Source organism: Modestobacter sp. VKM Ac-2977 (assembly GCF_026968045.1).
GTDB lineage: Bacteria > Actinomycetota > Actinomycetes > Mycobacteriales > Geodermatophilaceae > Modestobacter.
Map to the genome: position 1 here is coordinate 165,175 of NZ_JAPVBQ010000002.1, position 56,341 is coordinate 221,515.

General features: G+C 72.3%; 50 protein-coding genes, 1 tRNA gene and 2 pseudogenes (2 of these 53 running past the window's edge). 15 read left to right on the plus strand and 38 right to left on the minus strand.

The genetic code is table 11. From position 1 onward, the window contains the following. Both O2V63_RS08415 and O2V63_RS08420 read left to right on the plus strand, forming a co-directional pair. A protein-coding gene (locus O2V63_RS08415; protein ID WP_269167091.1) for an AAA family ATPase crosses the window boundary here: on the plus strand, positions 1-1,367 show its 3' portion. It extends 580 nt beyond the left edge of the window; the window shows 1,367 of its 1,947 coding nt (coding positions 581-1,947); its start codon lies beyond the left edge, outside the window; the stop codon is at positions 1,365-1,367. A gap of 57 nt (positions 1,368-1,424) precedes the next feature. Then, on the plus strand, positions 1,425-1,691 hold the full coding sequence (locus O2V63_RS08420; protein WP_269167092.1) for a GlsB/YeaQ/YmgE family stress response membrane protein: 267 nt from the start codon (positions 1,425-1,427) through the stop codon (positions 1,689-1,691). A 52-nt stretch (positions 1,692-1,743) separates the two neighbouring features. Here O2V63_RS08420 and O2V63_RS08425 read toward each other — a convergent pair whose 3' ends face one another. Continuing rightward, the gene (locus tag O2V63_RS08425; protein WP_269167093.1) at positions 1,744-2,538 is read right to left on the minus strand and encodes a DUF2470 domain-containing protein; all 795 of its coding nucleotides are present in this window, start codon (positions 2,536-2,538) and stop codon (positions 1,744-1,746) included. Between the two features lie 67 nt (positions 2,539-2,605). Here O2V63_RS08425 and rpsD point away from each other — a divergent pair, with 67 nt between their 5' ends. After that, a complete protein-coding gene (rpsD, locus tag O2V63_RS08430) occupies positions 2,606-3,211 on the plus strand; it encodes a 30S ribosomal protein S4 (protein WP_269167094.1) in 606 nt (201 codons plus the stop codon). A gap of 88 nt (positions 3,212-3,299) precedes the next feature. Here rpsD and O2V63_RS08435 read toward each other — a convergent pair whose 3' ends face one another. Then, complete coding sequence (locus tag O2V63_RS08435) at positions 3,300-3,557, minus strand: hypothetical protein (RefSeq protein WP_269167095.1); 258 nt, start codon at positions 3,555-3,557, stop codon at positions 3,300-3,302. A 148-nt stretch (positions 3,558-3,705) separates the two neighbouring features. Between O2V63_RS08435 and O2V63_RS08440 the strand changes: the two genes are divergently transcribed. Next, a complete protein-coding gene (locus tag O2V63_RS08440) occupies positions 3,706-3,909 on the plus strand; it encodes a DUF5703 family protein (RefSeq protein WP_036332716.1) in 204 nt (67 codons plus the stop codon). 19 nt (positions 3,910-3,928) lie between these two features. On the opposite strand, the gene O2V63_RS08445 is transcribed toward O2V63_RS08440, so the two are convergent. From O2V63_RS08445 to O2V63_RS08455, 3 genes are all read right to left on the minus strand, one after another. Next, positions 3,929-4,885, minus strand: coding sequence for an NADPH:quinone oxidoreductase family protein (locus tag O2V63_RS08445; protein ID WP_269163080.1), 957 nt, complete (start codon positions 4,883-4,885; stop codon positions 3,929-3,931). Between the two features lie 66 nt (positions 4,886-4,951). Beyond that, the gene (locus O2V63_RS08450; protein ID WP_269167096.1) at positions 4,952-5,767 is read right to left on the minus strand and encodes an SDR family oxidoreductase; all 816 of its coding nucleotides are present in this window, start codon (positions 5,765-5,767) and stop codon (positions 4,952-4,954) included. 13 nt (positions 5,768-5,780) lie between these two features. Further along, positions 5,781-7,103: a M20/M25/M40 family metallo-hydrolase gene (locus tag O2V63_RS08455; protein ID WP_269167097.1), complete on the minus strand. Its 1,323-nt coding sequence runs from the start codon at positions 7,101-7,103 to the stop codon at positions 5,781-5,783. Between the two features lie 86 nt (positions 7,104-7,189). Here O2V63_RS08455 and O2V63_RS08460 point away from each other — a divergent pair. Continuing rightward, positions 7,190-7,274 (plus strand) — tRNA-Leu (locus O2V63_RS08460). Positions 7,275-7,300: 26 nt separating this feature from the next. Here the strand turns inward: O2V63_RS08460 and O2V63_RS08465 are convergent. From O2V63_RS08465 to O2V63_RS08500, 9 genes and pseudogenes are all read right to left on the minus strand, one after another. Then, positions 7,301-7,621, minus strand: a pseudogene (locus tag O2V63_RS08465) (tyrosine-type recombinase/integrase); the annotation flags it as partial. Positions 7,622-7,795: 174 nt separating this feature from the next. Continuing rightward, positions 7,796-8,947: a Gfo/Idh/MocA family protein gene (locus O2V63_RS08470; RefSeq protein WP_269167098.1), complete on the minus strand. Its 1,152-nt coding sequence runs from the start codon at positions 8,945-8,947 to the stop codon at positions 7,796-7,798. 476 nt (positions 8,948-9,423) lie between these two features. After that, complete coding sequence (locus O2V63_RS08475; protein WP_269167099.1) at positions 9,424-10,395, minus strand: aldo/keto reductase; 972 nt, start codon at positions 10,393-10,395, stop codon at positions 9,424-9,426. Between the two features lie 293 nt (positions 10,396-10,688). Continuing rightward, a complete protein-coding gene (locus O2V63_RS08480) occupies positions 10,689-11,291 on the minus strand; it encodes a TetR/AcrR family transcriptional regulator (RefSeq protein WP_269167100.1) in 603 nt (200 codons plus the stop codon). A gap of 175 nt (positions 11,292-11,466) precedes the next feature. Continuing rightward, positions 11,467-11,748: an alpha-hydroxy-acid oxidizing protein gene (locus O2V63_RS20800; RefSeq protein ID WP_442929007.1), complete on the minus strand. Its 282-nt coding sequence runs from the start codon at positions 11,746-11,748 to the stop codon at positions 11,467-11,469. Positions 11,749-11,961: 213 nt separating this feature from the next. Beyond that, entirely contained in the window at positions 11,962-12,684 is a 723-nt protein-coding gene (locus O2V63_RS08485) for an ABC transporter ATP-binding protein (RefSeq protein WP_269167101.1), read from the minus strand. Beyond that, positions 12,681-14,498, minus strand: a complete 1,818-nt coding sequence (locus O2V63_RS08490; protein WP_269167102.1) for a branched-chain amino acid ABC transporter ATP-binding protein/permease — start codon at positions 14,496-14,498, stop codon at positions 12,681-12,683. Before O2V63_RS08490 ends, O2V63_RS08485 begins: the two co-directional genes overlap by 4 nt. Further along, positions 14,498-15,373: a branched-chain amino acid ABC transporter permease gene (locus tag O2V63_RS08495; protein ID WP_269167103.1), complete on the minus strand. Its 876-nt coding sequence runs from the start codon at positions 15,371-15,373 to the stop codon at positions 14,498-14,500. Before O2V63_RS08495 ends, O2V63_RS08490 begins: the two co-directional genes overlap by 1 nt. Positions 15,374-15,509: 136 nt before the next feature. Further along, positions 15,510-16,685, minus strand: coding sequence for an ABC transporter substrate-binding protein (locus tag O2V63_RS08500; protein WP_269167104.1), 1,176 nt, complete (start codon positions 16,683-16,685; stop codon positions 15,510-15,512). 1,179 nt (positions 16,686-17,864) lie between these two features. Here O2V63_RS08500 and O2V63_RS08505 point away from each other — a divergent pair. After that, positions 17,865-18,551 carry an NADPH-dependent F420 reductase gene (locus O2V63_RS08505; RefSeq protein ID WP_269167105.1) on the plus strand — a complete coding sequence of 229 codons (687 nt, stop codon included), beginning with the start codon at positions 17,865-17,867 and terminating at the stop codon, positions 18,549-18,551. 337 nt (positions 18,552-18,888) lie between these two features. Here O2V63_RS08505 and O2V63_RS08510 read toward each other — a convergent pair whose 3' ends face one another. Genes O2V63_RS08510 through O2V63_RS08520 form a run of 3 tightly spaced genes read right to left on the minus strand, consistent with a single transcriptional unit; the run spans position 18,889 to position 21,820 of the window. Further along, complete coding sequence (locus O2V63_RS08510; protein WP_269167106.1) at positions 18,889-19,536, minus strand: class I SAM-dependent methyltransferase; 648 nt, start codon at positions 19,534-19,536, stop codon at positions 18,889-18,891. A gap of 51 nt (positions 19,537-19,587) precedes the next feature. Continuing rightward, positions 19,588-20,436, minus strand: coding sequence for a formyltetrahydrofolate deformylase (gene purU, locus O2V63_RS08515; protein ID WP_269167107.1), 849 nt, complete (start codon positions 20,434-20,436; stop codon positions 19,588-19,590). A 10-nt stretch (positions 20,437-20,446) separates the two neighbouring features. After that, positions 20,447-21,820 carry an L-serine ammonia-lyase gene (locus O2V63_RS08520; protein WP_269167108.1) on the minus strand — a complete coding sequence of 458 codons (1,374 nt, stop codon included), beginning with the start codon at positions 21,818-21,820 and terminating at the stop codon, positions 20,447-20,449. 135 nt (positions 21,821-21,955) lie between these two features. Here O2V63_RS08520 and O2V63_RS08525 point away from each other — a divergent pair, with 135 nt between their 5' ends. Then, positions 21,956-22,624 carry a GntR family transcriptional regulator gene (locus O2V63_RS08525; RefSeq protein ID WP_269167109.1) on the plus strand — a complete coding sequence of 223 codons (669 nt, stop codon included), beginning with the start codon at positions 21,956-21,958 and terminating at the stop codon, positions 22,622-22,624. A 21-nt stretch (positions 22,625-22,645) separates the two neighbouring features. On the opposite strand, the gene folP is transcribed toward O2V63_RS08525, so the two are convergent. The 7 genes from folP to glyA all read right to left on the minus strand — a co-directional run bounded on the left by folP (position 22,646) and on the right by glyA (position 32,397). Further along, positions 22,646-23,428 carry a dihydropteroate synthase gene (gene folP / locus O2V63_RS08530; RefSeq protein WP_269167110.1) on the minus strand — a complete coding sequence of 261 codons (783 nt, stop codon included), beginning with the start codon at positions 23,426-23,428 and terminating at the stop codon, positions 22,646-22,648. Between the two features lie 156 nt (positions 23,429-23,584). Next, positions 23,585-26,053, minus strand: a complete 2,469-nt coding sequence (locus O2V63_RS08535) for a GcvT family protein (RefSeq protein WP_269167111.1) — start codon at positions 26,051-26,053, stop codon at positions 23,585-23,587. Between the two features lie 52 nt (positions 26,054-26,105). Beyond that, positions 26,106-26,690 carry a sarcosine oxidase subunit gamma gene (locus O2V63_RS08540; protein ID WP_269167112.1) on the minus strand — a complete coding sequence of 195 codons (585 nt, stop codon included), beginning with the start codon at positions 26,688-26,690 and terminating at the stop codon, positions 26,106-26,108. Beyond that, positions 26,683-29,550, minus strand: a complete 2,868-nt coding sequence (locus O2V63_RS08545) for a 2Fe-2S iron-sulfur cluster-binding protein (protein ID WP_269167113.1) — start codon at positions 29,548-29,550, stop codon at positions 26,683-26,685. Before O2V63_RS08545 ends, O2V63_RS08540 begins: the two co-directional genes overlap by 8 nt. Further along, a complete protein-coding gene (locus tag O2V63_RS08550) occupies positions 29,547-29,858 on the minus strand; it encodes a sarcosine oxidase subunit delta (RefSeq protein WP_269167114.1) in 312 nt (103 codons plus the stop codon). The genes O2V63_RS08545 and O2V63_RS08550 overlap by 4 nt, the downstream gene beginning before the upstream one ends. Before the next feature lie 14 nt (positions 29,859-29,872). Continuing rightward, positions 29,873-31,105: a sarcosine oxidase subunit beta family protein gene (locus O2V63_RS08555; protein ID WP_269167115.1), complete on the minus strand. Its 1,233-nt coding sequence runs from the start codon at positions 31,103-31,105 to the stop codon at positions 29,873-29,875. After that, complete coding sequence (gene glyA / locus O2V63_RS08560; RefSeq protein ID WP_269167116.1) at positions 31,102-32,397, minus strand: serine hydroxymethyltransferase; 1,296 nt, start codon at positions 32,395-32,397, stop codon at positions 31,102-31,104. Before glyA ends, O2V63_RS08555 begins: the two co-directional genes overlap by 4 nt. 228 nt (positions 32,398-32,625) lie before the next feature. On the opposite strand from glyA, the gene O2V63_RS08565 reads away from it, so the two are divergent. Further along, positions 32,626-33,717, plus strand: a complete 1,092-nt coding sequence (locus O2V63_RS08565; RefSeq protein ID WP_269167117.1) for an S-(hydroxymethyl)mycothiol dehydrogenase — start codon at positions 32,626-32,628, stop codon at positions 33,715-33,717. Positions 33,718-33,776: 59 nt separating this feature from the next. On the opposite strand, the gene O2V63_RS08570 is transcribed toward O2V63_RS08565, so the two are convergent. Further along, entirely contained in the window at positions 33,777-34,898 is a 1,122-nt protein-coding gene (locus O2V63_RS08570) for an aromatic ring-hydroxylating oxygenase subunit alpha (RefSeq protein ID WP_269167118.1), read from the minus strand. Between the two features lie 278 nt (positions 34,899-35,176). After that, entirely contained in the window at positions 35,177-35,977 is an 801-nt protein-coding gene (locus tag O2V63_RS08575; protein ID WP_269167119.1) for an IclR family transcriptional regulator, read from the minus strand. A gap of 129 nt (positions 35,978-36,106) precedes the next feature. On the opposite strand from O2V63_RS08575, the gene O2V63_RS08580 reads away from it, so the two are divergent. From O2V63_RS08580 to O2V63_RS08590, 3 genes are all read left to right on the plus strand, one after another. Beyond that, complete coding sequence (locus O2V63_RS08580; protein WP_269167120.1) at positions 36,107-36,427, plus strand: bifunctional 3-phenylpropionate/cinnamic acid dioxygenase ferredoxin subunit; 321 nt, start codon at positions 36,107-36,109, stop codon at positions 36,425-36,427. Beyond that, positions 36,424-37,596, plus strand: a complete 1,173-nt coding sequence (locus O2V63_RS08585; protein ID WP_269167121.1) for an NAD(P)/FAD-dependent oxidoreductase — start codon at positions 36,424-36,426, stop codon at positions 37,594-37,596. The genes O2V63_RS08580 and O2V63_RS08585 overlap by 4 nt, the downstream gene beginning before the upstream one ends. A 264-nt stretch (positions 37,597-37,860) precedes the next feature. Then, on the plus strand, positions 37,861-39,594 hold the full coding sequence (locus O2V63_RS08590; protein WP_269167122.1) for a BCCT family transporter: 1,734 nt from the start codon (positions 37,861-37,863) through the stop codon (positions 39,592-39,594). Between the two features lie 101 nt (positions 39,595-39,695). Here O2V63_RS08590 and O2V63_RS08595 read toward each other — a convergent pair whose 3' ends face one another. The 3 genes from O2V63_RS08595 to O2V63_RS08605 all read right to left on the minus strand — a co-directional run bounded on the left by O2V63_RS08595 (position 39,696) and on the right by O2V63_RS08605 (position 42,557). Then, the gene (locus O2V63_RS08595) at positions 39,696-41,087 is read right to left on the minus strand and encodes a DUF2252 domain-containing protein (protein WP_269167123.1); all 1,392 of its coding nucleotides are present in this window, start codon (positions 41,085-41,087) and stop codon (positions 39,696-39,698) included. A 137-nt stretch (positions 41,088-41,224) separates the two neighbouring features. Then, the gene (locus O2V63_RS08600) at positions 41,225-41,746 is read right to left on the minus strand and encodes a hypothetical protein (protein WP_269167124.1); all 522 of its coding nucleotides are present in this window, start codon (positions 41,744-41,746) and stop codon (positions 41,225-41,227) included. 10 nt (positions 41,747-41,756) lie between these two features. Further along, complete coding sequence (locus O2V63_RS08605) at positions 41,757-42,557, minus strand: tyrosinase family protein (RefSeq protein ID WP_269167125.1); 801 nt, start codon at positions 42,555-42,557, stop codon at positions 41,757-41,759. A gap of 162 nt (positions 42,558-42,719) precedes the next feature. Here O2V63_RS08605 and O2V63_RS08610 point away from each other — a divergent pair, with 162 nt between their 5' ends. Next, positions 42,720-43,616: a MerR family transcriptional regulator gene (locus tag O2V63_RS08610; RefSeq protein WP_269167126.1), complete on the plus strand. Its 897-nt coding sequence runs from the start codon at positions 42,720-42,722 to the stop codon at positions 43,614-43,616. 17 nt (positions 43,617-43,633) lie between these two features. Here O2V63_RS08610 and O2V63_RS08615 read toward each other — a convergent pair whose 3' ends face one another. After that, on the minus strand, positions 43,634-45,568 hold the full coding sequence (locus tag O2V63_RS08615; RefSeq protein WP_269167127.1) for an acyl-CoA dehydrogenase family protein: 1,935 nt from the start codon (positions 45,566-45,568) through the stop codon (positions 43,634-43,636). Between the two features lie 122 nt (positions 45,569-45,690). Here O2V63_RS08615 and O2V63_RS08620 point away from each other — a divergent pair, with 122 nt between their 5' ends. Next, entirely contained in the window at positions 45,691-46,968 is a 1,278-nt protein-coding gene (locus tag O2V63_RS08620; RefSeq protein ID WP_269167128.1) for a glycerophosphodiester phosphodiesterase, read from the plus strand. Further along, entirely contained in the window at positions 46,965-47,138 is a 174-nt protein-coding gene (locus O2V63_RS08625; protein WP_269167129.1) for a hypothetical protein, read from the plus strand. The genes O2V63_RS08620 and O2V63_RS08625 overlap by 4 nt, the downstream gene beginning before the upstream one ends. Positions 47,139-47,191: 53 nt before the next feature. On the opposite strand, the gene O2V63_RS08630 is transcribed toward O2V63_RS08625, so the two are convergent. The 6 genes and pseudogenes from O2V63_RS08630 to O2V63_RS08655 form a co-directional block, all read right to left on the minus strand. Then, entirely contained in the window at positions 47,192-48,550 is a 1,359-nt protein-coding gene (locus O2V63_RS08630; RefSeq protein WP_269167130.1) for an acyltransferase family protein, read from the minus strand. A 283-nt stretch (positions 48,551-48,833) separates the two neighbouring features. Beyond that, the gene (locus tag O2V63_RS08635; protein ID WP_269167131.1) at positions 48,834-49,580 is read right to left on the minus strand and encodes a TPM domain-containing protein; all 747 of its coding nucleotides are present in this window, start codon (positions 49,578-49,580) and stop codon (positions 48,834-48,836) included. 258 nt (positions 49,581-49,838) lie between these two features. Beyond that, positions 49,839-50,996: a serine hydrolase domain-containing protein gene (locus O2V63_RS08640; RefSeq protein ID WP_269167132.1), complete on the minus strand. Its 1,158-nt coding sequence runs from the start codon at positions 50,994-50,996 to the stop codon at positions 49,839-49,841. A gap of 111 nt (positions 50,997-51,107) precedes the next feature. Further along, positions 51,108-52,460: pseudogene (locus O2V63_RS20730) on the minus strand (PP2C family protein-serine/threonine phosphatase). A 132-nt stretch (positions 52,461-52,592) separates the two neighbouring features. Continuing rightward, complete coding sequence (locus O2V63_RS08650) at positions 52,593-53,501, minus strand: NAD-dependent epimerase/dehydratase family protein (protein ID WP_269167133.1); 909 nt, start codon at positions 53,499-53,501, stop codon at positions 52,593-52,595. 165 nt (positions 53,502-53,666) lie between these two features. Then, positions 53,667-54,563 (minus strand): ABC transporter substrate-binding protein, encoded by an 897-nt coding sequence (locus tag O2V63_RS08655; RefSeq protein ID WP_269167134.1) that lies wholly within the window; start codon positions 54,561-54,563, stop codon positions 53,667-53,669. Positions 54,564-54,798: 235 nt separating this feature from the next. On the opposite strand from O2V63_RS08655, the gene heR reads away from it, so the two are divergent. Continuing rightward, positions 54,799-55,590: a heliorhodopsin HeR gene (gene heR, locus O2V63_RS08660; RefSeq protein ID WP_269167135.1), complete on the plus strand. Its 792-nt coding sequence runs from the start codon at positions 54,799-54,801 to the stop codon at positions 55,588-55,590. A 46-nt stretch (positions 55,591-55,636) separates the two neighbouring features. Here the strand turns inward: heR and O2V63_RS08665 are convergent, their stop codons facing one another. Continuing rightward, entirely contained in the window at positions 55,637-55,789 is a 153-nt protein-coding gene (locus O2V63_RS08665) for a hypothetical protein (RefSeq protein ID WP_269167136.1), read from the minus strand. Between the two features lie 34 nt (positions 55,790-55,823). Then, positions 55,824-56,341, minus strand: partial view of a gamma-glutamyltransferase gene (ggt, locus tag O2V63_RS08670; RefSeq protein ID WP_269167137.1) — the 3' end only. 1,342 nt of this gene lie beyond the right edge of the window; the window shows 518 of its 1,860 coding nt (coding positions 1,343-1,860); the start codon falls outside the window, past its right edge; it ends in the stop codon at positions 55,824-55,826.

Here is a 56,341-nt window from a genome sequence, read left to right on the forward strand (position 1 = left end):
AACCACCGCTGGCCGAGCCGGACGACGACGCCGACGAGCTGCCGGAACCCGATCCGGCGCTGCGCACCCTGTCGCTGGCCCGCTACGGGATGGCGGAGGAGGCGGTGGCGGAGAACGTGCACCGCCTGTCGGCCACCAGTGGGCGGATCGCCGACCCGGCCTCGGTGCGGTCGGTGGCCAAGGGCCTGGACCCGGCACAGCAGGCCGCGGTGGCCCAGGTGCTCGGCGCCGGCATCTCGCTGCTGACCGGCGGGCCGGGCACCGGGAAGAGCCGGACCGTGGCCTCGCTGGTGAAGCTGCTGCAGGCCAAGGGCACCGAGGTGGCCCTGGCGGCGCCGACCGGCCGGGCGGCGAAGCGGCTGGAGGAGCTCACCGACCACCCGGCGGTGACCGTGCACCGGCTGCTCGGCGCGCAGGGCATGACCGGTGGGTTCGCCCGCAACGAGGAGTGGCCGCTGGACGCCGACGTCGTGGTGGTCGACGAGGCCTCGATGCTGGACGTCGAGCTGACCGCGGCGCTGCTGGAGGCCTGCCCGGACGGCACCCACCTGCTGCTGGTGGGCGACCCGGCGCAGCTGCCCTCGATCGGCCCCGGCCACGTCCTCGGCGACCTGATCGACTCGGGCGTGGTGCCGGTGACCGAGCTGACCACGCTGCACCGCCAGGCCGAGGGTGGGGCGATCGCGCGGCTGGCCACCGGGGTGCGCGGCGGTGAGCTCGTGCACGTCGACTCCCCCGACCGGGAGGTGGTGATCGTGCCGGCCACCGGGAGCGCCGAGGCGGCCAAGCGGGTGGTGCAGCTGGTCACCGACTCCATCCCGCGCGCGCTGGGCATCGACCCGTCGACGGTGCAGGTCGTCACCCCGGTGCACCGCGGGCCGGCCGGCACGATCGAGCTGAACAAGGCGCTGAAGGCGCAGCTCAACCCGGGCGAGGGCACGGTGTTCGGGTTCGACGTCGGCGACCGGGTGGTCGCGACGGCGAACCACCTCGACCTGGAGCCGATCGGGTTCGCCAACGGCGAGGTCGGTGTGGTGACCGGCACCGGTGAGGGCTCGCTGGACATCGCGTTCGCTTCCGGGCCGGTCAAGGTCAACGGCAAGGCGCTCTCGGACCTCCGGCACGGCTGGGCGATCACCGTGCACCGGGCGCAGGGCTCGGAGTGGCCCGGTGTCGTCGTGGTGCTGCCGCCGGAGGCCGGCGGGATGCTGTCCCGGCCGCTGGTCTACACCGCCCTCACGCGGGCGCAGCAGCACCTGTCGATCGTGCACGCCAGCGGCGCCGCGCTGGCCCGGGCGGTCCGGGAGGTCGACGTCCGGCCGCGGCGGACCCGGTTGGCGACGCTGCTCGCCGACTTGGCGGAGTGACCCATCCGTCAGGTGGGCCGAGTTTCACAGGTTGATCTTGAGGGCACCGACGAGAGCATGGGCATCATCGGTTTTCTCGTCTTCGGTCTCATCGTCGGTGCGCTCGCTCGGCTGATCAAGCCGGGCAAGCAGAACCTCAGCATCCTGGCCACCCTGGCCCTCGGCGTCGTCGGCTCCCTGATCGGTGGCGTCGTGGCCACCCTCCTGGGCACCGGCGACTTCGGCGAGCTCAACATCATCGGCGCGATCGTCGCGATCGTCGCGGCGGTGCTGCTGATCGGCGTGGCCGAGGGCATGAGCGGCGGTCGGCGCAAGGTCCACTGACCTCGCCACCGCTCGACGCACGACTCCCCTGCCCGGGGCGCTGACCTCGCGGTCAGCGCCCCGGGCAGGCGCGTCTCACGGCACAGAGCAGCTGGTGCACCGCCGGCCCGAGGTCGTCGGCACAGGTGACGGGCGCGGCGAACGGCACGCGCACGTCCCGGTGGCCCGCACGCTGCTCGATCCGCAGCCGGAACCCGTACCGGTCCAGGCCCAGCGGGCGGACGACGTCGCCCCTCCCCACCCAGGCGGCCGGTACCCGGGAACACAGCAGGTCCAGCTCCTCGGGGTGTGCGACGTCGAGGTGCTGCAGCGCCGGCCCCTCCACCGCGATCAACGGGTCGGGCACCGCGGCGAGGAAGTCGTCGGGATCCATCTCGGTGACGGCTCCGCACTCCCCCAGCACGACCTCGGCCAGGTCCAGCCGCAGCAGGGTGGCGCTGCGCCCGACGTCCAGCAGCGCGCCCACCGGTGCGACGTCCGCGAACGCCAGTGCGGCGTCCCGCTCATCGCCCTCCAGCAGCGGCGTGAGCCACCCGGACAGCCAGACCTGGGCGCGCACCGGCTCGCGCAGGGGCACCGGGGCGTGGTCGGTGACCATCAGCAGCGCCGCGAGGTCGCCGTCGGCGGACGCCTGGACCGTGCGGCACACCTCACCGTCGGTCGGCACCACCACGAGCACCTGCCCCTGGGCGGTGACGGCGTGCCCGAGCACGCGGCTGCCGTCGATGCCGGCAGCGCAGACGGCGGCCGCCGACCGGGCCGCCACGGTGCGCGCCCGTTCGGCTCCGGTGGGCCGGAGGGCGTCGGACGAGGGCCCGGGGGCGGCGGGGCGGGTCGATCGTGTCATGCGGCACTCCGGGTTCAGGGCGACTCTAGATCGGGGTAAGGTGAGCCTAACCGAACTGGAGGATCGTGTGAACAGCTCCCGCCCCAAGGTCCGGCGCTCCCGTGCGCTGGGCATCCCGCTCACCCCCAAGGACGTGCGCTACTTCGAGCGGCGCCCGTACCCGCCCGGTGAGCACGGCCGCAAGCGCAAGAACACCAGCGACTACAAGACGCGACTGCTGGAGAAGCAGCGGCTGCGCGCGCAGTACGACATCAGCGAGACCCAGCTCCGTTCGGCGTTCGACCGGGCCAAGCGCACCGGTGGGAAGACCGGCGAGGAGCTGATCACCCACCAGCTCGAGGCCCGGCTGGACGCGACCGTGCTGCGCGCCGGGTTCGCCCGCACCATCTACCAGGCCCGGCAGACGGTCAGCCACCAGCACGTCACGGTGAACGGCAAGCGGGTCGACCGGCCCAGCTACCAGGTACAGCCCTACGACGTCGTCGAGATCGCCGAGGGCAGCAAGGACAAGCTGCCCTTCCAGGTCGCCGCCTCCGGCGCGCACGCCGCCGCCCCGGCCTACCTGGAGGTCCAGCTGTCCGAGCTCCGCTGCGTGGTCCTCCGCCGGCCGCAGCGCTCCGAGGTCCCCGTGGTGTGCGAGGAGCAGTTGGTCGTGGAGTACTACTCCCGGTGAGCCGGCCTGGGCCGGGGCCGGACAGGCCCCAGCCTCGGCCGCCGTGCCGCGATCGGCGTCATCAGGCGATCGGGACGACGCGGGCCCGTCAGCCGCGCTGCTCGTCCTCGTCGTCGTCCGGCACGGCCGCGCGCTGCTCGAGGACGTCGGCCTCGTCGGCCTCCGGGTCGGCGTCCCGCATCGTGGAGGAGGTGCCCGGCGTCGCGCTGAGCTGCTGCTCGATGGCGTCGGCCTCGGGGACCTCGGCGCCCAGCGGCGTCACCTCGTCGGCGAGCTCGGGGCCGGTCGCGGCGGTGGTCCGCTGCTGCTCCAGGCGGTCGGCGTCGTTGGCTTCGGGGTCGGTCATGAGGGCTCCTCGCCGGTCGGGGGCCCGGCCGGGTGCCGGGCCGCGCCGTCCTCCCCTGCCCGCACTCCGCCGGGGCGACACCCGGACCGGGTGGCTCCGTGGTGACCACCACATGACCCGCGGGCGTCCGGCAGGCACAATCGACGAGGTGTCAGCACCCGGCGAGTACGAGTACGCCCCGCTGCGCATCCCGGCGGGCATCTCCCGCTCCGCGGCGGCGCAGCTGATGAGCATGCAGTCCGACACCGGCGGCTGGGAGCTCGCCCGGCTCCAGCTGCACGCCGACGGCACCCGCAAGGTGATCATGCGGCGCCGGATGCGGCTGTCCTACCTCCCCCGCCCCATGGTCTGACGGCCCCGCGCCCGGGCCGTCAGGGCGTGAGGACGACCTTGCCGACGGTGCTGCGGTCGGCGATCGCGGCCATCGCCTGCGGCAGCTCGGTGAGCGGCAGCGATTGACCGACCAGCGGGTCGATCGCCCCGTCGGCGAACAGGTCACACAGCGCCTCGTGCACCAGCCCGATCCGGGCCGGGTCGTGCTTGCGGTACAGGCCCCAGTGCAGCCCGACGATGCTGTAGTTCTTGACCAGGGCGTGGTTGACCGGCGCCTGCGGGATCGTGCCGCTGGTGAAGCCCACGACCACGAGCCGCCCCTCGAAGGCGATGCACTTGCGCGACTTGTCGAACACCTCGCCGCCGACCGGGTCGTAGACGACGTCGGCACCGTGCCCGCCGGTGATCTCCTTGACCAGCGGGACGAAGTCCTCGGCGGTGTAGTCGATGACGTGGTCGGCGCCGAGCGAGCGGCAGACCTCGGTCTTGCGCTCCCCACCGGCGGTGGCGATGACCTTCGCGCCGGCGGCCTTGCCGAGCTGGATCGCCGCCGTCCCGACGCCGCCGGCCCCGGCGTGCACCAGCAGCCACTCCCCCGCCTGCAGGGCCGCGCGCCGGTGCAGGCCGACGTAGCCGGTCTGGTAGGTCAGGTACAGCGAGGCGGCCTGCTCGTCCGACATCGCGTCGGGCACCGGCCAGGCCGCGGCGGCGTCCATCAGGGCGTACTCGGCGAAGGCCCCGGGCCCGCCGGACGGTGACCCGAGCACCCGCTGGCCGGTCTCGACGATCTCGCCGCACAGCTCCACGCCCGGGGTGTAGGGCAGCGGCGGGCGCTCCTGGTACTGGCCCATCGCCATCAGCACGTCGGGGAAGTTCAGCCCGGCCGCCCGCACCTTGACCAGCACCTGGCCGTCGGCAGGGGTGGGCTGTTCGACCTCGTCGAGGGACATGACCTCGGCCGGGTTCCCGAGGCTGTGGACTCGCCATGCACGCATGCCCGGCACCTTGCCAGAGCGGCCGTGACGCCGATCACCCGGCCCGCGGCCCGCGGCCCGACGACGTCAGCGCATGGACGGCGGGCGCAGCGCGGTCGGGACGGCGGCGGTCTCGCCGCTCGCCGTCCGGGCGGCCGGCACGCCCTTGAACTTGTAGGGCACGGCGCCCACGCCCGGCTGGACGACGTAGGCCGCGCCCGGCTCGGCGCCGGCCCAGGCGGCGACCATCGCCTCGGCGACCTCGCCGGCCGACAGCACCGGGAAGTCGGCGGCGGCGAACTCGTCGCGGAGCGGGTCGATGATGGCGGTGTCGGCGAACCCTGGGCAGATGGCGGAGATGGTGATGCCGTCGTCCACGAGGCGGGTGGACATCGACCGGACGAACGCCACCGCCCCGCCCTTGGCCACGCTGTAGCCGGGGTCGGTGGCCATCGGCGAGAGCCCGGCCAGCGAGGCGGTCACCACGATCGACCCGCCACCGGCGCGGCGCAGGGCCGGCAGCGCTGCCTCGGTGCCGTAGACCACGCCGAAGAGGTCGACGTCGACCACCTTGAGGAACTCGTCGACGTCCAGGGCGTGCCGGGACTGTCCGGCGATGCCGGCGTTGAGGAAGACGGCGTCCAGCCGGCCGTGCTCGGCCTCCACCGCGGCGACCACGGCGGCGTTGGCCGCCCGGTCGGTGACGTCGAGGGCAGCGAAGTGTGCGCCGAGTCCCGCGGCGACCTCGCGGTTTGCCGGGCTGTCGAGGTCGGCGAGGACGACGGTCACCCCGCGCTCGCGGAGCAGCGCGGCGAGGGCGCGGCCGAAACCGCCGGTCCCTCCGGTGACGAGGGCGACGTCGCCCTGGGCGGGCGAACCGGGCGCGGGAGTGGTGTCGGTCACGCCCGGCATCACATCACGCCTGCCGCAGGAACCGGTCGAGCACCCGGATGCCGAACTGCATGGAGTCGATGGAGATGCGCTCGTCGATGCCGTGGAACAACGAGGCGAAGTCGAGGTCGGCGGGGAGCTTGAGCGGCGAGAAGCCGAAGCAGCGCATGCCCAGGGTCTCGAAGCTCTTGGCGTCGGTGCCGCCGCTCATGGTGAACGGGACGGCGCGGGCGCCAGGGTCCTCGGCCTTCAGTGCCTGGACCATCAGGTCGACCGACGGACCGTCGAACGTCGTCTCCACAGCCTGGTCGTAGGTGATCCACTCGCGGCTGACGCCCTCGCCGAGGAGCTCGTCCAGCTGCTTCTCGAACTCCGCCTCCTGCCCGTACAGGAAGCGGCCGTCGACGGTGGCGCTGGCGGTGCCGGGGATGACGTTGGTCTTGTAGCCGGCGTCGAGCATCGTCGGGTTGGCCGTGTTGCGCAGCGCCGCACCGATCATCCGGCTGATGCTGCCGAGCCGGGCGAGCGCCTCGTCCGGGTCGTTGGGGTCGATCTCGACCCCGTACGCGTCGCTGACCGCGTCCAGGAACTCCCGCATCGGCGGGGTGAGCACGGTGGGCAGCCGGGTGGAGCCGATCCGGGCGATCGCCTCGGCCAGCCGGGTGACGGCGTTGTCCTCGTGCACGAAGGAGCCGTGGCCGGGCCGTCCCTGGGCGGTCAGCTTCATCCAGGCCAGGCCCTTCTCGGCGGTCTGGACCAGGTAGAGGCGGAGGTCGTCGCGGACGGTGATGCTGAAGCCGCCGACCTCACTGATCGCCTCGGTGCAGCCCTCGAAGAGGTCGGCGTGGTGGTCGACCATGAAGTGCGCGCCCTTGCGGCCGCCGGCCTCCTCGTCGGCAACGAAGGCCAGTACGATGTCGCGGTCGGGCTTCACCCCGGTGCGGGCCCAGTCGCGCACCAGCGCCAGGGTCATCGCGTCCATGTCCTTCATGTCGACGGCGCCGCGTCCCCACACGTAGCCGTCGCGCTGCTCGCCGCTGAACGGGTGGACGCTCCACTCGGCCGGGTCGGCCGGGACGACGTCCAGGTGGCCGTGCACCAGCAGCGCCGGGCGGTCGCGGTTCGTGCCCTCGATCCGGGCGACCAGGTTCGCCCGCCCCGGCTCGGACTCGTGGATGACGCTGCTGATCCCCACCTCGTCGAGCTTGGCGGCGACCCATTCGGCGGCCTTCCGCTCCCCCGCGCTGGTGGCGGAGTCACCGGTGTTCGTGGTGTCGATGCGGATGAGGTCGGAGAGCAGGTCCGCGACCTCGGACTGGGCACCGGCCAGGGGCGTGGGCTGCGACATGCGGTCGATGGTGCCACCGGCCCCTGTCCCGCACCGGGAAGGGCCTCGGCTATGCTCGTCGAGGCGCTCCGCGGAGCGCTCACCTTGTCCGGGTGGCGGAATGGCAGACGCGCTAGCTTGAGGTGCTAGTGCCCTTTATCGGGCGTGGGGGTTCAAGTCCCCCCTCGGACACAACATCGCCCCGGTGTTCCTGCAGGTCAGGAGCCCGGGGCGACGTCGCGTTGGGGGCCTGGACCGGCCCGTGATAGCCGCGTGATACTTCGCGCGGCGAGTTGACCCCTCAGCAGCACGGCGAACCGGTCGGCCGCCTGGCGACCCATGCCGGGATGCACGTGCTGGTAGACGGTGAGCGTGATGGTCGCGTTGGCGTGCCCGAGGCGCTCGGAAACCACCTTCACCGGCTCGCCGGCGGCCAGCAGCAGGGTGGCGTGGGTGTGTCGTAGGTCGTGCAGCCGGATCCTCGGCAGCTGGTCCTCCCCCAGCGCCCGGCGTGCGTGCACGACCTGCTCAACGAACCGGCGCGAATACCGCTCGGGATGGCGGTGCGTGCCTCGAGGTTGCCCAGCACGAGTGCGGTGGTCACGATTCCATCCACGGGGTGCGGCGGGGCCGCCCGGTGCTCTGACCGTGCGGGTTGGTCAGGCAACGGGCTTGTGCGGGCTTGTCCGGGCCCGCCCGAGTGGGTGTCCGTGTCAGCGCTGGACACGTCGGCCGCTGGCGGCGGAGCGTGTGATTGCGTCCAGGAGCTGGTGTCGAACGACGGCGTCGCCGAAGTCGGGGACGACAGCGGGGCCACCGAGGAACTGGTCCCGGATTCCGGCGTACACGTGCGCCAGGGTGTGGATCGGCGACCGGGCTAGCCGGGGGTAATGGTCGTAGCCGTCGGGGAGGGGCATCTCGGTTGGGCGACCATGGCCTCGTGCGCCCCGCACGGTGATCGGTGTGAGGTGCGGGTGGTTCGGTGCGGTGCCCTCGAGGGTGCCGTCCGAGCCGTCGACGGTCATCGAGAACCCGGCTCCTGAGGCGATCCCGCCTCGCTGATGAGCGGAGAGGACTGCGCCGCCGGGCAAGGTACCGGAGATCGCGATCTGGTCCTCGGCCGTCATCGGAATGTGCCGTCCACTGGGGAGGAGCGGAACGCGCGGGTGCCGGATGGCTGTCGTCGCCACCACATCTTGGAGCTCTCCGACGACCATCGACACGGAGTCGATGGCATGGCCGAAGGCGATGGCCATCATCGTGGCGCCGAGCTGTCGATCAAGTGTGTAGAGCATGCGTTCTGAGACTGGTGTGCCCCACTCGGTGGCCGCCGTAGTGACCGTCACGGAGAGCACCTCGCCGACGAACCCGTTCGACACGAGGTCGGCCAGCCAGCGGAAGGTGGGCGAGGAGCGTCCCTGCAGACCCACGAAGGTGGGGAGTCCTTGGGCTGCGGCGGCCATCTCCTCTGCTTCCTGGAGGGTGACGGCGAAGGGCCACTCGCAGAACACCGGCTTGCCCGCATCAAGGGCGGGCAGCACGAGATCGCGGTGTTGCGGGGTCTTCACCGCCACCACGACCAAGTCGATGTCATCGGCTTCCGCGAGCGCTCCAGCCGATGCGTACGCGGGCACCCCGTGCACTCCGCTCGCCGCACGAGCCGACGTAGGCGAGCTCCCCACCAAGCCACGCAGCTCGAATCCACCGACCGTCGACAGCGCCGGCAGGTGCCCCCCGGCGCCCCAGCCCCCTGTCGCGCTCAGCCCTACGACGCCCACGCCGATCAGCGGCCGCCGAGTCGCGTCGTTGGGCACGGACAGGTCGTGGAGCCTGCTGGCTCGTTTGAACGCGTCCCCGGTCGTCATGACTTGCTCCTTCTCGATCGCGGAATGAAATGCCGAGGTAGCGCTCGAGACGTCGGCGTCGCGACGGGAGCACCCGAGGATCGAACTGGGTGATGAAGCTGATGGCCCCGAGTACTTGCAGGTCGCAGCCGGGGGGCCAACCGGGCGACTTCACGCCATGCGCGAGCGGCACATGGCCGTGGGTTCACGCCGGGCTGGACGGCGGCCGGGGCCGTGGTCGCGAGCGTGCGGGATCGTCCACCGTCGATCGGCGGACCGGCACCCCTAGGCCAGTGCGTGCGTGATCTGACCAGCCAACCGCTCGGACCCTCCGGCGCTGCGCCTACTGGCATCAGGTCGGGACTGTTGCGCTGCTCGGGCCAGATCGCCTCAGCCCCTTTGGGTCACAGGAGCTTCTGTCATGGGGTGGGCCGGCTCAGTCACCTGTCGTGGAGGCCTCGATACCGACTGGGCCGGCCCTGCTGCCCATGGTTCCGTCAGTGGTCGATGGCGGCCATGTCGTCCTCGTCGTAGCGGTCACCCGACGCAGGAGTGAGTGCATCGAGGCGAGCGACCTGGTCCGCGCTGAGTTCGACACCGGCGGCGGCTGCGTTCTCCTCGACCCGGGTCATCCGGGCGGTGCCGGGGATGGGACTGATGTCCTCGCCCTGGGCGAGCAGCCACGCGAGAGCCACCTGGGCGGGCGTCGCCCCGACCTCAGTGGCGACGGCCGACACCTCGTCGACGATCTGCAGGTTCTGCTCGAGGTTCCCGCCGGCGAAGCGGGGATTGGTGCGGCGCCAGTCGTCGGCGTCCAGACCGTCGAGGGACCGGATCGTCCCGGTGAGGAATCCGCGCCCCAGCGGGGAGTAGGGCACCAGCCCGATTCCCAGCTCGCGCAGCACCGGCAGGACGTCAGTCTCGACGTCGCGGGTCCACAGCGAGTACTCGCTCTGCACTGCGGTCACCGGATGGACAGCGTGAGCCCGGCGGATCGTCGACGGGCCGGCCTCGGACAGGCCGATGTGGCGCACCTTCCCTGCGGTGACCAGGTCCGCCAGTGCGCCCACCGTCTCCTCGATGGGCGTGTCCGGATCGACCCGGTGCTGGTAGTACAGATCGATGTGGTCGGTGCCCAGACGCTTCAGGGAACCGTCGACGGCGATACGGATGCTGGCGGGCGTGCTGTCTGCACCGGAGCGACCGGCGTGGGAGACGAGCCCGAACTTGGTGGCCACCACGACGTTGTCGCGGCGCCCCGCGATGGCGCGGCCGACGAGCTCCTCGTTGAGGAACGGGCCGTAGACCTCCGCGGTGTCGATGTGTGTGACCCCGAGGTCCAGGGCGTGGCGGATCGTGCGGATCGATTCAGCGTCCCCTCGCCCGGCGGCGCCGTAGGCGATGGACATCCCCATGGCCCCGAGGCCGATACGGGAGACCTCAAGGCCTCCGAGCGATGTGGTCTTCATGTCTTGGTCCTCTTCCTGCGCGAGTGACTGGCGGGTCGCCTCTACCGATGCCGGAGAGGGAGTGAGTGGAGCGGTCAGTGACGGATGAGGCGCCTCGCGGCGTTGCGATCGGCCATCCATGACGTGAACCTCGACCCATGAGGTTGTATTCCGGTCGGTATATAATTTGGGCGGCGAGACACCCGGGTGCAATCACCTCGTGGGGTTCAACGCCGGCCGGCCACCTCGACGGCGACGTCATGCACAACGCCGTCGTCGAGCTGGCGCCTCTCAGCCGGGTGAGCCGACCGTCCTCAAGGCCGCCAGTTCTGCAGCGCGACGTCGGCGATCAGCTGGAGGTCCTGGCGGCTGACGCCACTGGCGGCCTGGACGGCGATGCCGAAACCCACCGCCATGACGTAACGCGCCAGGCTCTGCGGGTCGGCATCCGACGGGAGGTCCCCCTCCTTGACAGCTCGCCGAAAGCGCTCCGCCAAGCGGTCGCCGGCATCGTTGCGCCAGCCGGCGAGCACGTCGTGCGCGGCCTGGCCTCCACTGCTCGACGCAAGTGCGCCCTGGACACCCAGACATCCGGCCGGTCCCTCCGGAGGGGTTGTAGCCCGAACCGCTCCATCGAAGAACGCCGCCACGACCTGCCGCGCCGTCGGCTCCTCCAACGCCCGCAGACCATAGGAAGCCGGTCCCTCCGTGTAGCGGTCCAAGGCTCGACGGAAGAGCTGCTCCTTGCTGCCGAACGCCGCGTAGAAGCTCGGCTTGGAGATGCCCATGGCGCCGGTCAGGTCGGCGAGACTGGCTCCTTCATAGCCCCGCTCCCAGAACAACCGAACTGCAACATCGAGCGCCTCATCGACGTCGAACTCCCTGGGGCGACCGACGGCACGTGGGGAATCACCCATATCCTAAATCGTACGCCCCGGTACAGAAAGCGGCTGGCGGGATGCACCTCTCCCGTGTGACCGGCCCGGGCGCCGCGAGCAGCCGGCCCACTCCCCCGTCACAGGACGCACCAGCGACCTCATCGCCCCAGCACAGCGGGAATCCATGGCCGATGCAGCCTCGAGCTCGTTGCTGTCAGCTCAGGATCAGGCGCCGCCCGAGCACGTCCGTGCTGGTGGACACGGTGCCGACGTCTCGGAGGACACGTGGTCGGAAGGTGACCCGGTCGAACGCCTCGACGGACGCCCGGAGCGAGCGCTCGCTCTCGGCAGCGCCATCGACGTAGTCGAAGACCATCCGGGGCGCGCGCCGGCGGCGAGCTCGCGCAGATCGCCGATGTCGGCGGCCTGCGCGAGCCTCGTGGTGGTCGTCGGCAGGGTGGGGACGGGCGGGAGCATCGGGCGCAGCTCGCGCCACCGGGGGCGACGGCGCGGGCCGACTGTGCTGGTCATCAGAGGTCCTCGTGGTCCGGGCGGGGTGGGGACGGCGGTCGAGCGGGGGCAGCCTGCGTTCCTCGGATCATCGGACGTCCTCGGCCGACCCGACGGCAGGCCCTCGCCGACCGTGCCAGCGCGCGACCGGCGTCGCACCACAGCGGCTGCACGTGCTGGGACGACGGGCCGCCCGCCGTCAACTGCCGCTCTCGACCCCCAGGTACGCCTGCACGACGCGCTCGTCGGCGAGCAGCTCACCGGCCGGGCCGGAGTGCACGACCTCCCCGCTCTGCAGCACGTACCCGTGGTCGGCGGCGCGCAGCGCCCGGCGGGCGTTCTGTTCCACGAGCACGACCGTGGTCCCCGAGGCACGGATCTCCTCGATGACACGGAACACCTCGGCGACGATCTTGGGCGCCAGCCCCATCGACGGCTCGTCCATGAGCATCACCTTCGGCCCGGCGATCAGGGCGCGGGCGATGGCCAGCATCTGCTGTTCGCCACCGGACAGGGCACCGGCCGGCAGCGACCGCCGGTCGGCCAGCACCGGGAACCGGTCGTACATGGCGTCGACGGAGCGCGCGCCGTCGGTCCCCGAGTGCCAGCCGCCCATCTGGAGGTTCTCCTCGACGGTGAGCGTGGCGAGGATCTGACGCCCCTCCGGCACCTGCACCAGCCCGCGGCCCACCAGTTTGTGGGCCGGCGTCCGGGTGATGTCCTGGCCCTCGAAGGTGATCCGCCCGCCGGCCGGCCGCAGCATGCCGGAGACGGCGTTGATGACCGAGGACTTGCCCGCCCCGTTCGCCCCGACCAGCGTCACCAGCGAGCCCTGCTGCGCCCGGAACGAGACGTCCCGGACCGCCTCCACCCGCCCGTAGGTCACCCGCAGGGCCTCCACGGTGAGGATGGGGTCGCTCATGTCGCCTCTCTCGGGCCGGTGTCCGGTGTGTCCAGGGTGCCGGCGTCACCGGGCCGCAGGTTCATGACCGCATCCGGTGGCGCATCCTCGGCCGGGGTCGCGTCCGCGCGGGTTCCCTCGGCGAGCAGGCCGCCGTCCACGTCGTCGTCCGCCGAGCCCAGATAGGCCTCGATGACCGCGGGGTCGGCAGCGATCGCCTCCGGCGCACCGCTGGCGATGACCTCGCCGAAGTTGAGGACGACGACCCGGCTGCAGGTCTGCAGGACCATGCCGACGTTGTGCTCGATGAACAGGATGGTCAGCCCGTCCTGCGCCAGGGACCTGATCAGCTGCGACAGCTCCGCCGCCTCGACGTGGTTCATCCCGGCGGCGGGCTCGTCCAGGATCAGCAGGGACGGGTCGGAGGCCAGCGCGCGGGCGATCTCGAGCCTGCGCTGGTCGCCGTAGGACAGGGCTTCGGCGCGGGTGGCGGCGAGCGAGGTCAGCCCGACCCGCGCCAGGCAGCGGGCCGCCTGCCGCAGCGCCGCCCGCTCGTCCCGGCGCGCCGACGGCAGCCAGAGCAGTCGCCGCAGGAAGGTCGGCCGGCTGACGAGGTGGGCACCGACCAGCACGTTCTCCAGCGCCGACAGCCGGTTGAACAGCTTCGAGTGCTGGAACGTGCGGCTCACCCCCGCCGCCGCGATGCGGTGCACCGGCGTGCTGCCGATCGCCGTCCCGAGCACCGTCGCGCTGCCCGTGCTGGGCGGGACCAGGCCGCTGATCATGTTGACCAGCGTGGTCTTGCCGGCCCCGTTGGGGCCGATCAGGCCGACCACCTCGCCGGCCCGGATCTCCAGGTCCACGCCACGGACGGCGTGCACCCCGCCGTACTCCTTGCCCAGCCCGGCGAGGGTGACCACCGGTTCGCCGGCCGCCGGGTGACGACGACCGGCCAGGCCGGCGGCGTCGTCGTCGTCGGCAGCCCCGGACGGCATGCGCGTCCGGCGCGGGATGAGGCTCGCCAGACCACCGGGCAGGAACAGGATGACGACCAGCAGCAGCAGGCCGGCGAGGAACGGCCGGATCCAGCCGGCCTCCACCCCGACCGCCCGCTGGACCTCCGGGACGATCGTCTGGAACCCGCTGCCCAGCAGCGGCCCCAGGAACATCGTGGAACCACCGACCACCGCGGTGACCAGACCTTCGACGGCCGCGATGAAGTCGAAGTCGTTGGGGGCGATGAGCCGGACGTAGTAGGCGTAGAGGACGCCGTACAGCCCGGCGACCGCCCCTGCCGTGACGAAGGCGGCGAGCCGGTGGCGGCCCACGTCGATGCCCATGGAGCGGGCGGCCAGCTCGTCCTCGCGGATGGCCTCCAGGGCGCGGCCGTACCGGGAACGGCCCATCCGCCAGAACCAGTAGGCCACCAGCGCGAGCGCGGTCCACGCCATGCCGACGGTGAGGACCCGGGGCACCCCGAGGCCCTGGGCGCCACCGGTCCACTCCTGGTTGAGCAGCACCACCCGCACCGCCTCGGCGAACCCGAGGGTGGCGATGGCCAGGAAGACCCCGCGCAGGTGCATGGTCGGCAGACCGAGGACGACGGCGGCGAGCGCGCCGACCGACATGCCGATCACCACGGCGATCAGCAGCGCAGGGATCTCGCCGACGTCGGCCCCGCTGGGTGCCAGGTAGGCCCCGGAGAACGCCGCCAGCGAGGCGAAGCCGGCCTGGCCGAGGCTGAGCTGCCCGGCGATCAGGACGGCGTAGAAGGAGTAGGCGAAGATCGCGCCCAGCGCGATGAAGGTCAGGGTGGTGGCGTACTGGTCCAGCATCAGACCTCCCGGACCTTCCGCGCGCCGAGCAGCCCCTGCGGGCGCAGCAGCAGGATCACGAACAGCAGGCCGAAGGCGATGACGTCCCTCCAGGACGAGCCGATGTACTGGACGGCGAACACCTCGGCCAGGCCCAGCAGCAGCCCGCCGATGAGCGCGCCGGGCAGCGAGCCCATGCCGCCGACGATGATCACGGCCAGGCCCTTGAGCTCGATCGCCGAACCCATGCCCAGCTGGGCGGTGTTCACGTTGATGGCGAACAGCACGCCGGCGACCGCGCCGAGCGCCGAGGAGATCGCGAAGGTGACCGCGGTGACCCGGTCGACGTCCACGCCGAGCACCCGCGCCGCCGTCGGGTTCTCTGCGACCGCGCGCATCCCGCGGCCCAGCCGCGTCCGGGTGACCATGTACGTGAGGCCCACCATGAGGGCGAGGGAGATCGCGAGGATCACCACCTGCACGAGGGTCACCTGGGCCCCCGCGAACTCGAACCGGGTGTCGGGGAAGGAGCCCGGCGGGAAGCGGCGGGTGTCCGGACCGTAGCGCCACTGCAGCAGCGCGACCAGCATGCCGGCGAGCGCGATGGAGGAGATCAGCCCGGCGAAGTGGGCGTCGGCCCGGCCCTTGAGCGGCCGGAACGCCACACGCTCGATGACCAGGCCCAACAGGGCGCCGAAGACGAACACGATCGGCAGGGCGGCCCAGAGGGACAGCCCACCCCGCTCGACCAGCTCGATGCCGACGAAGGCGGAAGCGGCGAAGACCGCGGGGTGCGCCAGGTTCAGCCGGTCGAGGATGCCGAAGACCAGCGTGAAGCCGATGGCGAACAACGCGTAGATCGAGCCGATGAAGATGCCGTTGAGGAGCTGCTGCACAGCGTTGCCTGTTCTCGTCGTGGGTGCCCGGGCACGGTAGCCGACACGCGCGCCCGGGGCCCCGGTCCGAGGACCGGGGCCCCGGCGGGGTCGCAACGCGGCGCCGCCGGTCAGCCGACCGGCGCCGCGTGCCGGGTCAGTCGAGAACGGCGAACTCGCCGTTCTGGACGACCTGCACGACGGCCGGGTGGTCGGCGTCCCGGTTCTCGTCGATGGAGAACTCACCGAGGACGGTGGGCAGGTTCTCGATCTGCCCCAGCGCCTCCTGGATGTCGTCCCGCTCCGCGGAGCAGTTGGCGCGCACGGCCTGGTCGACCAGCTTGAGCCCGGTGTAGGCCTGGGCGGCGAACTGGTCGGGCTGCGCGCCGTACTCGGCCTCGTAGGCCTCGAGGAACGCCTGGTTCTCGGGATTGTCGGACGACGAGTTCCAGGCGGCGCCGACGATGACGCCCTCGGCCGCCTCGCCGGCATCGGCCATCAGCTGCGGGTTGTTGAACCCGTTGCCGCCGATGATCGGCACATCGATCCCGAGCTCACGGGCCTGGGTCACCAGCGGCACCGCGGCCTCGATCAGCCCCGAGACGACCAGCGCATCCGGGTCGCTCTCCTGGGCCTGGGTCAGCAGGGCGCGGAAATCGGTGTCCGACTTGGAGAAGGTGATCGTCTCGCTGACGTTCACGCCCTCGTCCTCGAGCGCGGCGGTGAACGCCTCGTACCCGGACTCGGTGAACGCGTCGTCGTTGCTGTACATGACGACGACGTCCTCCAGCCCGAACTGTTCGGTCGCCTGGGCGATCGTCTGAGGTATCACCGCTTGCTCGGTGAGGGAGTCGCGGAAGATGTAGTCACCGATCTCGGTGACGCCCGCGGCGGTGTTGGAGATGCCCAACACCGGGACGCCGGCGTCCTGGGCGATCGGGTCGGCCTGGACGGCGGCGTTGGACAGCGTCGGCCCGATGATGAGACTCGCGTCGTCGGAGACGAACTGGTCGAACAGGGTGATGGCCTGCCGGGGGTCGGTCTGGTCGTCCTCGATCGTGAGGTCGTAGGTGACGCCGTCCTGCTCGGCGAGCTCCGCGGCGGCCAGCTCGAGGCCGCGCTGCTGGGACTCGCCGTAGCTGGCCGCTGCGCCGGTGAGGCTGAGCACCGCGCCGATGGGCACCTCGCCCTCGATGGTGCACGATTCGCCGCTGCCCTCGCCGGTCAGCCCCCCGGAGGCGGCGGAGTCCCCACCGCCGTCGCCGGAGGAGCAGGAGGCGAGGACGACGACCGCGGCGCCGGCCGCGGCAACGGTGTGGAGCTTGGTGCGCATGTCTCTCCCTTGTCGAGCACGACGACCACGTCGGCCCCGACGAGGCGACCGCACGTCCCCCGGGGCGGCCGGGCGTGCCCGGACGTCGTGGGCCGACCGAGGCGGTCGGCCGGTTACGCGAGTCACAGTAGGCACTCGCTGCCCGCCCCTCGGCAGTGGCGGGCGAAGCGTGTGCAGAACGTGACCGAGCAGGACCGTGAGACGTGGGCGCATCGCCGACCACTGGTCCGCCCGCAGAGGTCAGTACCGCGTCGCCTGGTCCATCCACGACGACGACGTGCTCGTACGGGTCTTGCGCATCTCGCACCGGCTGACGGTCCCGCCTGGCGAGCACCGGATGTCAACCGACGTCGTCAAGGCGTGTGCGGAAGCACCGTGTCGCCCCGCGGAGACCGAGTTGAACCTCCACGGTCTCAGGCCGGTGGGGGTTCCTCCGTTCCTGCCATCGGCGCGTTCACCCGATGCCTGGAGGACCACGTCGGCCGACTGGCCGACCTTGCTCTTCCGCCGCCCGCTCGTCGCCGCCTCCTGCGCAACGGCAGGTGGACCGGGGGCAGGCGTCGCCAGCCGGCCCAGCACCTCAACGGGTGTCGGGCGTCGGCCCATGGGACGGTGCGACGAAGGCGCAACTGCCGACGTGATCCTGTCGCTCCTGGCAGACGCGGCCGGTGTGCAGGTCCGTCATGCCGCAGTGGCCGGCAGCCGCGGCCGACTCGTCGATGCTCGCGTTGTGCAGGTCCAGGCGCTCGGCGTCGGACGGTCGCGGTGCTGAGCTGGTCATGAGGTCCTCGAATCAAGTCAGGAAGAGGCGGTCGGGACCGACGAAGGCGCGACTCGGGTTCGAGCGGAGCACCGGACTCCCACGAGTCTCCCCCCTGGCGGGGCCCGGCGACAGGGCCTTCGGTCCCTGTCCGCGACCGGGAACTCTCCTGGCGGGGCTGCGGCGGCTGCCCCCGGGCGGCTCCGGACCGATCGGGATGAGGTGTCGGACCGCAGGCGCGTGACACCGTCCGAGACCGCCACGGCCGCGGGCAGCACCACCCCGCCCAGCGCGCGCGGCGGCTCGTGTGCTCCTGGCGGGCCGGGGGGGGTGGTCCCCGGGTCGGCTGGAACATCGGAGGCGTCGAGCGGTTGAGACGAGATGAACGCTCAACTCCAATCCGGCAGGAGGGTCCACCCATGACCACGGAGGCGATCCGCACGCTGGGCATCCTCGGCGCCGGCAAGGTGGGCACCGTGCTGGCCCGGCTTGCGGTCGGGGCCGGGTACGACGTCCTTCTCGCCGGCTCGGGCGCTCCGGCGAAGATCGCCTTGACTGTCGAGGTACTCGTGCCGGGAGCAACCGCCACCACGGCGGCTGGAGCCGCGCTCGAGGCCGATGTCGTCGTCCTGGCCCTGCCGCTGGGCAAGCACCGCTCACTGCCGGTCGATGCCCTGGACGGGAAGCTGGTCATCGACGCGATGAACTACTGGTGGGAGGTCGACGGGATCCGCGACGAACTCACCGATCCGCGCACCTCCACCAGCGAGGTCGTGCAGGCGTTCCTGCCGAGGGCCCGGGTGGTGAAGGCGTTCAACCACATGGGTTACCACGATCTCGAGGGCGGAGCCCTCCCCGCCGGCGCTCCCGGCCGGAAGGCGATCGCCATTGCCGGGGACGAGGCGACCGACCTCGATGTGGTCGGCGGGATCGTCTCCGACCTGGGCTTCGACCCGGTCGTCGCCGGCCCTCTCGCGCACGGCGTGCGCCTCGAACCGGGTACCGAGCCCTTCGGTGCCGACGTCGACGCCGAGGAGCTGCGCGCGATGATCGACCGCTTCGCCACCTCCAACCGCGGCCGGGAGGTCATCGCCGCCCGACGGTGACGGCCTTCGTCGAGCAGGGCGGAGAGCCCGACGGCGGGTCCCGGTGCCGGTCTGCCCCTGCGCGCAGAGATGTCGACAGGCTGCCGGAACGCCACCGACGGCACGTCAGTGGACTCGTCGTCAAACGCACCCGACGACGAGTTCATCGACGAGGCCCTCATCGAGGCGCGACCAGGAGCAGGGCGTCACTCGAGTGAGGCGGATCGGCAGTCCGCGAGGACACGCATCTGGGAGTAGAGGTCCGTCGACACGGTGCCGAGGTCCGTCGGTCCCGTGATGGTCTGGAGGCTGGAGAAGGCCACCTCCGTGGTGCCAGCGAGGGGATCGGGACAGCCGGCTACCTCCGCCGCGCGGTGCCGACGACGTGCGGCGCCATGGGCAGCGGGATCCGCGTGTCCGGCATGCGACGACGCTCCAGGCGCTCCACGGCGAAGCCGGCGGCGGTGATCGCCGCAACGGTGTCGCGTCCGACGTGGCATCCGCCGCTCAGCAACGGCCAGACGGTGCGGTCGAGGGCGTCCTGCACGATCGTCAGCGGCGGCCGCTCGGCCCGGACGTGCTCCCAGAAGACCACGCGCCCGCCGGGGCGCAACACGCGGTGCAGCTCGCGCAGCGCGCCCAGCTGGTCGGCCACGCTGCACAGGACCAGCGTGACGACGGCCGTGTCGAACTCGCGGTCGCCGGCGGGCAAGGCCTCCGCGACGCCGTCCACCACGCTCACCGGCACGGGTGCCCGTTCGGCGGCCTGCTCGGCGAGTCGGCGCAGGTGCGGCTCCGGCTCGACGGCGACCACCTGACTGACTGCGCGCGGGTAGTGCGCGAAGTTGGTGCCCGATCCCGCCCCGACCTCGAGCACCCGGCCGGCAATGTCGGCGAGCAGTCTCCCCCGGACCTCGGCCAGTCCGAACCGCTCCCCCGCCGCGGCCAGCCGGCCGAAGGCACGGGCGAAGACGGGGTGGTGGACAGGCGCGGGAGGGGCCGGCACAGCCCCAGGATCGGTCACACGCCTGTGGACGTCAGGCCGTCGCCGCCGGGTTCAGCGGAAGACGACCGTGCTGTGACCGTTGAGCAGCACCCGCCGCTCGCTGTGCCAGCGCACGGCCCGGGAGAGCGCGAGCGCCTCGGCGTCCTGGCCCACGGTGGCCAGTGCGCGGGGGTCGTGGGTGTGGTCGATCCGGATGACCTCCTGCTCGATGATGGGGCCCTCGTCCAGCTCGGGGGTCACGTAGTGGGCGGTCGCCCCCACCAGCTTGACGCCGCGGTCGAACGCCTGGTGGTAGGGCTTGGCGCCCTTGAAGCCCGGCAGGAACGAGTGGTGGATGTTGATCGCCCGTCCGTACAGCGCCGCGCACGTCTCGTCGGAGAGGACCTGCATGTACCGGGCCAGCACCACCAGGTCGACGCGGTGCTCGTCGACCAGTTCGAGCAGGCGGGCCTCGGACTCGCCCTTGGTGGCCGGGGTCACGGGCACGTGCACGAAGGGCAGGCCGGCGGCCTCCGCCATCGGCCGCAGGTCCTCGTGGTTGGAGACCACCGCGACCAGCTCTCCGCCCAGGTTGCCCGCCCGCCACCGGAAGACCAGGTCGTTCAGGCAGTGCCCGAGCTTGGAGACCATCACCAGGATCCGCTCCGGCTGATCGCCGGCGACCCGGTACGACATCCCGAACTCGTCGGCCACCGCGCCGAATGCCTGGGACAGGTCTTCGGCGTCGGTGCCCTCGGCACCGACGAACGCCGTACGCAGGAACAGCTGCCCGCGGAGTGGGTCGTCGAACTGCTGGTGCTCGACGATGTCGCAGCCGTGCTCGAACAGGAACGAGCTGACGGCGTGCACGATGCCCGGGCGCTCGGCGCAACTGAGCGTGAGGGTGAAGGGGTGGGACACGGGTGCCTCCTCAGCACTCGACGATGTTGAGCGCCAGCCCGCCACGGGCGGTCTCCTTGTATTTGTCCTTCATGTCCGCGCCGGTCTCGCGCATGGTCTTGATCGCCTTGTCCAGCGAGACGTGGTGCCGGCCGTCGCCCCGGACGGCCATGCGGGCCGCGGTGATGGCCTTGATCGAGCCGACGGCGTTGCGCTCGATGCACGGGATCTGCACGAGCCCGCCGACGGGGTCGCAGGTGAGGCCGAGGTTGTGCTCGATGCCGATCTCCGCGGCGTTCTCCACCTGTTCCGGCGTCCCCCCGATGAGCTCGGCGAGGCCCGCGGCGGCCATGGAGCAGGCGGAGCCGACCTCCCCCTGACAACCCACCTCCGCACCCGAGATGGACGCGTTCTCCTTGAACAGCAGCCCGATCGCCGCGGCGGTGAGCAGGAAGCGCACCACCCCGTCCTCGGAGTAGGAGTCGACGAAGTCGCGGTAGTAGTGCAGGACGGCGGGCACGATGCCGGCGGCGCCGTTGGTGGGAGCGGTGACCACCTGTCCGCCGGCCGCGTTCTCCTCGTTGACCGAGAGGGCGTAGAGGGTCACCCACTCCATCGCCCGGAGCGGGTCGGACTCGTCCGGGTGCTCCTCCAGCTGGGTGCGGAGTGCGGCGGCGCGCCGGCGGACCTTGAGCCCCCCGGGCAGGACGCCGGAGGCCCGGGTACCGCGGTCCACGCACTCCTGCATCACCGACCAGATGTGCAGCAGCCCGGCGCGGACCTCCGCCTCGGTGCGCCAGGCCAGCTCGTTGGCCAGCATCACGTCGCTGATCCGCAGGCCCGCCTCCCGCGTCCGGGCCAGCAGCTCGTCACCGGTGTGGAACGGGTACCGCACCGGTGTCGGGTCCTCGACGATGGCCGGGTTGCCCGCGTCGTCCTCGTCCAGGACGAACCCGCCGCCGACCGAGTAGTACTCCCGTCGGCTGATCTCCTCGCCGTGTGCGTCCAGCGCCCGGAAGAGCATGCCGTTGCTGTGGAAGTCCAGGCGCTTGCGCCGGTGGAGCACGACGTCGTCGTCGATGGAGAAGGAGATGAGGTGCTCGCCCGCCAGCCGGAGCGTGCCCTCGGTGCGCACGGCATCGACCCGGGGTTGGGCCGCCACCGGGTCGACGAGGTCGGGTTGCTCGCCCTCGAGACCCAGGACGACCGCCTTGACGCTGCCGTGCCCGTGCCCGGTGGCCCCGAGCGACCCGAAGAGCTCGCAGCGCACACCGGCGACACGTGGGAGCAGTGCCTCGTCGTGCAGCCGGGACGCGAAGGAGCAGGCCGCACGCATGGGCCCGACGGTGTGCGAGCTGGAGGGGCCGATCCCCACCTTGAACAGGTCGAAGGCGCTGATGGTCATGCGGGCTCCTCGCAGCACCGGCGGCCGGAGCGGGACGTCGCGATCAACCGGCTGATATACCAGTTGTAGGATCAGCGTATGTCTTTCACCACATGGAGGCAAGCCTCGGTGATCGTCACCCCCTACGATCGGGGCGTGACCGCCGTACCGCTGGACCTGGACCCATCCGCCGTCACGTCCCTGGCGGACAAGGCCTACGTGGCGATCAGGGACCGGCTGATCATGCTGTCCATCAGCCCCGGCGATCCCATCGACGACGACGGACTCGCCCAGGATCTCGGCGTGGGCCGGACCCCGGTCCGCGAGGCGCTGAAGCGGCTGGAGGTCGACCGCCTGGTCGTGTCGTACCCACGACGCGGCACGTTCGCGACCGGCATGGACATCTCCGACCTCGCCCACATCTCCGACATCCGCGCTCAGCTGGAACCGCTGGCTGCCCGCCGCGCCGCGGACCGGGCCTCCCGCACCGGGCCGGGTGAGCTCGACCAGCTGGCCAAGAGCATCGAGCACCTCGACGTGGCCCAACTCGACCGGACGGAGCTGATGCGCTGGGACCTGGCCGTGCACCGGGCCATCTACCGGGCCGCCGGCAACCCGCACCTCGAGGACGTGCTCATCCGCTACGACAACCTGGCGACGCGCATCTTCTGCCTGTTCCTGGACCGCCTGCCGAGGGTCGACGAGCACGTCGGCGAACACGTCGACCTGCTCCGGGCGATCGCGGCCGGTGAAGCCGACCGGGCCGACGACCTCGCCCGGGAGCACGTGCTCGGCTTCGAGCGGGCCATCCGCGCGGTGATCTGACCGACGGGGACCGCTGCCCGGTCACACCGTCTCGACAGCCGCCAGGACGGTGAGGACGTCTCGCGTGGCCGCCACGTCGTGCACGCGCAGCACCGCAGCACCCCGCTGGGCGGCGAGGACGGCCGCGGCCAGGGAGGCGGGCAGCCGCTCCCCCACGGCCCGACCGGTGAGCTGCCCGAGCATGGACTTGCGGGACAGCCCGACCATGATCGGCACCCCCAGGCTGCTGAGCCTGCCGAGGGACGCCAGGAGCGCGAGGTTGTGCGACACGTCCTTCCCGAACCCGAAGCCCGGATCGACCACCAGGTGCTCCGGGCGGACGCCGGCCTCGAGGCAGGCCCGCAGTCGCTCGGCGAGGAAGGCACGCACCTCGGGCACGACTGCCTCGTAGCGGGGCTCGCGCTGCATGGTGTCCGGCGAGCCCTGCATGTGCATCAGGCACACCGGCACCCCCGACTCCGCGGCGGCCTGCAGAGCGCCCGGTGACCGTAGTGCCCGTACGTCGTTGATCATGCTCGCGCCGGCGGCGACGGCCTCCCGCATCACCTCGGGCCGCGAGGTGTCCACCGACAGCGGGACCGGGACCCGCCGCACCAGTGCCTCGACCACCGGGACGACGCGGTCCAGCTCCTCGGCGAGGGTCGGCGGGCGGGAACCGGGCCGCGTGGACTCCCCGCCGACGTCGATGAGGTCCGCCCCCTCGTCGGCGAGCGTGCACCCGTGCTCCACGGCTGCGGCGACGGTGGGACACCGCCCCACGTCGGAGAAGGAGTCGGGAGTGACGTTGAGGATGCCGCAGACCAACGGCCGCCTCGCCGCGAGAGCCCGACCGAGGAGGTGCGGCGAGCCGGAACCGCCCGCGGGCAGACCGGGCACAGCGTGCGCCAGGGCCATGACGTCGTCCGATCTGGTCTGTCCCGGGCATGCCGTCCGGTGGCATGCCCGGGAGTGGGTCCCGGCTCAGCCGCGGATCCGGGTCATCTCCGGGTCCACCAGCGGTTCGGCGGCGACCGTCGCCTGGATGCGAGCGCCGAAGTACTCGATCTCGACGGCCGTGCCCACGGTCGCCGAGGCCGGGAGCCAGGCGTAGGCGATCGGCCGGCCGACGGTGTGCCCGAAGGCCGCGCTGGTCACGTAGCCGGCCGGGCGGCCGTCGACGAACACCGGCTCGTGGCCGAGGACGACGCTGCGTCCGTCGTCGATGGTCAGGCAGGACAGCCGGCGGCTCACCGTGTCCGCGCTGAGCCCCTCGACGGCCTGGCGGCCCACGAAGTCGGTCTTCTTCTGCATGCGCACGGCGAAGCCGAGACCGGCCTCGTACGGGTCGTGCTCCGTGGTCATGTCGTGGCCCCAGGCGCGGTAGCCCTTCTCCAGCCGGAGGCTGCTGAACGCGGCCCGTCCGGCGGCGACCACGCCCAGGTCCTGGCCGGCCCGCCACAGCACGTCCCACAACCGCTGACCGTTCTCGGCGCTGGCGTAGATCTCCCAGCCGAGCTCGCCGACGTAGGACAGCCGCATCGCGGTGACCGGCACTCCCCCGATCCGGGCCGGCTTGGCCCGGAAGTACTTCAGCCCGTCGTTGGTGAAGTCGTCGGCGCTGACCCGCTGGACCAGGTCGCGGGCCCGCGGCCCCCACAGGCCGATGCAGCAGGTGCCGCCGGTGATGTCCCGGATCTGGACCGTGCCGTCGTCGGGTGCCTCGCGGAGCAGGTGGTCGTGGTCGAGGGGGCCGTTGGCCCCGATCTGGAACCGCTGCTCCCCCAGCCGGGCGACGGTGAGGTCGCTCCGGACGCCGCCGGCCTCGTCCAGGGCGAGGGTGTAGGTGACCGCGCCGACCGACTTGTCCATCTCGCCCGTCGTCAGCCGCTGCAGCAGGCCGAGGGCGCCGGGACCGCTGACCTCGAGCCGCTTGAGCGGCGTCATGTCGTACATCGCCACGGCCGTGCGCGTGCGCCAGGCCTCGGCCGCCGCGATGGGCGAGTGGAACTGCGCGCTCCACGGGTCACGCGTCGGCGGGGTCCACTCCGGCGGCAGCTCCGCCACCAGCGCCGCATTGGCCTCGTACCAGTGCGGCCGTTCCCAGCCGGCCCCCTCGAGGAAGACGGCGCCGAGCTCGCGCTGCCGGGCGTGGAAGGGACTGACCCGCAGGTCGCGCGGGGACAGCCGTGGCTGCAGCGGGTGCAGCACGTCGTAGATCTCCACGAAGTTCTGCTGCGACGTCTCGCTCACGTACTCCGGCGCGAGCTGGACCTCCTCGAAACGGTGGACGTCGCACCCGTGCAGGTCGACCTCCGACCGCCCGTCGACGAGCAGCTGGGCCACCGCCCTGGCCACCCCCGCCGAGTGGGTGACCCAGACCGCCTCCGCGATCCAGAAGCCCCGGACGTCACGGGACTCGCCGACCAGCGGGCCGCCGTCCGGGGTGAAGGAGAAGACGCCGTTGAAACCGGAGTCGATCTTCGACGAGCGGAGGGTGGGCAGGAGGAGCTGGCTCTCCTCCCAGACCGGGGCGAAGTCCTCCTCGGTGAAGGGAAGCATCGAGGGCATCGACGACTCGCGCACACCGTCCCCCTGCGGCAGCTCGTCCAGGTCGACCGGCATCGGCCGGTGGGCGTAGGAGCCGATGCCGAGGCAGTCGCCGCGCTCGCGGAAGTAGAGGTCCTGGTCCTGGTGGCGCAGGATCGGCAGGCTCGCCTCGCTGAGCTCGTCGTTGCGGCCGACCAGGTCCGGCACCTGCCCCGTCCAGGCGAACTGGTGGGCGAGCGGCAGCAGCGGCACGTCCATCCCCACCATGGCACCGAGCTCCACGCCCCAGAAGCCGGCGCAGGACACCACGATGTCGGCCGGGATGACGCCGTCCGGGGTCCGGACGCCGGTCACCCGGCCGCCGGACTGCTCGACACCGGTCACGCGGGTCGAGCCCTGGAAGCGGGCTCCCCGGGCCTCGGCGCGACGGGCCAGTGCGACGACCGCCCGGGACGCCTTCGCCAGGCCGTCGCTGGGGATGTGCAGGCCGCCGAGGATCCGGTCGCGGTCGACCAGCGGGTGCAGCCGCACGCACTCGTCCACGTCGACCACCTGCGCCTCGACGCCCCAGGAGGTGGCCCAGCCCTGCTTGCGGTGCAGGTCGGCCAACCGCTCCGGCGTGGTCGCCACCTCGAGCCCGCCGACCTGGTTGAAGCACCAGGCGCCGTCGACGTCGATGCCCGAGAACTTCTCCACGGTGTAGCTGGCCAGCGCCGTCATCGTCTTCGACGCGTTGGTCTGGAAGACCAGCCCGGGCGCGTGCGAGGTGGAGCCCCCGGTCAGCGGGAGGGGTCCTTGATCGACCACGGTGACGCGGTCCCAGCCACGGGCGGTCAGCTCGTCGGCCAGGTTGGCGCCGACGATCCCCGCTCCGATGATGACCACACGTGGGGTGGTGGACATTGCTCTCGCTCCTGACGTGCCGGTGGATCCGGGGCCGGACGACGGGGGTCGTTCAGCTGTCGTGGGTGGGGGTGAACTCGAGGGCCGCGTCCAGCAGCCAGTCGGCGAGGTAGCCGGCGAAGGACGAGCGGACCAGGACGACGAAGTCGTCACCGGCGCCGGAGAGGGCCAGCAGCACGACGCCGGCCTGACCCAGCAACGTCTGCGCGCTGCTCCCCCGGCCGAAGACCCGCGGGTGCAGGTCGATCGAGCAGCCCTTGGCGAGCACGTCGCGCAACCGCGCGCCGGTCAGCCGGAGGCCGATCCGCTGGGCGGAGACGTCGGTCGCCGACCCGCCCAGCGGGAGGACGGCGGCACGGATCCGGCCCTCGAGCTCCTCCGGGGTCTCCGTGGTGCTGCTCAGCAGCCACTCGTCCGGACCGAGCCAGACCGCCCGCCCCGTGCCGTGCTGCGCCCAGGTGTTGGGCATCGTCGGCAGGTCGGCGCCCAGCGCCTCCGACGCCGCGGCGCCGACCGCGCCGAGCCGGACGACGGCCATCGCCACGAACGGTTCGACGGTGATCCCGACGGTGTCGGGCAGCCGCTCCAGGGCGGTGCTCCACGCCTCGAGCGGGTGGGTGCCCAGCAGCTCAGCCATCGCGACGGGCTCCTTCGGGGTCGACCAGCACCGAGCCGGTGACCTCGGCCGGGACGAGGGTGCCGTTGACGGGGACGTGGACGGTGTCGCCGATGCGCGACCGGCCGCCCTTGACCAGGGCGAGCGCGAAGGGACGCGCCAGCTCGGCGCTGCGGTAGCTGGAGGTGACGTGGCCGAGCATGGGCACCGGCGGCGGTGGCAGCTGGCCGTCGGGGTGGAGTTCCACGATCTGCGAGCCCTCCGGCAGCACCGTCCGCCGGTCGACGGGCAGGAGCCCGACCAGCTGCTTGCGCAGCGGGTCCTGGTTGGCCTGGCGGGCGAAGGAGCGCTTGCCGACGAAGTCGGGCTTCTTCTTCGACACCGCCCAGGCCATGCCCAGGTCGTGCGGGGTGACGGTGCCGTCGGTGTCCTGCCCGATGATCGGGTACCCCTTCTCCGCCCGCAGGACGTGCATGGTCTCGGTGCCGTACGGCGTGATCCCGTACGGGCGGCCGGCCTCGAGCAGCCGTTCCCACACCGCGACCCCGTACCAGGGGTTGACGTAGACCTCGAAGGCGAGCTCGCCGGAGAAGCTGATCCGGGCCAGCCGGACCGGCACCCCGTCGAGGGCGGTGTCCCGCCAGGTCATGAACGGGAACGCCTCGTTGGCGACGTCCACCTGCGGGAAGAGGGCGCCGATGACGTCGCGGGAGCGGGGGCCGACGACGGGGAACGTGTTCCACTGCTCGGTGACCGAGGTGCAGTGCACCCGCAGGTCCGGCCACTCCGTCTGGGCCCACTCCTCCATCCAGTCGAGGACCTTCGCCGCACCGCCGGTGGTGGTGAGCAGCAGGAAGCGGTCCTCCGCCAGGCGCAGCACGGTGCCGTCGTCGATCACCATGCCGTCGACGCCGCACATGACGCCGTAGCGGACGGAGCCGACCTTCAGGCTGCTCATCATGTTCGTGTACAGCCGGTCGAGCAGGACGGCGGCGTCGGGACCCTGCACGTCGATCTTGCCCAGCGTCGAGCCGTCGAGGATGCCGACGCCGGTGCGGGCGGCGGCGCACTCGCGGAGGACCGCCGTCTCCATGTCCTCGCCGGGGCGCGGGTAGTGGCGGGGACGCTTCCACTGACCGACGTCCTCGAAGACCGCGCCGGCCGCCACGTGCCAGTCGTGCAGCGACGTGACCCGCTCGGGGTCGAAGAGCCGACCGCGGTCGCGGCCGGCGAGGGCAGCGAAGGCCACCGGGGTGTAGGGCGGCCGGAACGTGGTGGTCCCGGTGGCCTGCACCGGGACCCCGAGCAGCTCGGCGGTGATCCCCGAGGCCAGGACGCCGGAGGTCTTGCCCTGGTCGTGCGCGGTCCCGATCGTCGTGTAGCGCTTGATGTGCTCGATGGAGCGCAGTCCGGCCCCGACCGCGCGGGCGATGTCGGCCACCGTCGCGTCGCGCTGCAGGTCGACGAACGAGGTGTTCCCGTCGGCGCCGGAGGTGTCCGGCACCCGCCACAGCACCAGGGGCGCCGCCGGGACGACCGGCTCTGGCGCCGTGGGCAGCCGGTCCTCCCCCGGCGGCGCGACCGCCAGCGCGGTCAGGGCCGCGCGGGCCACGCGCTGCCCGTCGGCCAGGCACCCGGCCAGGTCGAGCACACCGGCCGCCGCGCCGGTGACCGACAGGCGGTCGAGCTCCTCCGCGGGGAGGAACGCCCCGAGGGCCTCGTCGTAGCGGAGCCGGCCGCGGGCCTGGCTGAACAGGTGCACCGCCGGGTTCCAGCCACCGCTGACCAGCAGCAGGTCGCAGGCGATCGCGCTGCCGGCGCCGACCTGCCCGTCCACGAACGGGGCGACGAGGGCGTGCGTGACCCGCTCGACGCCCTGCGTCGCCGTCACGACGGCCCCGGACAGGACCCGGATCCCGGCACGCTCGCACTCCTCCCGGCGCGGCGAGCCCGCCGGCCGGGCGTCGACCACTGCCTCGACGGCCACGCCCGCGCGGTGCAGGTCCAGGGCGGCGTCGTAGGCGCTGTCGTTCGTGGTGAACACGACGGCCTGGCGGCCGGGCAGCACGCCGTAGCGGTGCAGGAACGTGCGCGCGGCGCCGGCGAGCATCGTGCCCGGGCGGTCGTTGTCCGCGAACACGACCGGTCGCTCGTGGGCTCCGGTCGCGACGACGACGGAGCGGGCCCGGAGCCGCCACACCCGCTGGCGGGAGACGTGCCTGGGCGCCGCCGTCCCGAGGTGGTCGGTGCGCCGCTCCAGGGCCAGGACGAAGCCGTCGTCGTAGCTGCCGAAGGCGGTGGTGCGCTGCAGGTGCAGGACCTCCGGGTGGCCGGCGAGCTCGGCGACCGCCGCGGCGACCCACTCCAGCGCCGGGGCGTCGTCGAGGCGGTCGGTGCCACCCAGCAGCGACCCGCCCGCCTCGGACTGCTCGTCGACCAGGGCGACGCGGGCACCGGAACGGGCGGCGGTGAGCGCGGCGGTCAGCCCCGCCGGCCCGGCACCCACCACGAGCACGTCGACGTGATGGTGGACGGCGTCGTACCGGGCGGAGTCGGAGATCTCGGCGAGGCGGCCCTGCCCCGGCAGGCCGTGGGCGACCAGCCCGTCGTGGAGTTCCACCGTGGTGGCCAGCAGCATGGGCTCGGGGAACGGCTCCTCGATCTGCACCAGGCCACCGGGGTCCTCGGCCCAGGCCGCGGCGATGCCGCGGGGGCGGCCCAGCTTGACGCTCGTGGCGACCTGGTGCCGGCCGGAGGCGAGCAGGGCCGAGGCGAGCGTGTCACCGGGATGGCCGGTGTGGGTCTGCCCGTCGAAGGTGAACTCGAGGGTCGTGCCGCGGTCGATGCGACCACCCTCGGCGGTGCGGAAGGGGCTGGTCATGAGGCTGTGCTCCTGCGTGCCCTCGCGGGCTCGGTCGCGTGCGGCTCGGGGTCGTCGAGGCGCTGGACGCGCTCGAAGCGGTAGGTGGTGGTGTCGCGCACCGCGTTGAACCAGCGACGGCAGCCGGCGCTGTGGCACCAGCGCTCGGCGAAGCGGCCCTTGGTGTTGTCGCGGAAGAAGACGTAGTGCGCCCACTCCTCGTCGGAGACCTCGGCGGGGGCGTCCGGGTACGGGACGTGGGCCTGGCCGCCGTAGTGGAACTCGACCTCCTCGCGGGGGCCGCACCACGGGCATTCGATGAGCTGCACGGGGACTCCCTGGGTCAGTGGGCCACGGCGGCGGCGCCGTGCTCGTCGACCAGTGCGCCGGTGACGAAGCGGTCGAGGGTGAACGGCGCCACGTTCGCGTGCGGCTCGCCGTGGGCGATGGTGTGCGCCAGGGCCCAGCCGACGCCGGGGGTGGCCTTGAACCCGCCGGTGCCCCAGCCACAGTTCAGGTAGACGTTGTCGTAGGGGGTCCGGCCCACGATCGGCGAGGCGTCCGGGCTGGTGTCGACGATCCCGGCCCAGGTGCGCAGCAGGTGGGCGCGGGCGAACACCGGGAAGAGCTCGACCGCGGCGGCCATCTGACGCTCGATGACGTGGAAGGCCCCGCGCTGCCCGTAGCCGTTGTAGGAGTCGACGCCGGCGCCCATGACCAGCTCGCCCTTGTGCGCCTGGGAGACGTACACGTGCACGGCGTTGGACATGACCACCGTGGGGTGCACGGGCTCGAGCAGTTCGGAGACCAGCGCCTGCAGCGGGTGGCTCTGCACCGGCACCCTGATGCCCAGCATGTCGGTGAGCACCGAGGTGTGGCCGGCCGCGCAGAGGGCGACCGTGCCGGCGGCGATGGTGCCGCGCGTGGTCTGCACACCGGTGACCCGGTTGCCCTCGGTGGCGAACCCGGTGACCTCGCAGTCCTGGATGAGGTCGATGCCGGCCTCGTGGGCCCGGCGGGCGAAGCCCCAGGCGACGTAGTCGTGCTTGGCGATGCCGGCCCGGGGCTGGTAGGTGGCCCCCAGGACGGGATAGCGGATGTCGGTGGAGGTGTTGACGATCGGGCAGACCTTGCGGACCTCGTCGGGCTCCAGCCACTCCGCGTCGACACCGTTGAGCTTGTTGGCCTCGACCCGCCGCACGCTGTCGCGGACGTCCTGCAGGGTGTGGGCGAGGTTGAGCACGCCGCGCTGGCTGAACAGGATCGGGTAGCCGAGGTCCTCCTCGAGCCCCTCCCACAGCTTCAGCGACGCCTCGTAGATCGCCGAGCTCTCGTCCCACAGGTAGTTGGAGCGGATGATCGTCGTGTTGCGGGCCATGTTGCCGCCGCCCAGCCAGCCCTTCTCCAGGACGGCGACGTTCGTGATCCCGTGGTTCTTCGCCAGGTAGTGCGCGGTGGCCAGGCCGTGCCCGCCGCCGCCCACGATCACCACGTCGTAGGACCGCTTCGGCTCCGGGTCACGCCACAGGAAGTCGGGGTGCTCCGGCAGGTCCGCGCCGGGGGTGCGGGGGTTCATCGGGGGACCTCCGTCAGGTCGGGGTAGAGCGGGTGCCGGCCGGCCAGCCGGGTGACCCGCGTGCGCAGCCCCGCGAGCTGCTCCTCGCCCACCGAGGGCCGCAGCGCGGTGGCGATCACGTCGGCGACCTCGGCGAAGTCGTCGAGGTCGAAGCCACGCGCCGCCAGGGCCGGGGTGCCGATGCGGACGCCGGAGCTGACCATCGGCGGGCGGGGGTCGAAGGGCACCGCGTTGCGGTTGACGGTGATGCCGATCGCGTGCAGCCGGTCCTCGGCCTGCCGGCCGTCCAGCTCCGAGTCCCGCAGGTCCACCAGCACGAGGTGGACGTCGGTGCCGCCGCTGACCACGTCGATGCCGGCCGCGCGGGAGTCGGGGGCGAGCAGCCGATCGGCCAGCAGCCGGGCGCCGGCCAGCGTGCGCTCCTGGCGCTCCCGGAAGGCCGGCTCGCCGGCGAGCTTGAAGGCGACGGCCTTGGCGGCGATCACGTGCTCGAGCGGGCCGCCCTGCTGACCGGGGAAGACCGCGGAGTTGAGCTTCTTGGCCAGCTCCGCCGTGGCGAGGATGACGCCGCCGCGCGGCCCGCCGAGCGTCTTGTGGGTGGTCGAGGTGACCACGTGTGCGTGCGGGACGGGCGAGGGGTGCAGCCCGGCAGCGACCAGCCCCGCGAAGTGCGCCATGTCGACCATCAGGTGGGCCCCGACCTCGTCGGCGATCCGCCGGAACTCGGCGAAGTCGAGCTGCCTGGGGTAGGCCGACCAGCCCGCCACGATGAGCTTGGGCCGCCGCTCGTGGGCCAGCCGCTCGACCTCGGCCATGTCCACGAGGTGGTCGTCGGCTCGGACGTGGTACGCCGCGACGTCGTAGAGCTTGCCGGAGAAGTTGAGCCGCATGCCGTGGGTCAGGTGGCCCCCGTGGGCCAGGTCCAGCCCCAGGATGGTGTCCCCCGGGTGCAACAGGGCCGACATGGCCGCGGCGTTGGCCTGCGCGCCCGAGTGCGGCTGCACGTTGGCGTACTCCGCGCCGAACAGCGCCTTCAGCCGGTCGATGGCCAGCTGCTCGATCACGTCGACGTGCTCGCACCCGCCGTAGTAGCGCCGCCCCGGGTAGCCCTCGGCGTACTTGTTGGTCAGCACCGAGCCCTGGGCCTGCATGACGGCCACCGGCGCGAAGTTCTCACTGGCGATCATCTCCAGCGTCTCCTGCTGCCGGGTCAGTTCGGCCGAGATCGCCCGGTGGACCTCCGGGTCGGTGTCCGCCAGGGAACGGTCGAGCACGGGGTCCGGGACGGCCACGGCCCGCAGAGCTCCTTCGACCTGCGCCACCATCCGGCTCCTCCTGTCAGAGAATTGAGAACTAGGACTGGTATATCAGTCGTGCACCACAGTAGGGTCGGGGTCGAGCGGGGTCAAGAGACCCGTGGCAACGATGTCCCGCTCGACCGCACCACAGGCGGCTCCTCCGACCGAGGGAGCCGGACCACCGCCTCCCCCACGCACGTCCGGAGAGAAGGAGACCCCGCCATGGCCCACGAGGTGAAGGGCGTCATCGCCCGCGGCAAGGGCGCACCGGTGACCGTCGAGACGATCGTGGTCCCCGATCCCGGCCCGGGTGAGGCCGTCGTCGACGTGCAGGCCTGCGGGGTCTGCGCCACCGACCTGCACTACCGCGAGGGCAACATCAACGACGAGTTCCCGTTCCTGCTGGGGCACGAGGCGGCCGGCCTGGTCTCCGCGATCGGCGCCGGCGTCACCAACGTGGCCGTCGGTGACTTCGTGGTCCTCAACTGGCGAGCCGTGTGCGGGCAGTGCCGGGCCTGCTCGAAGGGCAAACCGCAGTACTGCTTCGACACCCACAACGCGGCGCAGCCGATGACGCTGGCCGACGGCACGGCACTGTCCCCGGCCCTGGGCATCGGCGCGTTCGCGGAGAAGACGCTGGTCCACTCCGGGCAGTGCACCAAGGTCGACCCGGCCGCTCCGGCCACCGCCGCCGGACTGCTGGGCTGCGGGGTGATGGCCGGCGCGGGGGCGGCGATGAACACCGGCGCCGTGCAGCGCGGCGAGTCGGTGGCCGTGTTCGGCTGCGGCGGTGTCGGCGACGCCGCCATCGCCGGGGCGAAGCTGGCCGGCGCGGGCACGATCATCGCCGTCGACGTGGACGACCGGAAGCTGGGATGGGCCCGCACGTTCGGCGCCACCCACACCGTCAACTCGCGCGGGACGGACCCGGTCGAGGCGATCAGGGGCCTCACCGGCGGCTTCGGGGTGGACGTCGCGATCGACGCGGTCGGCCACCCGGAGGTGTTCCAGCAGGCCTTCTACGCGCGCGACCTGGCCGGGCGGGTGGTGATGGTCGGCGTCCCGTCCCCCGACATGACGATCGAGCTGCCGGCGATCGAGGTGTTCGGCCGCGGTGGGGCGATCACGTCCTCGTGGTACGGCGACTGCCTGCCCAGCCGCGACTTCCCGCTGCTGATCGACCTGTACCTCCAGGGCCGCTTCCCGCTGGACGAGTTCGTCAGCGAGGCCATCGGTCTGGACGACGTGGAGGAGGCCCTGGACAACCTCCGCCGGGGCGAGGTCCTGCGCTCGGTCGTGGTCCTGGACAAGTGACGTGGCGCGGGGCCGGGAGGACGTCGTCCTCCCGGCCCCGCTCTGCGGTCGGCGCCCGCTCAACCCGACAGGCGCTGCGTCAGCCACTCGTGGAAGGCGCCGATGTGGTGCTCGGAGGGCACGAGGACGCCGCCGTTGACGTAGGCCCGGGACGACATCGCCGGCTGGGTCCGCTCGCAGGCGGCGAAGTCCTGCTGGTTGACCCGGTGGAACAGCTCCACCGACCGCGACACGTCCCTGCCCGACTCGACCACGTCGCGGGTGTACAGCCAGTCGCACTGCACGATCGTCCGGTCGGCCGAGACCGGGAACATGCGGTGGAAGATGACGTGGTCCGGCGCCAGGTTGACGAAGACCGTCGGCCTCACCGTGATGGCGTAGTAGCGGCGGTCCTGGTCCTCGTCGACACCCGGGAGCCGGTCGAAGCCCTCGCTGCCGTCGACGGTGAAGCCCTTGACGTCGTCCCCGAACTCGGCGCCGTGCCCGACGAAGAACTGTGCCGCGTACCCGTCGGCGAACTCGGGGAGCACCTCGGTGAGCTCCGGGTGGATGGTCGCGCAGTGGTAGCACTCCATGAAGTTCTCGATGATGAGCTTCCAGTTCGCCTGGACGTCGTAGGTGACGCGGCGCCCCACGGACAGCGAGTCGACGTCGTAGCTGTCGATCACCTCCACGCTCCCGAGGCGCTCGACGACGGCGCCCACGACCTCGTCCTCGAAGGAGGGGGGCTCCTTCGCCAGGCACACCCACGCGTAGCCCAGCCACTCGCGCAGCGCCACCGGGACCAGGCCGTACTCGACCCGGTCGATGTCGGGCATCTTGGTCAGGTTGGGGGCCGCGATCAGCTTGCCCTCGAGGTCGTAGGTCCAGGCGTGGTACGGGCACTGGAAGGCCCGCTTCACCGTCCCCGAGTCCTCCGTGCAGATCTGCGCACCGCGGTGCCGGCAGATGTTGAGGAAGGCGCGCAGCTGCCCGTCCCGGCTGCGGACCACGAGGACGCTCTCCTTGCCCACCTGGACCTTCTCGAAGGAACCGGGCGTCGGCAGGTCGCTCGATCGCACGACGCAGAACCACATGTCCTCGAAGACGCGCGACTGCTCCAGCGCGAAGACGGTGGGGTCGGTGTAGTAGCGGCCCGGCAGCGTGGAGATGAGGCTCGCGGGCTGTTCGGTGATGGTCATGCGGCACCTCGGATGGCGTCGGCGACCCGGAGGTACGCCGGAAGTCGGACAACACAGGGCCCTGCGACTGATCACGGACGTCACCCGCCAGCGAGCTCACGACGACCGGTGTGTCTCACATTACACATTCCGTCTCGCCAGCCGCAACAAGTTGGGGAGTGCGGGCAGCACTCGAGAAGCCCCGCTCGCACGCCAGATGCCGCCTCGAGAGCGGAGGACGAGGCGGTGGCGAGATCAGGACGGCGGGTCGACCCCCGTCGCCGGGAGGGCCGGCTGGGTCAGCGCGGCTGACCGAAGAAGCCCAGCCTCCGGCTCAGCTCGTCGGCGCCCGCCATCACCCGCCGGGCGAGCCGGGGGTGGTCCTCCTGGTCCATGCGGAAGGCCGGTCCCGAGACACTGAGGGCCGCGACGATGTCCCCGTCGGCGCCCCGGACGGGCGCGGCGACGGCGTTGAGCCCCACCTCGAACTCCTCGACGGTGCAGCCCCATCCCTGCTCGACGATCTGGTCCAGGTTCTGGCGGAGCGCCTCGGGATCGGTGAGCGTGGCCGGGGTGAAGCTCTGCATCCCCCGGGAGAGCAGGTCCTTGCGGACGGCGTCGGGAGCGTGGGCCAGGAGCACCTTGCCGCTCGACGTGGCATGCAGCGGAGTGCCCTGCCCCACCCAGTTGTGCGTGCTCAGCGCCGCCGGCCCGCGGGCCTGGGTCACGTTCACCGCACGATCGCCGTCCAGGATGGCGATGTTGACCGTCTCCTCGAGGTCGGCGGCGAGCGCCTCGCAGATCGGCCGCCCCTCCCGGGCGATGTCCAGCTGCGCGACGGCCGCGCCGGCCAGCCGCACGACCCCGAAGCCCAACCGGTACTTGCCCCGATCGGCCAGCTGCTCGACGAAGCCCCGGCTCTCCAGCGTCGCCACCAGCCGGAAGGCCGTGGACTTGTGCACCCCGAGCTCGGCGGCCACCTCCGTGACCCCAGCCTCACCCTCGGCCGCGAGGATCTCGAGGACGCTCAGCGCCCGGTCGACGGACTGGACACCGGCGATCGGGCCGCGATCTTCGCTCTCGCTCTGCGGCTCACTCATGGAGCCAGCCTAGGTGGATCACGTCGGAGCACCCTTCTCCTCCTCTTGACGATGGGGTGAAGCCCGACCATGCTGTTGCGCTATCAGCGCAGCGTTGCGGTCTCCGCAACATATTCGCCTGGAGCGCCCATGATCCCGGTCTGCCCCACGACAGCATTGCCACCCGGCGAGGCGATCCGCGTGGAGGCCACTGAGCCCATCGCGGTCTTCAACGTCGACGGCGACTTCTACGCGATCGACGACACCTGCACGCACCAGGACGCCTCGCTGGCCGACGGCTGGTTGGACGGCTGTGCGGTGGAGTGCCCCCTGCACGCCTCGTGCTTCGACCTGCGCACCGGGAAGGTGTCCGGCCCGCCGGCGAAGACCCCGGTCCGCACGCACAAGGTCGTGGTGCAGGGCGGCACCGTCTACGTGCAGCCGGGGACCGCCGCGGACGGTGCCGCATGAGCCGTACGGTCGCCGTGGTCGGAGCCTCCCTGGCCGGCCTCTCGGCGGCCCGCGCGCTCCGCGAGCAGTGCTACGACGGCCGCATCGTGGTCATCGGTGACGAGGCGCACGCCCCCTACGACCGCCCACCGCTGTCCAAGGAGTTCCTGGCGCGGAGGGCGTCGCTCGACGACATCGCACTGGGCGCGCCGGACGACGCGGACCTCGGCCTCGAGTGGCGACTGGGCACGACTGCGGTCGGGCTCGACCGCCTGAGCCACTCGGTGCTGCTGGCCGACGGGAGCGAGGTGCGGGCCGACGGCGTCGTCCTCGCCACCGGAGCCCGCGCCCGACGCCTGTCCGGCAGCGAGGGACTGGGCGGGGTGCACGTGCTGCGCTCGCTGGACGACGCGGTCGCCCTGCGCGAGGACCTGGCCGCGGCCGGGCGTCTCGTGGTGATCGGCGCGGGGTTCATCGGCGCCGAGGTCGCCTCCACCGCCCGCACGCTGGGGCTGGAGGTCACCGTCATCGAGAGCCAGCCCGTCCCGCTCGCCGGCCCGCTGGGCGCCGACATGGGTGCGGTGTGCGCCCAGCTGCACGCCGACCACGGCACCCGCCTGCTGGTCGGCACCGGTGTCGCCGGGCTGGTCGGCACCGGCAGGGTCGAGGCCGTCGAACTGACCGACGGCACCCGCCTGCCCGCCGACGTGGTGGTCGTGGGGATCGGCGCCATCCCGAACATCGAGTGGCTCGCCGACTCCGGCGTGGCCCTCGGCAACGGCGTCCTCACCGACGCGCGCTGCGCCACCAACGTCCCGGGTGTGGTCGCCGTCGGCGACTGCGCTGCGGCCTGGTCGGCCACCCGGGAGCGGCACGTCCGCATCGAGCACTGGACCCACGCCCTCGAACAACCGGCCACCGCGGTCGCCACCCTGCTGGGCACCGACAGGCCGACGCCGACGCCCGTGCCCTACTTCTGGTCCGACCAGTACGGAGCACGCATCCAGTTCGCGGGGTCACGCCGCGAGGACGACGTGGTCCGCGTGCTGGAGGGCAGTTGTGCCGACCGCAGCTTCCTGGCGGTCTACGAGCGCCACGGGCACCCCGTCGCCGTCCTCGGGATGAACCAGCCTCGCCTGTTCACCCGGTGGCGCCGACAGCTGCGTGCCGCCGTCCTCACGCACTCCTGACCCCGGCCGGTCCGTCGACAGCGCCGCCCGGCCCCGACGCCGCGGCGGCCGACTCCGGGAGCAGCCGGCGGGATACGCCCGTCGGGTCGAGCCGCTGCGCGATGTCCTCGCGAGGACCCTCACCGGTTCGTCACCGCACCGACACGTTGGGTCGACGCGCACAGCTTTTGTGCTCCAGGTCACTTTCTCCTCTTGTTCCAGGGTGAGCCGTCTGGTTCCCTCATGCGCACCTGGTCGCGTACTACGCAACAGTAGGAGAGAGCCATGGAACACCCGGGTCCCGAGCCGGTCTCACCCTCCAGCTCCCCGAGTGCCGGGCCGACGGGTGGCCCTCCCGCTGGCGCTGCGTCGACCGCTGCCCGGGAGGCCACGCCCCCGCCGCGGACCGACCGGGTCGTCTTCGGCGTCTCCCTGGCGCTGGTGGTGGCGTTCGCACTCTGGGGAGTGCTCGCCAGCGACAGCCTCTCGAACGCGGTGAGCGCCGCGTTCGGCACGGTCATCACCAACGCCGGCTGGGTCTTCGTCGTGACCAGCTCGGGGTTCGTCGCACTCGCCGGCTTCCTGGCGCTGTCCCGCTACGGACGCATCCGGCTGGGGAAGGACGACGAGCGTCCGGAGTTCAGCACGGGCTCGTGGATCTCCATGCTCTTCGCGGCCGGCATGGGCATCGGCCTCCTCTTCTGGGGCGTCGCCGAGCCGCTCTCCCACCTCGCCACCGCCCCGCTCGGCCTCGAGGAGGGCGGGACCCCGGAGGCTGCCCGCCTGGGGCTGCAGTACACGATCTTCCACTGGGGCCTGCACCCCTGGGCGATGTACGCCGTCATGGCGATGGCCCTCGCCTACGGCGTCTTCCGCAAGGGCCGGCCGAGCCTGGTCAGCTCCGCGGTCGTCCCGCTGGTGAGCGAGAAGCGCACGGGCATCCGCCGGGCCGTCGACATCCTCGCCATCTTCACCACGGTGTTCGGCGCGGCCACCTCGCTCGGTCTCGGTGCACTGCAGGTCAACAGCGGTCTGGCCGCCAACTACGGGGTCCCGCGCAACAACGGCGTGGCCGTGGCCATCATCGCCGGCCTGGCGCTGCTCTACGTCCTGTCCGCGGTCAGCGGCGTGCACAAGGGCATCAAGCTGATCAGCAACACCAACGTGGTGCTGGCCGCCCTGCTCGTGGCCTTCATCTTCGTGCTGGGCCCGACCACGCACGTCTTCAACACCATCACCGACGCCACCGGGGACTACCTGACCGCCCTCCCCGCCATGAGCCTGGCCTCGGGGGCCTGGGGCGGCCAGGAGTGGCTCGCCGGGTGGACGTTGTTCTACTGGGCGTGGTGGATGTCCTGGACGCCGTTCGTGGGGACGTTCATCGCGCGCATCTCCCGCGGCCGCACGATCCGGCAGTTCGTCATGTTCGTGATGATCATCCCGACCATGGTCAGCATCGTGTGGTTCGGCGTGCTGGGCGGCACCGCCACCCACCTCGAGCTCACCGACCAGGCCGAGCTCAGCCAGGCCCTGCTCGACGACGGCACCGAGGGCGCACTGTTCGCCCTGCTCGGGGAGTTCCCGGTGGTCACGCTCACCGTGCTGCTGGTGATGGTGCTCATCACGCTGTTCTTCGTCAGCAGCGCCGACTCCGCCTCCATGGTCCTCGGCATGCTCTCCCAGCGGGGCACGACCTCGCCCGCCCGCGCGGTGGTCATCCTCTGGGGCATGTGCATCGCGGCCGTCGCCGCAGCGCTCACCCTCGCCGGGGGGCTCGAAGTCATCCAGTCGGCCACCATCCTGGTGGCCACGCCCTTCGTGGTCGTGCTCATCGCCATCTGCGTCAACCTGGTCCGCGAGCTCCGCCAGGAGCCCTACACCTCGACGCTGGACCCGCAGGTCCGGCGAGCCGTCGTCGCCCACCTGCACGACATGCCGCACGCGAACGGACCAGGGCCCACCTCACCCGGGGTCCCGGTGGTCGCCGACCCCGACCGTGAGCCGGCCGGTCAGCAGTAGGGCAGACCGCTCTCGGGGCGTCCGGGTGCACCGGACGCCCCGAGTGCTGCGCCGGCACGCCCGTCGGCCGTACCGACCGGAGGCCGGTCGGTACGCGGTCGTCAGGCTCCCGGCTCGGCGGGCAGCGCACCGCGGGCGACGGCCTGCACGAGCGTGTGGTGGTCGCGCTCCGTCTGGTCGGCGTAGGCGCGGGCGAACCGGCACAGCGCCACGTCGACGTTGTCGGACTTGCCCAGGTAGCCGGCGATCATCGAGGCGCCGCTGGTCCGTGCGTGCCCCTTGGCCAGCAGCCGGCCGCACACCCCCGCGTAGTCGCTCAGCGCAGCGGCATCGAGGGAGTCGACCGCGATGGTGCCCTTCATGTTCCTGAACTGGCGGGCGTAGTACTGCCGGGACCCGATCGTGGCCCAGCCCAGCAGCGGGTCACTGACCGTCTGCAGCGCCTGCTGGTACTCCACGACCCGCTGCCCCTGGTGGGCGTGCCAGGCCGCCTCGCCGTGGACGTGCTGGGCCACGACCGACCGGCGGGCCTGCTTCAGCTGCAGGAACACCACGTCGTCGGGGCTGCTGCCCTCGCACAGGGCCACGTAGGCACGCAGCCCCACGCTCCCCACCCCGACCACCTTGTGGGCGACGTCCACGACCGTGTAACCGCTGAGGACCCGTCGCCAGTGGGACGGCAGCGTGTCGACGTAGCCGTCCAGTCCATCGACCACCTCGGCGGCCTCGTCCCGGTCGAGCCGGGTGATCAACGGCGGCTCCTCGATGATCCGCCGGCCGTCCTCCCGCTCCTCGGTGAACCGGGGCAGCGCCCGGTCGCTCACCCGCTTGCGGGCCCGCCGCGAAGCGCGCTCGATCTCCTTCCGCAGCGACCGGTCCTCCACCGTGGTGTGCAGCCGCGTGACGTCCAACCGCTCGAACGACCGTGCCAGCAGCGGTTCCCCGGCCAGCCAGCGCACGTGCTCCCGGTAGCGGCGCCCCATGGACGCGACAGCGTCCGCGCACTGGTCCTCGGTGGCCGAGTTCTGCCGCCCGGCGACCCAGACGCTCGCGGCCAGCCGGCGGAGGTCCCACTCCCATGCCCCCGGATGCGCCTCGTCGAAGTCGTTGAGGTCGATGACCAGGTCGCGCTCCGGAGAGGCGTAGAAGCCGAAGTTGCCCAGGTGCGCATCCCCGCAGATCACCGGCCGGATCCCGGTGTCCGGGAGACCGGCGAGATCGGCGGTCATCACCCCCGCGGTGCCCCGGAGGAAGCCGTAGGGCGAGGCGGCCATCCGGGCCACCCGCACCGGGACGAGGCGCTCCACGCGCCCGACGTGGGACTCCCGGACCTGGTCGACCACGTCGGGCCGATCGACCGGAGCACTCCACCGCCCGAGCTCGGACCGGGGCACCTGCTTGCGCAGCGACCGCCCGAGGGCGTACCGCTCCGCGCGAGGTGTCGCGGGTCGCCGCAGCGAGCCGTAGCCCTCGCCGTCAGCTGCCGTGAGCACGACGTGCCCACCCTGTCGCACACCGGCCACGGGACTCCCCAGACAGTCGACGGACGGTTCTCGGCCCTCGGTGCATCCTCCTCTCCCAGCCGCTCGACCGTCAGAGGACGCGGGGACCGCTGGCAGCCGCGAGGTGATCAGGTGCGGACCTGGTCGGCGTCGGTCGCCGTGAGGTAGGTCTGGAGGGTCACGTCGTCGAGGTGCAGGAGCTCCGGGGCAGGCCTGCGGTCGGCGCGGCGTGGGGGCAGGGACACCGGCACCAGGGTGATGGTCCGCAACGCGTCACCGGCGGCGAGCAGGCGCTGCAGCGCATCGGTGATGGTGACGTAGGTGTCGAAGGACGTCAGCGGGGGCGCGAGGCGGAGGTCCTCACCAGGTGCCGGAGCGTCGCAGTGCCCGTCGCCGCCGTAGCACCCGCCGTGGCCGAAGACGGTGTAGCGGCCGGCGTAGCCCCGCTCGGCCGTACGCGGCGTGGTGGCGGTGGCGTCGGGGTCGTTGAGGAAGAGCCGGACCTCGTAGGACGTGCTCGAGTGGTCGACGCCGGTGACGACCAGGTCGGCGCGGCTGAAGGGCGCCGGTGGGACGTCCCCGGGGAAGACGAGGTCGATGACGCGGGTCTGGTCGTCCCGTCCGGAGCGTGCCGTGTCGAGCGTCGCCATCGCGGCCTCCTCAGCCGATGACCTGGGCGGCGTACTCGTAGCCCAGGCTGGAGATGTCCAGGGTCTCGCGCACCGTCGTGGGGAACGGGGGCAGCGCTCGGTCGAGGAGCCTGGCCGGCGGATCCCCGTTGCGCGGGGAGAGCTGCCAGAGGTACCACAGCCGGTCGATCATCGAGTGGTGCGCCCAGAAGACCGGGTCGAAGGCAGCAGTCGGCGCTGCGGACATGGCTCCCCCGACCCAGCCGTGGACGCCGTTGTGGATGCTCTCCAGGATCCGGCTGAAGTCGGTGAAGGTCGTGGCGCGCAGTGCGCGCTGCACGGTCGGGTCCCGCGGCAGTTCGGCGGGCTCCTCCGGGTCGCGCAACGTGACCGGGTCCGCGCCCTCGCTGATGGCACCGGGGAGGTTCTCCCGCACCAGTTGCAGGTCGTCGGGCCCGAGCACGACCGGGCCGGCGCTCAGCGGGTTCGTCGGGCCGTCCGCGGTCGATCGGAACGGGGTGGGCAGGCCCCGGTCCTGCGAGACCGCCGACGACCAGTCCCACCACGGGAGGCCCACCTCGACCGTCTCGTCCCCACGCGCTCGGCGCAGGGCGGCGGTGAGTGCCCGTTCGACGTGGTACAGGTACGCCCGGTGCCATGGCAGGAAGAGCGCGGTCCCGTGTTCGCAGTAGACAGGGAGCGGCAGGCCGTGGATCCCGGCGAAGAAGCCGTAGCCGCGATCGTCGTCGATCTGGTAGAGCGCCTCGAACGCCTCGCGCAGGTCGACCAGCTCGGACGGCGTCAGGTTCTCGGCGTTCTTCCGCAGTCCCACGGGCACTCCTCCGCCGCATCGCTCCCGTCCTGCGGTCATCGTCGCGGCTGGCGACCGAGGTGTCCATCACCTGTCGGGTTCCGACGGCACAGTGGTTTGACCTGGCCCCAGGGGCCGGGCACACGCTGGGGTGGAGCAGTCCCGACCCAGACGAGGAGAACCGTGCACACCCATCTGAGCGCCGGTGAGTTCACCGCGCTGACCGGCTTGTCGGCCAAGGCGCTCCGGCTGTACGGGGAGCGAGGGGTCCTCCCCCCCGACGCCGTCGACCCGCACACCAACTACCGGAGCTACTCCCCCGCGCAGTTGCGCCAGGGCATCACGGTGGACCTCCTCCGCCGCGCGGGCGTGCCGGTGACCGAACTGACGCGATGGGCCGACTACCCCTTCGCCGAGCGACGGCAGGAGCTGGCCCTGCGCCGGGCGATGGAGGACTTCTTCCTCGACGTGGCCGAGGAGATCAGCCGCTCCGACCCCGCACGTCTGGTGCCGCAGAGCACGCCGGCCGAGCCCCTGCCCTGGGCAGGTGTCTCGTACGCGTTCCCGGTCCCCGGCGAGGCCCAGGAGCGCATCGAGGTGTTCGGGGCACAAGCCCTCGTCCTGCCCGCGGTCGACGCCGCGTTCGAGGAAGCCCTGGCCGGCCTCGGGATGGACCCGGCGACGCACCGGTGGACCGCTCTCCCCGAGACGACCGGCCCGGCCGCTGCCCAGCAGGCAGCCATGGTGATCGCCCGCCCCTGCTCCACCGACCTGTCGGATGCCGGACGGCGGCACATCGCCGCGCACGTCCAGCAGCACGCCGGGGTCGAGGTCGCCGTCGTCACCGGCACCCTCCCCCGTCGGCTGGAGATCACCTTCCCAGTCGACGGCCTCGGCGAGCGCACCCCGGTCCAGGAGGTCGCTCACGACCATCAGCAGCTGCTCGCCTTCGCGCACCACTGCGCTCGCGAGGGACTGACCATGATCGGGAAGTCGGCACGTCAGGTCGTCGCCGGTGCCTCGCTCTTCTCAGCGGCTACGCCACCGACGACCGTCTTCGACGCCCAGCCGAACGCCTGACGGCCGTCGGCAGCTGCCTACGAGGCGGGCGCGGCCGGCACCGTGGGAGCAGGCTCGTCGAACTGTTCGGCGGCCGGTGGTTCGTGCGTCGGCATCATCGGGCCGTCACCGGCCGGGTCCAGGACGTCCTCCTCGAGCCAGGCGTAGCGACCGGAGAGCACCTGCTGGGCGGCCTGGTACTGGTCGCGGTCGTCGTTGTCCCACAGCTCCGCGAACAGCCGATCGGCGCGACGACGGGCCTGACGGCAGAACAGGTCGGCCAGTTCCGCGGCCTCCTGCCGGCGGGCGGGCTGCGCGCTCCCGATGGTGTCCGCGTACACGCAGGCGCACGAGATCGCGTACAGCTCGGCGCCGATGTCGACGATCCGCCCGAGCAGGTGGCCCTTCTGCTCGAGGCGGGCCTGGTGCCGGCCCATCGCGTAGAAGGTCGAGCGGGCGAGCTTGCGGGAGTGGCGTTCGACGTAGCGCAGGTGCCTGGCCAGCTCCCCGAACTCGGCGTAGGAGCCGGGGCGCTGCCCGGCGCCGGTGGCCAGCGTGGGGAGCCACCGGGCGTAGAAGGCCCCCGCCTTCGCGGCGGCCTTGGCCTTCTCGGCGGGGCGGGCCTTCCCGAGCACCAGGTCCCCCGCGACCCGCAGGTGCTCGTCCACGGCCTCGCGGGCGATCAGCAGGTGCATGATCTCCGTGGACCCCTCGAAGATCCGGTTGATCCGCATGTCCCGCAGCAGCTGCTCGGCCGGCACCGGCTTCTCGCCGCGCCGAGCGAGCGACTCGGCGGTCTCGTAGGCGCGACCGCCGCGGATCTGCACCATCTCGTCGACGGCGGTCCAGCCGAGCTCGGACGAGTAGAGCTTGGCCAGGGCGGCCTCGATGCGGATGTCGTTGCGCTTGTCGTCGGCCAGGCGACTGGACACGTCGAGCACCGCCTCGAGGCCGAACGCCGTCCCCGCCAGCCAGGCGAGCTTCTGCGCGACCGGGTCGTGCTCACCGATCGGCCGCCCCCACTGCCTCCGTTCGGCCGACCACTCGCGGGCGATCTTCAGCGAGTACGTCACCGCCGAGGAACAGAACGCCGGCAGCGACAGTCGGCCGGTGTTGAGCGTGGTGAGCGCGATCCGCAGGCCCTTGCCCTCGCCGCCGATGACGTCCTCGGTGGGGACGACGACGTCGTCGAATCGGGTCACCGAGTTCTCGATGCCCCTGAGGCCCATGAACTCGTTGCGGTGCTCGACCGTGATGCCCGCGCGGTCGCACGGGCAGAGGAACGCGGTGATGCCGCCCCGATGGCCGTCCGACCTCGGGACGACGGCCATGACCACGACCACGTCGGCGATGGCGCCGTTGGTCGCCCACAGCTTCGTGCCGTTGATCCGGTAGCCGGTGCCGTCGTCGGTCGGGACGGCGGTCGTGCTCATCCGCGCCGGGTCCGAGCCGACGTCCGGCTCGGTGAGCAGGAACGCCGAGATGTGGTCCCTGGCCAGCTTGGGCAACCAGTGGCGCTTCTGCTCCTCGGAGCCGAACAGCCGCAGCGGCTCGGGCAGGCCGATCGACTGGTGCGCGGAGAGCAGCGTGGAGATCGACGAGTGCCACGTGCCGGCCATGGCCAGCGCCCGGTTGTAGTAGACCTGGCTCAGGCCGAGACCCCCGTACTCCTCGGGGATCTTCATGCCGAGCGCGCCCAGCTCCCCGAGGCCCCGGAGGACGTCCTCGGGGATCTTCGCCTCGCGCTCGATCCGCTGCCGGTCGACGTGCTCGGTGAGGAACGTGCGGAGGCGCTCGAGGAACGCCTCGCCTCTCTCCACCGCGGCCCCGTCGATCTCCGGCTGCGGGTGGACGAGGTCGAGCCGGAAGTCGCCGAGGAACAGCTGCTTGCCGAACGACGGCTGGGTCCACTCGGTCTCGCGGCTGGACTCGGCGACCTGCTTCGACTGCTCGTACGACGGTTGCGACGCCATGCACCAGCATCGCCCCTGCGCCCCCCGTGAGACAACGCTTCCCGGCGCCGTCGGTGCGAGCAGCAGGGCGGCGGTGGTCGTGCCCGCCGTCGCGGGCCCGAGCGGCAGGCTTAAGGTCGCGCGTGGACTTCGCCGACCTGAGCCGGCCGTTCGTCATCGCCCACCGCGGCGGGTCCCTGCAGGTGCCCGAGCACACGTTGGAGGGCTACTGGGTCGCGGTGGGCCAGGGTTCGGCGGTCATCGAGCAGGACGTGTCGACACTGGCCGACGGCGCTCTGGGCGTCATGCACGACGGCACCGTGGACCGCATGACCACCTCCAGCGGCAACGTCGCCGACCACACGTCGGTGACCTGGAAGCAGCTGGACATCGACGCCTCGGTCACCCTCGGCGGAGGCTGGCCCGACGGGTTGCGCCCGCCGCTGTTCGAGGAGGTGCTCACCGAGTTCGGCAACCGCGTCCTCCTCTGCGCCGAGGCCAAGAGCAGCGATGCGATGAGCCCGATGATCGACGCGCTGGAGCGACACGGTGTCCGCCCGGCGTCCGTGCTGCTCCAGTCCTTCGCCCTCGCCGACTGCCGGCTGGCGCTCTCCCGGGGGTGGCACGTCATCTGGCTCGGCAGTACCGACGTCGCCCGGGCCGCCGCCGAGGGCATCGGCTGGATCGGCCCCCCTGCGGGCCGCGTCACACCGGCGCTCTGCGACGCGGCACGTGCGGTGGGGATCGAGGTGGCCTGCTACACGGTGAACCGCCGGCACCAGCGGGACGCCGTCGTCGCCGCCGGCGTGGACGCGATCTTCTCCGACGATCCCCGCTACATCGCCGGAGACGCGGGCCGCCGCACCTCGGACCTCTTCGCCCGTCAGACCTGGTTGCCCGGGATGCTCCCGGACACCAGCCGCGGCCGGTTCTTCCCGGACGACTCGTCCTGGGGCTTCGACGTCTCCGACACGGTCGCCTCCACGCTCATGGGCTTCCTCGCCCCGCCGGACCCCGAGGCGTTCACGCTGGACCTCGACGTGCGGGTGGACCAGACGTGCCGCAGGAGCGGCGGGTCCGTCCTCTTGAGCACCGACGACCACCCGTACCGACCGTCGTCCCGGTCATCGCCCGGCGCCGACGGCTACCTCTTCACCCTGCGGGGAGACGGCAGCCTGGACGTCCAGCGGGTCCTCGAGGGTGTCGCCACCACGCTGGCGTCCTCGACGGGGGGAACGGCGCCGACGCCGGGTACGTACGTCCGGCTGCGGATCACCGTCACCGACCAGGCGCTCTCCTTCATGCGCGCCGACGTCGCCGAGACCCTGACCGTGGCGGACGCCACCTGTCGACCCGTGCCCGTCGTCCACCTCGGCAGCGCGTTCGCCGGGGTCCGTTTCCGGAACGTGGTGATGTCATGAGCGACCCGTACGAGCGCCCGGGCCACGGCCCCGCCGACCCGGACGGCTACCTCGTCGAGCAGACCCCGGACGGCTACCGGTGGACGTGCCGCGCCGACGGCCGCACCGCCGGGCCGTTCACCAGCCGCGAGGAGGCCGTGGTCTCCGCCGAGGCGGACGAGAGCGCCTGAGGCACCGGGAGGTCCGGTGTGAGAGGGCCCCGCGGCCCCGTCACCCCCCGGGCTCAACCCTTGCGGTGGGCGCCACGGTGCCCCGTCTCCGGTGCGGCCAGGACCTTCCTGCGGACGGCGCCGGCAGCCTCGGCGACAAGTTCCTCGAACGGGCCTCGGGCGTGGTCGCGGCTCCAGAGGAGTGCGAACGCCACCAGCACCGCGACCTGCAACAGGAAGCCGGTCGGTCCACCGGGGACGGCAGGCGCGCTGAGCATCACCAGGTGCATGCAGTAGAGGGTCAGCGTCATGCTCCCCGCTGCAGCCAGGGGTCGCAGCAGCGTGGTCGTCATGCGCCCGAGCAGGATGCACGCCCCGAGCACCACCAGCGCGACGCCGATCGTGTAGGTGAGGTCCAACGACGTGCCGGAGTGCGGCGCCATCGTGGCCAGCCACCAGCCGGTGTCCGTCGGGGTCGTCCCGTTCCACCCGGACGTCGTGACGTCGGCGTACTCCTGCGGCGTCATCGACTGCAGGGCCACCTGGTCGAGCCGCGCGCGGCCGCCGAAGACGTCGAGCAGCAGCCATGACACGGTCATCGAGACGACGACCAGTGCGCCACCGACCAGGATCACCGCCCCCACGACCGCCCGGCTGGAGAGCGCGGCGCGACCGACGGCGAGCCCGACACACAGGTAGGCCATCCACGCCAGCGCCGGGTACTGGCCGGTGACGGTGAGCTCCATCAGCACCTGCAGTGGACGGTCGACCAGGTCGGTGACGGTCATGTTGGGCACGATCACCGGTTCCGTGCCGGCTCGGAGCAGATGGCTGAGGCCGGGCACGACGAGCACGATCACCGTCGCCAGCACCACCAGGGCACGACTGGACAGGGACAGCAGCGGGACGGCCAGCACGAACAGGACGGCGTAGTACGGGAGGATCACCCCGGCCGAGTCCGTCGGGACGAGGTGGCCGAGGGCCAGCCCCACCGCGCCGATGATGAGGGCGCGGACCAGCAGCGACGCCGCCTGGGCCGTCCACGTCCGTCCCGTCGGCCGTCGCCGACGGCCACCCGTGGTGAAGGCGATGCCCACCCCGGCCAGCAGGGCGAACAGCGCCGCCGACTTGCCTGCGGCCAGGGTCCAGGCCAGGGACGCCGTCCCGTCCGAGTCGGTCGCCGCGAACTGGTGCACTGCGATCATCCCGACCAGGGCGAGGCCGCGGGCAGCGTCGATGCCCACCAGTCGGGGCGTCGACCGCAGCGACTGCGCGGTGCTCGACGGCGTCCCGGCGACGTCGCCCGCCGGGACCGGGTCGCACACATGCGGGAGCCCCGGGACGCCGCCGACGGACTCCCTCACCGCCGGCACCGCGGTCACCGCCGATCCCGGACCCTGCTGCTGGGACGCGGTCTCCCGGTCGACGCTCACCGGCTGGTCCCGTTGTCACGTGAAGACGACATTCGCTCACTCTCCGCACACATCTGGGCGTCCCCGACCCGGTGCCATGACCGAGTCGTCGTCCCTCGCACGAAGGGCGTTCGCAGCGCGGTCACCCGACGGATGTCGGATCCGGCCGATTCACGTCCCGGGGTTGACCCTGATCGCCCAGCTGCCCTGGGTCTGCACCGCCACGCCAGGGGCTGCGACCGTCGACAGGCGGGAGGCCAGGAACCGTCGGGCGTGGTGGCGAACGGCCCAGACGTGCGCGCGGCTACCGCGACGAACTGCGCGATGCGCTGCGACGGGAGAGGAGGTGCCCGCTCAGGAGCACGACCGCGAAGATGCCGATCACGACCGTCGTGGTCGCCCCCGACCACGGCAGCGTGCTCCCCGGCGTCTCATCGCCCGTCGTCCCCGACCACGGCAGCGTGCTCCCCGGCGTCTCGTCGCTCGTCGTCGTGGTGGTGTCCGTCGCCGTGTCGGAGCCGGCCGGTGTCTCGGAGCCGGCCGCCGTCTCGGAACCGGCCGCCGGCGTCTCCGCGCCCGCCGGCGTCTCCGCGAGGGACCGGAGCTGCTCGGCCAGCGTGACGACCGCCTGGGTCCAGTCTCGCGCCGCCAGGTCCGGGACCACCTCACTGGCCAGCACGGCATCGACGTCCGCCACGGGCAGCGGGAACCCCTCGGCCACCCACCACCCGTAGTCGTAGGTGCCCCCTCCGACGGCCACGGCCAGGAGGATGTCCGAGTCACCGAGTCCGGACAGTTCGGCGGTGCGTCCAGCCCATTCACCGGCCGGCACGGCGTCGAAGTCGGAGACGAAGACGGCGTGGAGACCGATGTCGCGTTCGGCCTCCAGCCGGTCCACGGCCTGCTGGACGACCTGTCGACCGGCAGCACCGATCACGACGCTGTCATCCGTGAGCTGACCCGACACCTGCCTCGGCGGGCCGGCCGACGCCGGCCCGGCGGCGAGGAGCACGAGCACCAGTGCACCGAGGACCGTCCATGTCCTGCGCATCCCATCATCTCCAAGGTCCATCGAGGCCGAGCTCCTGTCGGGGCGGCACGGCGTGCGCGGGATGCACGGCCGTGGCCGTGGGCGGTCACCGTGTCCAGGGGACGTGCGAGCCGATCGCGGATCGGTTGACCCGTGCAGTGTTCGGCGTGGCCGCCGTTTCCGGATGGGTCGTCGTCCTCACCGGACGGCCCCGCACGACCGGTCCCGGACCTCGCTGCACCGCCCCTCCTGACGGTGGGGTGGCCAACCCTCGAGGAGTCAGCGGGCGTCGTACAGAGCCGTCTCCACGTCCAGGTAGACCTGGTGCACCTCCGGCGCGACGAACGGCAGGGTCTGGGTGTACACCGCCGCCGTGATGCCGGCCGTCCGGTCGACCCAGAAGTGGGTGTTGCAGAGCCCGGCCCACGCACCGCTGCCCGCGCGCCGGCGCCCGGGGACGTCCCGGGTGTTGAGCAGCAACCCGTACCCCCACTTGTGGTCGGGGCCGGCGCAGAAGTCCGCCGTCGAACCCGGGTCGGCGCTGGTGATCGCTGCGGGGAAGTCGAGGTCCCCGATCTGGTTCGTGAACGCCGCGTCCACCGTCTCGGGACGGAGGACCCGGGTGCCGTCGAGCTCACCGTTCCCGAGCAGCGCCCGCTGGAAGCGCAGGTAGTCCCGCGGCGTCGAGTACAGGCCGTGGCCACCGGCGAAGTACTCGGGCTCGGGGTGCAGGTCCAGCGCACTGGGCTGCCACGTGCCGTCGGCCGCACGCATGTGCACCGGCACGCAGTTCGCCCGCTGGTCGGCGCTGGGGGTGAAGGAGGTGTCGTCCATGCCCAGCGGCCCGGTGACGCCCTCCTCCACCGCGACGTCGAAGCCGAGCCCGCTGGCCGCCTCGACGACCTTGCCGAGCCAGTCGGTGTTGATGCCGTACTCGAACCGGGTGCCGGGGTCGGCGAGCAGCGGCGCCGCGAAGACGGCGTTCGACCCCGACAGCACGTTCGGGTTGCCGGTCACCGTCTCCCAGCGCAGCAGCTCGGCGTTGAAGAACCAGTAGCCGAGCCCGGCGGTGTGGGTGAGCAGCTGACCCACCGTGGCCTTCGTCGCCGGCGGCCGCAGGCGGGGGACGTCACCGTCGAAGCCGTCGAGGACCTGCAGGCCGGCGAACTCCGGGCAGTACTCCTGCACCGGGGCGTCCAGGCGGAGGGTGCCCCGCTCGACCTGCTGCAGCGCGGCCACCGTCGCGACCATCTTGGTCATCGACATGATGCGGAAGTGGGTGTCGGCACCGACCGGCTCGTCCGCACCGGCCACCCGGGACCCGGCGGCACTCTCCAGGACCAGGCCGTCGCGGTCGGCGACGACCACCACCGCGTTCGGCACGGCGCCGCGCGCCACGGCTGCCTGCAGGACGACGTCGACGGGGTTCGAGTCCATGGGTGCTCCCGGATCGGGGGACGACCGGGACTGCCCCGATCGGCGCGGTGACCTGGGTCACGGCGGTGCCCGGCACCCTGCCGGTCCCGGTCGGCCAGGGCAAGGCCTTCGTCAGCTGTCGATGTCGCCGGCGGGCAGCCCGCCGATGATGCCGCGGGCCAGCTCGTCGTCCCGCGGCGGACCACGCCACTCCACGAGCAGCAACGAGGCATCGTCGCTGGTCCGACCGCCCCGGGCCGCCATGAGGGTGTGCGACAGCAGCCGGACCGTCTCGGCCACGCTCATCCGGTCGGCGCTGGTCTGCTCGACCAGTTCCCGCAGCCGGCCCTCGCCGAACTGCATCCCGTCCGCCAGCCGTTCCTCGACGACGCCGTCGGTGAAGAACAGCACCCGGTCACCCGGCTCGAGCTGGGTCGACTGCACCGACGGCACGGCACCCCCGAACCCCACGGGACGGGTGATCGGGCCGGTCAGCTCGTCGACGGCGCCGCTCCGGCGGATCCGCAGGGCTGCCGGATGGCCCGCGTTCACCCAGCTGAGCGTCCCGGTCTAGGTGTCCAGCTGGCCCACCTGGGCCGTCGCGAAGCGCCCCGGGTGGGTCGAGCCCAGCACGTCGTCCATCTGCACGTAGAGGTCCGGCAGCGACGCAGCGGACCGCCGGCCGTGCCGGTAGGCGGCGACCACGACGGTGGCCATGATGGCCGCCTCCAGCCCGTGGCCCATGGCGTCGAACACCGCCAGGTGCAGGACGTGCTCGTCCAGGGCGTAGTCGAAGCTGTCCCCACCGACGTCGTACGCCGGTTCCAGGATGCCGGCGAGGGCCACGTCCGGAGTGGTCATGATCAGCGGCGGCAGCGCCTGCCACTGCAGATGGGCCGACAGGGTCAACGGTGCCGCGGCCCGCACCCGTGAGAACGTGCCGGTGTAGAGCGACTTGGTCACGATGAGGTCGGCCGTCAGTCCGGCCAGCCGCTGGGCGAGCCGACGGTCGTCGTCGTCCACCCGGGCGAGGGTGAACGCCAGGACGCCGACCCGGTCCGAGCCGTCGAGCATCGGCAGGTACAGCCGCACGGACCCGTCGGGCAGCTCCTGCTCGATGCGGGCGTCCTGGGTGAAGGCGCGGCCCGGCCAGCTCCCGGCGATCGCCGTCGTCACGCCGACGAGACCTGCGCCGGCCAGTGGCTGCAGGGTCCGCTGGTCGTAGTCCTGCAGCCAGATGCTGACGTCGGTACCGCCGACGGCGGCGATCTCCTGCGCCACCGACGGCCACACCAGCCGGGCCGGCATGAGGTGGGCCCGGTCGAGCAGAGACCCCAGGACCCGCTCGCCGAGGCTCTCGGTGCGGGACCGGCCCGCTGCGTCCACGAAGCCCGAGCCCGAACCGGCCCCCGGCTCCTGCACGACGATGCCGCGGTGGTCCTGCCCGTCGTCCGACATCTGCTCTCCAACCAGGTCCCGCCCCATGAGAGTGACCCGTCGGCGACCCAGGCGCACCGGCTGCGAGCCGGGTGGAACAGCATGGTCCCGACCGCGGGACCGGGTGTCGATCACCTTAGCCGCAGCGGTCGAGGACGCTCCCGGGTGACCGCGGGGCGGTCACGCGCGGGTCGTCAGGCCCCGCCGCAGCTCGTCCATGGCCTGTGCGCGGCCCACCCGCGGCATCCAGCCCCACCCCCGCGCGCGGTCGGTGAGCAGCTGCCCGGTCCAGACCGGCTCGTCGGTCCACTCGGGCGCGACACCCAGCGCGTCGGTCACCGTGCCGAGGTAGTCCCGCCATGTCGCCGGTTCGCCGGCGAGGACGACCGGGGTGGTGCCCCCGGCCACGGGTCCTCGCTCCGGGTCCTCGGCGGTCGCCACGGCGCCCGTGGCGACGTCCGCGATCAGGGCCGCCAGGTCGTCGACGTGCACCCACGCGAAGGTCTTCGCCGGGTTCACCCGGCGCTCACCGTCACCGATCGCCTGCGGTCGCAGCGTGTTCCAGACCGACGTGTCGCCGGCGCCCATGATCGCCGGCGGGCGGACCAGCACGGTGGTGAGCCCGCCGACCTGCGCCAGCGCGGCGTCGGTGGCGTTCTTGGTGTCGGGGTAGTCGCCGCTGCCCTCGGGCAGCAGGGCGCCGTCCTCGGCCAGGTCCCCGACCCCGGCCGAGCGGTCGTAGACCCCGGCCGTCGACATGTGCACGAGCCGAGCGACGCCGGCGTCCCGCGCCGCCCGGGCGACGACCGTCGTGCCCTCGACGCCCACCCGGTGCTGCACCTCCCGGGACGATCCCATCGGGTGCACCGTCGTGACGACCGCGTCGGCGCCCTGGGCCACCTCGCGGGCGAGGTCCTCGTCGGCGGGGTCGCCGACGTGCTCGGTGACCCCGTCGAGCACGGGCGCGCTGCCGGCACGGCGGACGACGGCGCGCACCCGGGCCGACCGCTCGACGAGCGCGCGGCACACCGCGGCGCCCACCAGTCCGTTCGCACCGGTCACCACGACGACGGGAGAGGACGCGACCATGCCGGCCACACTGCCAGCCACCGCACCACGGCGCTGCCCGGCTGCCTCCGGGGTCAGCGCGTCGACCGGAGCACGGGATCCCCGACGCCCGTGGCCGTCGGGAGCAGGGGCAGCGGAGGACGGCCCCCCTCACCCCGAGCGGTGCTCACGCGCCGCGAGCACCGCTCAGCTCCGAGCCCCGAGCGGCCGGAGCAGCTGCTCCACGGGCACCTCGCGCTCGACGAGCCCGCGCTCGTGGACGAACCGGGCGAGCCGAGTCCACAGCTCCGGGTCCAACGACAGGTCGTCGGTGAACCGGCCCACCGTGTCCACCCACTGCCGCTGCGTCAGCTCGCCGCGCAGGTGCGGCGCCACGTGGAGGAACGTCTCCAGCGACCCCTCGGGGTCCTCGCGGACCGCGTGGACCCCGGCGACCACGCCGTCCAGGAACCGCTCGAGCACGTCGCGCCGCTGCGGGTCGTCCGCGGCGTCCTCGTGCGCGCAGAAGACGAGGTGCCCGGGCGAGGGCACGTCGTGGTCGAGGAAGCGCAGCAGCTCCACCTCCATCCCGGCGGCGCGCGCCTCGAGCACCTCGACGTTCTCGAAGGCCGCGAACGCGCCGACCGCCTCGTTGCGGCGCAGCGCGTCGACGAGGTAGTAGCTCACGTCTGCGTAGCGCACCGCATCGCGCTCCAGCGCGATGCCCCGGGACTCGGCCATCGCCTGGACCATCGCCGGCGCATAGGTCCCGAGAGGTGCGGCGATCGTGGTCCCCGCCAGGTCGCCGAGTCCGACGCCGTCCTTCAGCAACAGCCCGAACCCGGTCTCGAAGTACTTGCCGATCGCGACGATCGGGTACCCGGCCAGCCGCTCACCGGGCATGTGGATCGGCTCGGTGATCGCGAGGTCCAGCTTGCCGGCCGCGACCAGCGCCATGCCCGCTTCGTGGTCCACGGGCTCCACGACGTGGACGTCGAGCCCGCGCTCGGCGAACAGCCCGCGCTCCAGGGCCACCACGATCGGTGCGTGGTCCACGTTGACGAACCACTCCAGGGCGAGGCCGACGGTGGCGTTGCCAGACATGCAGTTCTCCTTGCTCGAGGGCGGCGTGCAGCATGATCGACACAACCGGAGCGCGGCCATCGGGGCAAATGAACACCCGCCGTCCGCCTGCCCCGTCCTGCCGCTGTGTCCACGAAGCCGGACCACCCGAGGGCACAGGCCCGTGCGCCAGGACGCGCTACCGTTGAGCATCAGGAGACTGATGGTCGGGTGCCGGAAGGGCAGCGGTCCAGTCCTCCCCGACCAGGAGGTCGTCGTGACCGAGCTCGACAGTCCAGGATCCGCGCCGGCCGCGACCGGGGTGGACGACGCGCGCCTGGCCGGTCTCCGGCGCTGGAACCTGGCGCTGACGGTGCTGCACGCGGCGCAGGCCATCGCCGTCCTGCTGCTGGCGAGCAGCTTCGCCCTCACCGTGACCTCGTCGTTCCCGGCCGGTCCACCCGGGACGGCGGTGCCGGCGCCGGCGCCGCTGGTCGACCTCGGCGTGGGCGTGGCGATCGCGCTCTTCCTCGCGCTGGCCGCGGTGGACCACCTGCTGACCGCCACGGTGCTGCGCCGGCGCTACGAGGACGACCTGCGCCGCGGCATCAACCGTTTCCGCTGGGTCGAGTACTCGGTCAGCTCCACCATCATGGTGCTGCTGATCTGCGGCTACACCGGCATCACCGGGCTGAGCGCACTCATCGGCATCGCCGGCGCCAACGTCGCGATGATCCTCTTCGGCTGGTTGCAGGAACTGATGAACCCGCCCGGCCGCACCCGGACCACGATGCTGCCGTTCTGGTTCGGTTGCGTCGCCGGAGCCGCGCCCTGGGTGGCGATCACCGCCAACGTCCTCGGGGCCGCGCAGATCCCCGGCTTCGTCCTCGGGATCTTCGGATCGCTGTTCGTCCTCTTCATGAGCTTCGCGGTCAACCAGTGGCTGCAGTACCGGGAGATCGGCCCGTGGCGCAGCTACGCCTACGGCGAGCGGGGCTACCTGGTGCTGAGCCTGGTCGCCAAGAGCCTGCTCGCCTGGCAGGTCTTCGCCGGCTCGCTGGCCACCTGACCCGCCGCCCGACCGGTCCACGGCCGGGCCTGGTCGAGGGCGGGGATCACGCGGACGGTCCGTCGTCCGGGTCCTCCTCGGGCTCGAACGTGCCGCCGGCGTCGTCCGGCAAGCCGATCTCCACGCCGCGGCCGTCCTCCTGTGGCTGAGCGGCGTCCGACCGGCGGGCGCCGGGGTCCGGTGCATCTGGTGTGGTCACGGGGCTCTCCTGTCGTTCGGCCTGCTGCGGACCGTCAGTCGTCGCCGAGCCCGGGGGCGAGGCCCGGCACGTCCGGTACGGCTGCCAGTGGGTTGTCGAGGAGGTCGCGCACGACACCCGCGCTGCCACCACCGCGTCGGTCGGGCTCCGCGGCGGCCAGCATCAGGCCGCCCGGCAGGTACTCGATGCCGGTGGCCGCACCGATCTCCTCCACGATGCTGAACTCGTGCCCGAGCGCCTCGAGGGGCGGCCCGTACGCGGCGACGAACGCCGGTTCCGCGGACACCGCGGGAGTGTTCCGCTGGCTGGCCCGGGGTGCGGCGATCGCCAGGGCGAGGTTCATGTCGCGGTCGATGCGGTTGACCAGGGTCTGCAGCACCGTCGTGATGATCGTGCTGCCGCCCGGGGAGCCGAGGGCGAGCACCGGTTCACCGTCGTGCAGCACGATCGTCGGCGCCATGCTGCTGCGCGGCCGCTTGCCCGGGGCGGGCAGGTTCGGCTCGGGCGTCATGGGGTCGGCGGCGGCGAAGGTGAAGTCGGTCAGCTCGTTGT

Excerpts from the sequence above, each read along its gene's own strand:
- O2V63_RS08420 (WP_269167092.1), top strand. The coding sequence starts at position 1,425 with ATGGGCATCATCGGTTTTCTCGTCTTCGGTCTCATCGTCGGTGCGCTC.
- O2V63_RS08425 (WP_269167093.1), bottom strand. The coding sequence starts at position 2,538 with ATGACACGATCGACCCGCCCCGCCGCCCCCGGGCCCTCGTCCGACGCC.
- O2V63_RS08435 (WP_269167095.1), bottom strand. The coding sequence starts at position 3,557 with ATGACCGACCCCGAAGCCAACGACGCCGACCGCCTGGAGCAGCAGCGG.
- O2V63_RS08445 (WP_269163080.1), bottom strand. The coding sequence starts at position 4,885 with ATGCGTGCATGGCGAGTCCACAGCCTCGGGAACCCGGCCGAGGTCATG.
- O2V63_RS08455 (WP_269167097.1), bottom strand. The coding sequence starts at position 7,103 with ATGTCGCAGCCCACGCCCCTGGCCGGTGCCCAGTCCGAGGTCGCGGAC.
- O2V63_RS08470 (WP_269167098.1), bottom strand. The coding sequence starts at position 8,947 with ATGACGACCGGGGACGCGTTCAAACGAGCCAGCAGGCTCCACGACCTG.
- O2V63_RS08475 (WP_269167099.1), bottom strand. The coding sequence starts at position 10,395 with ATGAAGACCACATCGCTCGGAGGCCTTGAGGTCTCCCGTATCGGCCTC.
- O2V63_RS08480 (WP_269167100.1), bottom strand. The coding sequence starts at position 11,291 with ATGGGTGATTCCCCACGTGCCGTCGGTCGCCCCAGGGAGTTCGACGTC.
- O2V63_RS08485 (WP_269167101.1), bottom strand. The coding sequence starts at position 12,684 with ATGAGCGACCCCATCCTCACCGTGGAGGCCCTGCGGGTGACCTACGGG.
- O2V63_RS08490 (WP_269167102.1), bottom strand. The coding sequence starts at position 14,498 with ATGCTGGACCAGTACGCCACCACCCTGACCTTCATCGCGCTGGGCGCG.
- O2V63_RS08500 (WP_269167104.1), bottom strand. The coding sequence starts at position 16,685 with ATGCGCACCAAGCTCCACACCGTTGCCGCGGCCGGCGCCGCGGTCGTC.
- O2V63_RS08505 (WP_269167105.1), top strand. The coding sequence starts at position 17,865 with ATGACCACGGAGGCGATCCGCACGCTGGGCATCCTCGGCGCCGGCAAG.
- O2V63_RS08520 (WP_269167108.1), bottom strand. The coding sequence starts at position 21,820 with ATGACCATCAGCGCCTTCGACCTGTTCAAGGTGGGGATCGGCCCCTCC.
- O2V63_RS08535 (WP_269167111.1), bottom strand. The coding sequence starts at position 26,053 with ATGTCCACCACCCCACGTGTGGTCATCATCGGAGCGGGGATCGTCGGC.
- O2V63_RS08540 (WP_269167112.1), bottom strand. The coding sequence starts at position 26,690 with ATGGCTGAGCTGCTGGGCACCCACCCGCTCGAGGCGTGGAGCACCGCC.
- O2V63_RS08545 (WP_269167113.1), bottom strand. The coding sequence starts at position 29,550 with ATGACCAGCCCCTTCCGCACCGCCGAGGGTGGTCGCATCGACCGCGGC.
- O2V63_RS08555 (WP_269167115.1), bottom strand. The coding sequence starts at position 31,105 with ATGAACCCCCGCACCCCCGGCGCGGACCTGCCGGAGCACCCCGACTTC.
- O2V63_RS08565 (WP_269167117.1), top strand. The coding sequence starts at position 32,626 with ATGGCCCACGAGGTGAAGGGCGTCATCGCCCGCGGCAAGGGCGCACCG.
- O2V63_RS08570 (WP_269167118.1), bottom strand. The coding sequence starts at position 34,898 with ATGACCATCACCGAACAGCCCGCGAGCCTCATCTCCACGCTGCCGGGC.
- O2V63_RS08575 (WP_269167119.1), bottom strand. The coding sequence starts at position 35,977 with ATGAGTGAGCCGCAGAGCGAGAGCGAAGATCGCGGCCCGATCGCCGGT.
- O2V63_RS08580 (WP_269167120.1), top strand. The coding sequence starts at position 36,107 with ATGATCCCGGTCTGCCCCACGACAGCATTGCCACCCGGCGAGGCGATC.
- O2V63_RS08585 (WP_269167121.1), top strand. The coding sequence starts at position 36,424 with ATGAGCCGTACGGTCGCCGTGGTCGGAGCCTCCCTGGCCGGCCTCTCG.
- O2V63_RS08590 (WP_269167122.1), top strand. The coding sequence starts at position 37,861 with ATGGAACACCCGGGTCCCGAGCCGGTCTCACCCTCCAGCTCCCCGAGT.
- O2V63_RS08600 (WP_269167124.1), bottom strand. The coding sequence starts at position 41,746 with ATGGCGACGCTCGACACGGCACGCTCCGGACGGGACGACCAGACCCGC.
- O2V63_RS08615 (WP_269167127.1), bottom strand. The coding sequence starts at position 45,568 with ATGGCGTCGCAACCGTCGTACGAGCAGTCGAAGCAGGTCGCCGAGTCC.
- O2V63_RS08625 (WP_269167129.1), top strand. The coding sequence starts at position 46,965 with ATGAGCGACCCGTACGAGCGCCCGGGCCACGGCCCCGCCGACCCGGAC.
- O2V63_RS08635 (WP_269167131.1), bottom strand. The coding sequence starts at position 49,580 with ATGCGCAGGACATGGACGGTCCTCGGTGCACTGGTGCTCGTGCTCCTC.
- O2V63_RS08640 (WP_269167132.1), bottom strand. The coding sequence starts at position 50,996 with ATGGACTCGAACCCCGTCGACGTCGTCCTGCAGGCAGCCGTGGCGCGC.
- O2V63_RS08650 (WP_269167133.1), bottom strand. The coding sequence starts at position 53,501 with ATGGTCGCGTCCTCTCCCGTCGTCGTGGTGACCGGTGCGAACGGACTG.
- O2V63_RS08655 (WP_269167134.1), bottom strand. The coding sequence starts at position 54,563 with ATGTCTGGCAACGCCACCGTCGGCCTCGCCCTGGAGTGGTTCGTCAAC.